This is a genomic window from Collinsella sp. AK_207A (assembly GCF_902501965.1).
Taxonomy (GTDB): Bacteria; Actinomycetota; Coriobacteriia; order Coriobacteriales; family Coriobacteriaceae; genus Collinsella.
In genome coordinates, this window is sequence record NZ_CABWID010000018.1 from 57,672 (window position 1) to 114,238 (window position 56,567).

Below are 56,567 nucleotides of genomic sequence, written 5' to 3' on the forward strand. Positions count from 1 at the left end.
ACGGGCCCCGCTACAGCATCTCGATCTTGCGGCCCTTCACCGTGAGTCCGAGATTGCCCGCGAGCAGGTCGTCAAGCAGCGTGCCCACGAGCTCGAAGCGCCAGCCGTCGCGCAGCGGACTCTTCTCCGGATGCTCGATGTAGCCCGCCAGGTCCTCCCGCGTGGCGATGATGCTCGTCGCCACGCCGCTGCGCTCGCTCACCAGGCGAATGAGCGCGTACATGAGGTCGACGATGCTTTCGAGCTCGGCGTCCATGGCCTTGCGCCCACGCTCCAGGTTGGGCAGGTTCTCCGCCGGGCACCGGGCACCGTTCGCCGCCGCGGCGAGCACAGCCTGCACGTCCCGGTCGGAAAGCTCCTCGGTGCCGCGCACGCGCCGGAGCTCCGGCGCCGTGCGAGGCGGCCGCTTGGCGAGCGCCACGAGTACCTCGTCCGACATGATCCAGCGGCGCGGGATATCGTGCGCCATGGCACGGCGCTCGCGCCACGCCGCGAGCTCGCGCGCAACGCCCTGCTGCCGCCGCGTCAGGCCGCTCACCCGTTTGACCTTGCGGTACGCGGAGCGTGGGTCGAGCACGTAATGCTCGAGCTTGGTGAGCGGGCGCGTCTCGTCCATCACCCAGGAGGCACGGCCCGTCTCGGCAAGGCGCTCGGAGATGACGTCGAACACGCGGATGAGGTAGCGCACGTCGTCAACCGCGTAGTCTATCTGCTCGGGCGTGAGGGGACGGGCGCTCCAATCGGTGAGCGACTCGCTCTTGGGGAGTGTCACGCCGCAGAACGCGTGCACGAGCGCGTTATAGGAGCTCTGCTGCCGCTCACCCAGAAACGCGGCCGCCACCTGGGTGTCGAAGATGGGCGCGGGCAGCGTGCCCAGCACGTGGTAGAGCACCTCCATATCCTGTGAGCAGGCATGGAAGACCTTGATGACCTCCTCATCGGCCATGAGCCTGGCAAGCGGCTCCAAGTCCTCGATGGTCAGGGGGTCGATCACCACGCACTCGTCCGGTGTGGCGACCTGCACCAGGCAGAGCTTGGCATGGTAGGTCCGCTCGCGCAGGAACTCCGTGTCAACGGCAACGGCATCGAAGGAGCGGGCCCGTTCGCAGAAGGCCGCCAACTCGTCAGATGTGGAGATGTACATGTCTCTCCCGTATTATTCACTCACCCATGCGGGGGCGGGTAGGATTACGATCGTTCCTACTATAACCGCCCAGGCACAGAACGGAGGCCACGCCCATGCGCTGCCTCATCATCCACAACCCCGCTTCCGGTCCGCGCTCGGACGAGATCTTCGCCTTTGCCCACGCGCTCTCGCGGGCGGACGACGAGGTCGTCTTCCGCTTCATCGGCGACGGTATGGAGCCCGAGGACGCCACACGCGACGCGCGAAGCTTCGACCGCGTGGTCGCTTCCGGCGGCGATGGCAGCGTCTCGAGCATCCTCTACCAGCTGCGCGACACCGGCGTGCCCGTGCTCGTGTTCCCCTCGGGCACCTCCAACCTGTTCTTCAACAACATCGGCAACGCCCCGGAACCGGCCGCGCTCGCCCAAGCCTGCCGCGCAGGCAAGACCGCCCAGGTGGATATGGGCGAGCTCTCGTGGAAGGACGAGAACGGCGAGGAACGACGCCATGGATTCATCATCATCGCCGGCACGGGCTTCGATGCCGAGATCATGCAGAAGGCCGAGGCCAGCCACGGCGACATGGGCGAGATCGCCTACTTCCTCTCCGCCCTCTCCACGCCCTCCCCGCAGGTGGCGCACTTCACCATCGAGCACGACGGCCAGGTGGACGAACTGGACGGCATCGGCTGCATGGCGGGCAACACCGCCGTGATCCAGAACGAGATCAACCTCTTCCCCAACTGCCGTATGGACGACGGCCTCATCGACATCGCCGTGATCGAGCCGGCGAAGCTGGTCGAGCTGCTCCCCACCGTGATCGCCGGCATGCTAGACCCCGCCGGCAAGGGCCTAGGTCGCCCGCAGTTCAAGCTCTTCCAGGCACGCGAGGCACGCGTGACGGTCACACCCTCGCTCGGTATGGAGTTCGACGGCGAGGTCATTCCCGGCAAGCCCACCGAGTTCTCGGCGCGAGCCCTGCCCAAATGCCTGAACCTGATCATCGACCGGTTCTCCTCGCTGGCCTAGACTGACCTGACGGCCGGACGGCCCCGCGTACCCTGCGTTCAGTCCTCGCGAGACTGGAAAACGGCTTCGCCGTTTTCGCAGTTCGCTGCGGAGTGTCGCTTCGGGTACGCGGGGCCGTCCGGCCTTTGTTGCCCTGCTTGTGCGAAGCGCGATCGGCGCGGTGCTCCTAAAAAAGAAATAACTAGGTTGCAGCTCGTCGGTGACGGCGCGGAGCCGGCTGCGGGTCGCCCGTTCCCGCGGCTTCTCCGGGAAGTCTTCCAGTCTCGCGAGGACCAGCGCACCCGCCCCCGGCGGCCGTGGCAACCCGTGGGCGGCTCTCAACTAGAACGCGATGCCCAGGGCGATGAGGCCCACGGCAATGACGAGGGCGGTCACGTCCATGGGAGCCATGGGGTAGCGCTTGTAGCTGCTAGCGCGCGTGCGGAGGTAGAAGCCACGCTGCTCGGCGGCGAGGGCCGTGGCGTCGGCCTTGCCCACCGAGCTCACGAGCAGCGGAATGCAGAGCGGCAGCATGAGCGTGAGCTTGCGGAAGGGGTTCTTGGTGTCGTACTCCACGCCGCGGGCGGTCTGAGCCTCCATGATGGCGTTCATCTCCTGGCCGAAGATGGGCACGAAGCGGAGCGCCGTGGTGAAGGTGAACGCGTACTTGTAGGGCACGTGCAGCTTCTCAACGCAGGCGTTCGCGAGGTCATTCAGCTTGGTCACGGTCAGCATGAGGATGAGCGGCAGCGCCACGCCGAGGAGTCGCAGACATGCCTTGGAGCCCGTGACCGCGCCGTCCGTCGTCATCCAGAACACCAGAGGCGCGCCCGTGCGCATGAAGGCCGTCTGGAGCAGGAACATCACCACCGCGAGCGGCACCAGCAGCTTGAGCAGGGAGGCCAGACGGTTGAAGACCCCGGCGTAGACGCCGAGGACGAGCGTGAGGGCGAGCAGCCCCAGCAGCATGGGGTAGGTGTCCGCCGTGAAGGTGGCGATGATGATGCCGGCCGCGAGGCCGAGCTTGGCGACGGGGTTCATGCGATGCAGCACTGTGGTGCCAGGCACGTAGTCGATGACGTTGATCATCGGGCGACCATCTCCTCCACAACCGAAACCACGTCGTCCACCTCGGAGAGGCCCGCGAACGCCGGCGAGATGGTGCGCGCCAGGCGCTCGGAGAGCTCCGTCACCTGCGGCGGGGCGATGCTCGCCTCGCGCATGAGGTCGCCCTCGCCAAAGACCTGGCGCGTGGGGCCGCGGCCGAGGATGCGCCCCTGGGCCATGACCACCAGGCGCTCGGCGAAGTCCGAGACCACCTCCATATCGTGGCAGACCATGATGACGGCGCTGCCGCGCTCGGCCATCTCGGAAACGGTTTCCATGACGGTCATGCACTCGCGGTAATCCAGGCCGCTCGTAGGCTCGTCCAACACGATGACCTCTGGCTCCATGACGACCACGCTCGCAAGGGCGATCTTTTGCCGCTGCCCGCGCGAGAGCGAGAACGGGGCCTCCTCCGCCGGCAGGCCGAAGCGCTCGATCACGCGCTGCGCGCGCTCGCGGGCCTCCTCCTGCGGCGTACCGGTGAGCACCAGGCCGAAGGCGACCTCATCGAGCACCGTCTCGCGGCAGATCTGGCGGTCGGGATTCTGAAAGAGCGTCGACAGGTGGGCGGCGATGCGGCTCACCGGCGCCTCGCGCGTGTCCAGGCCGGCCACGGTGACCACGCCCGAACTGGGCTTGAGCAGGCCGTTCAGCAGTTTGGTGAGGGTGGTCTTGCCCGCACCGTTCTGCCCCACCACGCCCACGAGCTCGCCGGGATAGACGGCAAGCTCGAGATTCTGCACGGAAGCCCCGCCGCCGGGATAGGAGAAGCACACGTCCTCGAAGGACACCGCGGGCTTGGCACCCTCGGCCTTGGGCCGGGGCGCGGGTGCATGCGGGGACGACGCGGGCAAGGCCGCTTCGGAGACGACCGCCGCCTTCGCCGAGCCCGCCGCCGCGGTCTCGCGGCCACCCAGCGCGCGGGCGATGAGCTGCTCCGCCTCGGACACGTTCAAGCACGGGCTCCCCGCCGGCACGACCCCGTCCGCTACCAGACGGTTGTAGATGCGCGTCACGCGCGGGCTGTCGCACCCGATGCGACGCAGTTCCTCACCGTGCGCGAAGACCTCGTGCGGAGCGCCGGAAAAGACGATCTTGCCGGCGTCCATCACCATCACGCGGTCGCAGTACTCCGAGAGCATCGCGACCTTCTGCTCCATCACCACCACGGTGACACCGCGTTCGCGGTTGATGCGCCGCAGCGTGTCGTACACGAGCTGCGTGGCGGCGGGGTCGAGGGCGGCCGTGGGCTCATCCAGCACGAGCACGCGCGGGCCCATGGCGAGGATCGCCGCGATGGCGACCTTCTGCTTCTGCCCACCCGAGAGCGTGGCGATCTCGCGATGGCGCAGGTCGGCGATGCCGACGGTCTCGAGCGTCTGCACGAGGCGCTGCTCGATCTGGTCGTGCGGCACGCCGAAGTTCTCCATACCGAAGAGCATCTCGTCCTCCACCACGGAGGCGACCATCTGCGCGTCGATGTCCTGCAGCACGCTTCCCACCACCGAGGAGATGTCGGTCAGCGTGGCCTCGCAGGTATCGAGCCCCTGCACGTACGTGACACCGTAGAGCTGGCCGTGGAAGTGGTGCGGAATCGCCCCGGACAGCACGGCCGCCAACGTGGAGCGCCCCGAGCCCGCGGGGCCGATCACGCCCACGAACTCGCCTTCCCGGACGGAAAGCGACACGTGGTCGAGCGCGACCTGCGAGCTCGCGCCGTAGCTGAACGAGACGTCCTTCATCTCGATGATAGGAGCCATGCGGCCTTCCCCTTCATGCGTTGACGAAAACGGGCCGCCAAGGTGACGGCCCGTCAATACTACCGCAACCGGCGCAAATGCAACCTCCTCGGTACGGCGAACTCGCGGCTCGCCCGAGCGTTCGAAGATGCTACTCGACCTTCAACGCCTTCTTGATGGGGATGTAGAGCGCGGCCACGAGCACGGCGTTGAAGACGGCCGTGGCAAAGATGACGGGGAGCATGGCGGCAGGCAGCACGGCGACCATCTCGGCGGAGAAGCCAAAGAGCGCGAGCTTGATGACCATGAAGATCACGCCGGAGAGCACCGTGGTCACGAACGTGCCCACCGCGGGGATGGCAGCCTTGGCGCCGGACTTCACGCCAGCGCTGACGATAGCGGCCATGACCATGGCGGCGACGCCCTCGGCGGCAAAGTCAACGAACGGCGAGGTGGTGGTGATCTGAATCACCGCAGCGGAGATGAGGCCGATGATCAGGGCCTGGAAGATGTTGGGACGCACGACCAGGATGGTCAGGCAGAAGGCGGAGATGATGAACTCTGGGCTGATGGCGCCGCCGGTAGCGCCGGAGATGACCTTGCCCACGGTGAAGTCCAGGATGAAGCCGGCGGCGAGGAGCACGGCGAGGAGCACGAGGGCCTTGATATCCAGCTTGCCGTGATCGACGGACTCGACGGTGCGGGGCTGGGCGGTGGTGGTCTGAGACATGGCAGTTTCCTTTCGAACGTGACTATCCTGGAATGGCGTTTGATGATTGCTGGAGACGGACGAAGGCGCGCGATGCGATTTCGCTCGGTCGTCTTCGCGGGGGACGGCATAAGAAAAGGCCCCCGGTCAGACCGGAGGCCTTGGCAGCTGCTACGAGGCAGGAGCGAGGAGACTCACCGTCGACCGAACGAGTTCACATCGCGCCACCACCAGTTGTTGAGCATGGTGTTCTGCATGGTGGTGACTCCTTTCGGTGAGTTGGCTCTTTTGCTTAGCCCGGCACTATAGCACAGTGGAGTGCTCGCGCAAGCGCCTGTTTCCAATCGGTTACGCGCCCGCTCGGGAGGGGCGGCCCGGCAACGCCCCGGCGCCTTCCGCAGCGAGCTGAGAAAGCGTCGAAGCCGAGCCCAGGAACGGGCGGCGGCCCGATTGCTTGCCTCAACCCTCGGCGAACGAACCCGTTTTAGCCCGTTCCCGCGGCTCGGCGCAGACGTTTTCCAGCTTCGCGAGGACGCGTCGGGGCGTTGCCGGGCCGTCCCTCCCGAGCGGGCGCGCAGCTCATCTCCTCTAGAAGATGCTGGACAGGTCTCCCCTGTTCAGGGCCTCGTCGAAGATATGCTTGAACACCGCGCTACCGTGGAGGCCATCGTGCTCGAACTCGTTGGTCACCCAGGCATGGCTGGCGCCCACGCGCGAGAGCGTATCTAGCTGCAGGCCGGAATCAACGTAGAGGTCGTCGAAGTAAACGGCGGCCTGGAGCGGCACCTCGTTGGCGGCAAGCGCTTGAGGGTCGTAGATGCAATCGAACTCCACGTCCTCCATCAGCAGGTCCATGGCCGGGGCGAAGGGCGCGAGCAGCGGGTCCTCGGCAAACATCCAGGGGAACATCGCCTCGCCCGTGAACAGGAGCGGGCGCGCCGCGGGCTGGAACTCGGAACGGCTCCCATACTCGCGCGCGGCGGCCCAGCAGATGGGCTCCGCCAGCTCGCCGTCGGCGTAGATGAATTCCTGGAGGGTCCAGTAAAGCGGATTCGCCGCCGTGGAGGTGCGGTCAAGCGCGGCGGCGAGGAACGCGTCGGTGACGGTGAGGCTCGCGGGGTCCGCGCCCGCGACAATCGACCCGTCGCCTTCCTCGAAGGCGGTGTCCAAGATGTTGTGCATGCGCTCGAAGCTGGGCTTCATGCCAAAGTCGGAGCCCATGAGCTGCAGGCGGCGCACCGTCATGGGAGCGCCGTCCGCGAGCCGCACGTCGCCTTTCGCCAAGCGGTCGGCCAGGGCGGACACACGGGCCTCGTCCTCCGGATAGCGCTCGTAGAACTGGGCGGTCTTTCTCGCCATGCGCGGGAACGTGTGGGCGTAGACCTCCCTCGCGCTCGCGGGCACGTGGGGAATACCGCCGCAGGTGAAGCTCGCGGAGACGCCCTCGGGATAGAACGAGAGGTAGGTCAGGGTGAGGAAGCCGCCGTAGCTCTGGCCGAGGGTGGTCCAGGGACGGCCATCGAACTCCGTCAGGCGCAGGTACTCGAAGTCGCGCACGATCGAGCGGGCGAGGAAGCGCTTGAGGTAGTCCGCCTGGGCGCGGGCACCGGGCACGCGCTCCGTCATATGCCGTGAGACGCGGGCGCTCCGGCCCGTGCCGCGCTGATCCGGAAGCACCACGCGGAAGCGCTTCACGGCCTCCGCCACCCAGCCGTCGGATGCGGGCGAGGTCAGGCGCGGGCCCTGCCCGCCGGGGCCTCCCTGCAGAAACACCAGGAGCGGCAGGTCGCGATGCGCGTTCTCGGGCGCGCAGACCGTGCGGTAGAAGAGCCGGATGGTCTCGGGCGTACCGGCGATCGGCGCGCGGCGGGTTGCCTCGGGGCCTGCGGACCGGGCGTTCCGGTCGGCCGCGAGCCGGGCGGGTTCCAACCCGCGCCAATCGAGCGGAACGTCGATCGCATGGTCCTCCACATAGAGGCCGGGCAGGTAATAGGAAGCGAGCTTGGTCATGGAATCCTCCGAGCGTCGATGATCAGACCAGTATAGCCCGCAACCCGCGTCGCTCGCCGGCACGCCCGTATCGAGACACGGCGGCGGGGGCATACTGTGGTCGCCCATAGCCTATCGGGCGGCCGGCGCCGCTCGCGAAGGGAGTGTTCCATGGACATCAAAAAAGTCGTGGTCGCCGGCGGCGGCGTGCTGGGAAGCCAGATCGCATTCCAGACCGCCTACTCGGGGTACGACGTGACCATCTGGCTCCGGAGCGAAGGCTCCATCGGACGCTGCCGGCCCAAACTCGACCGCCTGCGCGACACGTACCTGGCAACGCTCGACGCCATGGCGGCGAACCCCGCGGCTCCCGGCGCCTACGCATACGGCCTCATGCCCCGCGAGGACGCGACGCCCGAGACCTGCGAGGCCGCGAAGGAAAGGGTCAAGGCCGCATACAAGGGCATCAAGCTCGTACTGGACTACGAGGAAGCCTTCCGCGACGCCGACCTCGTCATCGAGTCCATCGCCGAGAACCCGCAGGAAAAGATCGCCTTCTACACCGAGATCGCCAAGCACCTGCCGGCGCATGCCATCGTGTGCACCAACTCGTCCACCATGCTGCCGAGCACCTTTGCCGCGTACACAGGATGCCCCGAGCGCTACCTGGCGCTCCACTTCGCCAACTCCATCTGGAAGAACCCGCTCGCCGAGGTCATGCCGCACGCCGGCACCGACACGGCGAACCTCGCCGAGGTCATGAAGTTCGCCGCGAGCATTCGCATGATTCCCGTCAAGGTGCTGAAGGAGCAGCCGGGCTACCTGCTGAACTCCATGCTGGTGCCGTTCCTCATCTCCGCGGAGAGTCTGCTCGCCGGCGGCATCGGCGATGTCGCCGACATCGACATGGCCTGGAAGCTGGGCACGGGCGCCCCGCTCGGCCCGTTCCAGATCCTGGATATCGTGGGGCTCACCACGGCCTACAACATCACCGCCATGGCGGCGGCGAAGGACCCCGAGAACAAGGCCATCGCCGCGTCCGCCACGATGCTCAAGGCCAAGGTGGATGCCGGGGAGACCGGCGTCAACGCAGGCAAAGGCTTCTACGAGTACCCGGCGAAGTAAGCGCCAGGAACACGAGGCGATTTTCTTTGAGCGAGGCCGTTCACCCAGCGTGAACGGCCTCGTTTGCGTCAGGCGAAGACGATCAGGTTGTCGCGATGGATGGCGGGGCGGTCGGCGAGCTCGGAGAGCAGCCGGTTGCTCGCGATCTCGTCCTGTCGGCGACCCGCCGCAAGACGCAACACGTCGGCGTCCGCCTCGGCGATGCCGCGGGCGATGGTGAGACCGGTGGCATCCTTCACGTCGAGCACGTCGCCGGCATGAAAATCCCCTTCCACGGCGCGCACGCCCACCGGCAGCAAAGAGGAGCCCCGGCGCGTGAGGGCGGTTGCCGCGCCGCCGTCCACCGTCAGGCTGCCGTGCGCGGTATCGCCGAGCGCGATCCAGAGCTTGCGGGGTGCGATCTCCTGGCACTGCGCCGGCGGCTGAAAGCGCGTGCCCACGGCCTCGCCCGCTGCCAAGCGCACGAGCGGGCGCTCCTCGGCGCCCGAGCAGATGGCGGAGGGAATGCCCGCCGTCATGAGGATGCGCGCGCTCCGCACCTTGGTGATCATGCCGCCCGTACCCACCGAGGTACTGGAATCCCCGGCGCCCGCGATGATGCGCGCGTCGATCTTCTCAACGCGCGGGATGAGCGTGGCCGCGGAGTCGATCGAGGGGTTCGCCGTGTAGAGGCCGTCGATATCGGAGAGGATCACGCAGAGGTCGGCCGAGACCAGGCAGCTCACGAGCGCTGCGAGCGTGTCGTTGTCGCCAAACTTGATCTCCTCGACCGTGACGGTGTCGTTCTCGTTCACCACGGGCGTCACGCCGAGGCCGACCAGGCGCGTGAGCGTGTCACGCGCGTGCAGGTAGGACTGGCGGCGCGCCGTGTCCTGGCGCGTGAGCAGCACGAGCGAGGTCAGAATGCCCCGCGCGGCAAAGGCCTCGTCGTAGGCGCGGGCAAAGGAGAGCTGCCCCACCGAGGCGGCCGCCTGCACCGTGGGCATGTCGGCGGGCCGCTTGGGACCCAGCCCCAGCATGCGCAGGCCGCATGCGATGGCGCCCGAGCTCACCACCACGAGCCGCCAGCCGGCGGCGGCGAGCTCCTCGGCCTGGGCGGCGAGCGCCGAGAGGAAGGCCTCGTCGGGCGTGCCGTCCGCGCGCACGAGCGTGGACGAGCCGATCTTCACGACCATGGTCTTGTACGAGCGAGATGACATGAACGCTCCCCGGCTAGCAGGCGGAAGTGGGCTCCCGCCGTGGAACTGATCCGATGCGCGCAGGCGGACGCGGGCCCCTTTGCAGGACGCTCGCAACCGCCCGTGCCCCTACAGCTTGGTGGTCTTCCAGGGCAGGGCGCCGGGCGTCGCTGCCAGGCGCTCGCGCACGAGCTCGTCGCGCACGCGGGCAAGGCCCTGCTCCATGCCCACCACGTAGGTCTGCGGGTACAGGAAGCGCTTGTAGGCAGGGTCGAGCGCCTCGAGGGCGCGGTCGCAGCGCTCACGCGCCGTCTGCAGGCCCTCCCGCGGAGCGACGGCACGGCCATCGCGCACTACCGGCTCCAGCAGCTCGCGGAAATCAAGGTGCGAGACGTCCGTCACCAGAGCCGCGTCGTTCACCGCCACGAGCGTGTTGCCGCGCTCGGCGCCCTCGCCTGCCAGATAGACCTCGTCGTAGATCATGTCGCACACGGGAGACCCCGCGACATCCATATAGCGGCGCACGCGCTGCACGCCCGGGATCGTGCGCTTGTAGGGCTGCTCGGAGAGCTTGACCACGGGTGTCCACGCGGCGTCGCCCGCGGCGCGGCGGGCGGCCATCTTGTAGACCCCGCCCAATGCCGGCTGGTCGTAGCACGTGGCGAGCTTGGTGCCCACGCCAAAGCTGTCGATGGGCGCGTCTTGGTCGAGGAGCGACTGCACGGTGTACTCGTCCAGGTCGTTGGAGACCGAGATCTTCACATAGTCCAGGCCCTCGGCGTCAAAGCGCCCGCGCACGTAGGTGGAGAGCTTGGCAAGGTCGCCGGAATCGATCCTGATCGCGGAGAGGCGCTCGCCGGCCGCCTCCATCTCCTTGGCGACGGTGATGGCGTTCTCGCAACCCTCGCGCACGTCGTAGGTGTCGATGAGCAGCGTGCAGTTCTTGGGGCTGCTGCGCGCGAAGGCGCGGAAGGCTTCGAGCTCGGAATCGAAGCTCATGACCCAGCTGTGCGCGTGCGTGCCGAAGACCGGGATGCCGTACTTGCGGCCCGCGAGCACGTTGGAGGTGCTGGCGCAGCCCGCCACGTAGCTCGCGCGCGCCACGGCCATGCCGCCGTCCGGCCCCTGGGCGCGACGCAGGCCGAACTCCGCCACGGGGCGACCCTTCGCCGCCTGCACCACGCGGGCAGTCTTCGTGGCCACGAGCGTCTGGAAGCCCACCGTGTTGAGCAGGGCGGTCTCGAGCAGCTGGCACTCGAGCGCCGGTCCCGTCACGCGCACCATGGGCTCGCGCGGAAACGCCAGCTCGCCCTCGGGGATGGCGTCGATATCCACGTGCATGCGGAAGCTGCGCAGATAATCCAGGAAGCCCGGCTTGAAGAGGGCGCCGCCCGCCGGAGCCTGAAGCGAGGCCAGGTACGCCACGTCCTCCTCCGTGAAGCGCATGTTCTCCACCAGGTCCGGAAGGTCGGCCGTGCCGCACATGACGGCGAACGCGCTGCCGAAGGGGTGGTCGCGGTAGAACGCGGTGAAGGAGGCCTGCTCGTCGAGCTTGCCGCTCTCCCACAGCCCCTGGGCCATAGTGAGCTCGTAGAGATCGGTGAGCAGGGCGACGTCGGTAGGCTTGGTGGGGTCGGTGAGAGCCATGGTTTTCCCTTCCCGGTTGCTGGGGAACGGCGGTGGGGCCACGCGGGCCGCGCTGCGCGCCGCGGAATGAGCGCCTTAGTGCGTGGCGATGTAGACGCCCATCGCGATGACGGCGATGACGGCGATGACGATGATGAGGATCTGCGCGGGAGGCATGCCAGCATCCGGGTCGTCCGGATCGGCGCCGGCGCCCACCATCTTCTGGCCGAAGGTGAGGTGCTCGGGATCCACGACGGCCTTCTGCTCCGGCGCGGCGGCGGCCTTCGCGGGCGCGTGGGGCACCGGCGCCGCAGCCTCCGCCGCGCGCTGGGCCACAGCGCGCTCGGCCAGGATCTTGGCGTCCTCGCGCTCCTGCTCGGCGCGCAGGCGCTCGAGCTCCTCTCGCTCGGCGCGGGCGCGCGCCTCGTCCTCGCGACGCGCCTTCTCCGCGCGCAGGGCCTCGAGTTCCTCGCGCTCGTCGTCGGTCAGCGGTGCGGCTTCGTTCTCGGCCATCGTGAGCATCCGTTCTCTTGCCGGCGGCGGAGGTCCCCGCGCGCCGCGGTACATCGGGCAGCAGTATACCCCTCGCTCAGCGTATCGAAGGGACCCCGCGGCGCCCCCTTCAAATGTGGACGTGCTATGCCGTATGGCCAACGCCCCGAATTCTCACGCCATACCCCTTCGCGAGCTTCATACTAAAGCCGTATGTTAACTTTAGTTAACTACTTAGATTTGGCCGCAGGCCGCGCAACGAAAGGAGTCCCATGTCCCAGGACACCATGCAGCTCGTCATCGTTCGCCATGGCGAGAGCGAGTGGAACAAGCTCAACCTCTTCACTGGCTGGACGGATGTAGACCTTACCGAGACCGGTCGCGCCGAGGCTGCCGCGGGCGGCAAGGCGCTCGCCGACGAGGGCTTCGACTTCGACGTCTGCTACACGAGCCAGCTCAAGCGCGCCATCCACACGCTGAATATCATCCTGGACCAGCTGGACCGCAACTGGCTGCCCGTGCACAAGAGCTGGAAGCTGAACGAGCGCCACTACGGTGCGCTTCAGGGGCTCAACAAGGCTGATGCCGCCGCCGAGCACGGCGACGAGCAGGTGCTCATCTGGCGCCGCAGCTTTGACGTGCAGCCGCCGGCGCTCAAGCCCGGCGACGAGCGCGACCCGCACGTGCAGGAGATGTACCGCGAGATTCCCGCCGACGAGCTCCCCTACACCGAGTGCCTGAAGGACTGCATCGCCCGCGCCTGGCCGTACTTCGAGGAGAACATCCTGCCCGACATGAAGGCCGGCAAGCGCGTGCTCATCGCCGCCCACGGCAACTCGCTGCGCTCGCTTGTGATGAAGTTTGAGAAGATGACGCCGGAGCAGATCCTGAAGGTCAACATCCCCACGGGCGTGCCCCTGGTGTACACCTTCGATAAGGATATGAACGTGCTGGAGAAGCGCTACATCGGCGACCCGGAGACCATCGCCGCCAAGATCGACGCCGTGGCCAACCAGGGCAAGGCCAAGAAGTAGCAAATCTGCTCGCACCACCCGGTTCGGTGCCCCGGGCATCAAGGACGCCGCACGATCGAGGGCCCATCCGCGCTTTTCGCGGGCGGGCCCTCAGCTGTGCGGTGCTTTGCTCAGCGGATCAGCTCCCAGGCCTCCTTACCCAGCACGGAGGCAATGCGATCGAGCATGCAGAGCCGGGGGTTCGCCCGGTTCGATTCGATGAGGTCGAGGGTGGGCCGGCTGATGCCGAATCGCCGGCTGGCTTCTGAACGTCCCACGTGGTTGACCGCCCGATAATGGCGTACCGCCTGGCCCAGGCGGTTGCGGGCGGGCGGCGGGCACATCTACCGGATCAGCTCCCACGGCTCCATGCCGAGTGACCGGGCGATGTAGACGAGATAATCGAGCGTAATATTCGACCTACCGCTTTCCATGGCATCTAAAAAGGGGCGGCTGACGATTGCATAATTGCAGAACTCGGCTTTCGTCATGCAATGCTGCAAGCGCCAACGATGCACGTTGCGCCCCAACCGCGCCGCCGAAGTCGCCGGTCGCATGCTCCCCCTATAATCTCCAGCACCCATGCTATGCAGTGTAGAACTCACTCCGCGGAATTTGTAATCCCCGGATTACAGGCCAGCTAAAACGAGGGGCGCCCGACCGGCTGTTGGTCGGGCGCCCCCGTTCGTTTCGTTGGCGACGGTAGCGAGTTACCTGCTGGACCGATCCATCAGCTCGCCGACGTTCATGGCGCGCATGGCGTTCAGGATGGCGATCACGGCCACGCCCACATCGCCGAAGACAGCAAGCCACATGTTCGCGATGCCCAGAGCTGCAAGCACCAGAATCAGCAGCTTCACGCCCAGCGCGAAGATGATGTTCTGCCACACGATGCGCATGGTCTTGCGCGCCACGTGCATGGCGCGGGCAATGTTCGACGGCTTGTCGTCCATGAGCACGATATCGGCCGCCTCGATGGCCGCGTCCGAACCCATGGCGCCCATGGCGATACCCACGTCGGCACGGGTGAGCACGGGGGCATCGTTGATGCCGTCGCCCACGAAGGCCAGCTTGCCGTGCTCGGGCTCTTCCTTGAGCAAGCGCTCAACCTGCTCCACCTTGTCGGCCGGAAGCAGCTGCGCGTGCACCTCCGTCACGCCGAGTTCGGCTGCCACGGCGTCCGCGACCTCCTTGCGGTCGCCCGTGAGCATGACCGTCTTCTTTACGCCGGCGTCGTGCAAGGCGCGGATGGCCTCGGCGGCATCGTCCTTCACCACGTCCGCGATGACGATATGTCCCACGTACCGGTCATCGATCGCCACGTGCAGGATGGTGCCCGTGAGCTCGCAGTTGTGGAACTCCTCGTGGTGGGCGCGCATGAGCTTGTCGTTGCCCACGAGCACCACGTGCTCGTCCACCTTGGCGGAGACGCCGTGGCCGCTCTCTTCCTTGACCTCCGCCAAGCGCGTCTCGTCGATCTTGCCGGTGTAGGCGGCCTTCACGGACAGCGCGATGGGGTGGTCGGAGTATGCCTCGGCGTGGGCCGCAAAGCTCAGCACGTAATCCGGGTCGAAGCCCTCCTCGGGATGGATCGCCACCACGTTGAAGGTGCCATTCGTGAGCGTGCCCGTCTTGTCGAAGACCACGGTGTCCACGCTCGCGAGCGCCTCGAGGTAGTTGGACCCCTTCACCAGAATGCCCAGCTTGGAGGCACCGCCGATACCACCGAAGAACGAGAGCGGAACGGAGATCACGAGCGCGCAGGGGCAAGAGACGACCAGGAAGGTCAGGCCGCGGAGAATCCAATCGCTCCAGGCGCCCAGCCCCACGAGCGACGGGAGCACCGCGAGGGCCAGGGCCGCGTAGCACACGGCGGGCGTGTACACGCGGGCGAAGCGCGTGATGAAGTTCTCGGTCCGGGCCTTCTTCTCCGAGGCGTTCTCCACGAGCTCCAGAATGCGGCTGACGGTGGACTCGCCGAAGGGCTTGGTGGTCTTTACGCGCAGCAGACCCGTCATGTTGATGCAGCCGGAGATGATCTGGCTGCCCGCCTCCACGTGGCGCGGCACGGACTCGCCGGTGAGCGCCGCCGTATCCAGCTGGCTCTCGCCTTCGGTCACCACGCCGTCGATGGGCACGCGCTCGCCCGGCTTGACCACGATGATGTCGCCCACGGAGACCTCGTCGGGATCCACCTGCACGAGCTCGCCGTCTGCGCCCTCGATGTTAGCGTAATCCGGCGCGATGTCCATCATGGCCGTGATGGACTTCCGGCTCTTGCCCACGGCGTAGGCCTGGAAGATCTCGCCTACCTGGTAGAAAAGCATCACCGCAGCGCCCTCGGCCATATGCGGGTCCGTGTCCGGAAAGAAAACCATGCCGAACGCGCCGATGGTGGCAACGCACATGAGGAAGTTTTCGTCGAACACCTTGCCGTGGCGGATGTTGTTGACGGCCTTCAGCAGCACGTCGTGCCCGGCAACCCACCAGGGCGCCAGGTAAAGCACGAACTCAACGTAGAGCGACATCCCGCCAAAGAGCGAGTCGAACACGCCCAGTTCATCCAGCAGCATCACCACAAAGAAGATACCGAGCGCCACGCCCACACGCTTGACCTTATGATCCAACGACTCCTTCTTCTTGCGCTTCTTCTTTTTCTTCTTAGGATCAGAAACGGCACCAGTCATAACAACCCCCTCTTGAAGCTTTTTCTTTCCCCCCGCAGGACGATGCCGAGCGCGCCGCCCGCCGCCCGAATGGCAAGGCGGACACCCGCACCCGCAGCGACACTCCGCAGCGAACTGCGCAAGCGGCAAAGCCGTTTGCCAGTCTCGCGAGGACTGAGCGCAGGGTGCGGGTGCCCGCCGGACAGATCAGAGCACCTAGCGGATGATCTCGCAATCGGGCTCGGCGTCGGCCGTGTAGGCCACCACGCGATCGAGCACGTCGTCGAACTCGGCGTCGTCGGCCTCGAGCGTGAGCTTCTGGGTCATGAAGTTCACAGACACGGACTTCACACCCTCCAGCTCGGAGAGCGCGTCCTGCAGCTCGCGGGCGCAGTTGACGCAATCGATCTCATCCAGCTTGAACGACTTCTTCATGATGGGTTCCTTTCCCTTGAGGCCGCATCGCGACCGCTGATAAACAAGAACGGGCACCGAGCGCGCCCGGCGAAGCAAGCTTTGCCGGTCACTCGCAGATATGGCTCATGCCCTGGTTGAGCATGGTGTACACGTGATCATCGGCCAGTGAGTAGAGGATGCTCCGGCCATCGCGCCGAAACTTCACCAGATGCGCCTGCTTGAGTGTGCGGAGCTGGTGCGAGACGGCGCTCTGGGAAGATCCCGTGGCCTCAGCGATATCGCCCACCGCCATCTCGTCGGCCATGAGCGCGTAGAGGATCTTGATGCGCGTGGTGTCTGAGAAGACCCGGAACAAATCGGCCAGATCGTAGAGCAGCTCCTCGTCGGGCATGTTCTCATCCGCGCATACGCAAGCACCATCGCAATCGGCACCGTCGGTGCAGGGGCCACCCTCGCGCGTCTCGTCTTCCATCGGCCAATCTCCTCTCATATGAACATGCATTCATACTTCAAGGGTTATTGTATGACCGTCTGTTCATATGTCAATGTGTTTTTTAAAAAGGGCGGTGACGCGACATTGCCGCATCACCGCCCCAGCGCACCTTAGCAATAGAGCTACAGCAGCTCCCCCACCTTGGCCTTGAGCTTCTGGAAACTGTCCTCGGAAAGGCAGTGCTCCATATGGCAGCCCTCTTCCGCAGCGGTCTCCGGATCAACGCCGGCGGAGATGAGCAGGTCGCGGAAGAACACATGGCGCTCGAGCACTTCCTCGGCTTGGTGCAAGCCCTTCTCGGTCAGACGCACGTCGCGCTTGACGACCTCCACGTAGCCGCGGTCCTCCAGCATGGACATGGCCTTGGAGACGCTGGCCTTGGTGACACCCAGATGCTGGGCGATGTCGACGGAGCGCACCGCCCCGTGCTCCTGCTGAAGCATCAGAATGGCCTCGATGTAGTCCTCGCCGGATTCGTGCAGTGGCATGGAGATACCCTCATTCGCGTAGACGAATGCCCGCCCGCGACGGGACGGACCCTTTTGTTAGCTATGTCTACTTTACCGAAAACGGGAACGCTGGCAAGCGTAAGTTAGGTACGGCTAATCATCGACGGCATGGCTCGCAATGAGCGCACGCACGCCGTCGAGCACGTCCTGCAGCCGCTGGGCACGGTGCCCGAGCACCTTCACCAGGCAGTCGCCCGTGGCAAGGCGCGTGATACCACCCGCCAGGGCGTCGTCCGCTGCGGCATCCGTCCGCACGCCGGCGCGCTCGCCAATGGCGCCCGTCTGCTCGAGCAGGTACGCGCGGACGCCCGCGAACAGCTCATCATCGATGCCCAGATTCATGAGCACGAGATTTGCCAGATGCGAGAACCCCTCGTAGAAGCCCACGCCCTCCATGTCCATCGCGCCTCCGGTGAAGACGGGTTCGTAGATGGTGTTGTCGAGGAAGACGGGCAGGCCGCTCACGCGCACCTCCACGCGGTTGGCGTAGCGCCGATACCCGAAGCGCTCGCCGCGCGCCGCGCGACCACAGGAGAGGATCTCACCGTACACCAGGCGCGACGTGGCATCGGCAAGCTCCACCACGGTATCGCTCGAGAACGCGGAGCCGGCAAAGGGAACCTGCGGCAGGGGCTTGTAGTCCAGGTACGCGCCCGCCTCGACCGCAAGACGCGTTTGCCGGGACGCCGAGGCACCGTCGTCCATGCGGTGAATCTTCTCGAAGGCCTGCGTGGTCATCTGAAGCGCGGCGCCGGCTCCCACGCGCACGTCGATGCGCTGGTGGTCGCCTGCCATGATGCCGGCGGAAACGGACATGACCATCACTTGCGTGAGCGTAGCGGAAACGGCGGACGGCGCGCCAGCGGATCCGCCGTGAACGGCGCACACCAGGCCCGGCAACTCGTGCGCGGGCACAGGAAGCGGGTGCATCACCTTGAACGGCATGGTGGCGTAGAGCTCCGGCACGGCGGTGCGCCCGCCGCGCGCCTCGGCACGTACGCGCAGCTCGGACAGCTTGCCAAAGCGATTGTCGGCTACAGGAACCTCCTCAAACGAGTTCGTGGCCGTCGCCTGCGTGGCTGTCGTCCGGGCGCCCATCCCCTACCCCTCCAGGTCCTCGAGGAGCACGGCGCGGCGGATCCAGTCGATGACCTCGTCCACGCCCTCGTCCTTGAGAATGTTAGTGAAGAGGAACGGCCGCTCGCCGCGCATGCGGCGGGAGTCGCGCTCCATGACCTCGAGCGAGGCGCCCACATACGGGGCAAGGTCCGTCTTGTTGATCACGAGCAGGTCGCTCTTCATAATGCCCGGACCTCCCTTGCGCGGGATCTTGTCGCCCTCGGCCACGTCGATGACGAAGATCGTGGCGTCGGCGAGCTCGGGCGAAAACGTGGCGGAGAGGTTGTCGCCGCCGGACTCGACGAAGACGATCTGGATGTCGGGATGCGCCTCGACCATGGCCTCGACGGCCTCGAGGTTCATGCTCGCGTCCTCGCGAATTGCCGTGTGCGGGCAGCCGCCCGTCTCCACGCCGGTGATGCGGTCGCGCGGCAGCACGGAGTTTTTGACGAGGAACTCCTCGTCTTCGTGCGTGTAGATGTCGTTGGTCACCACGCCGAGCGAGTAGGTCCCCGACATCTTGCGGGTGAGCGCCTCGATAAGCGCCGTCTTACCGGAGCCGACGGGGCCCGCGACGCCGATGCGAACGTGTTCCATGGCGGTCCCTCCCTCTCGGTCGCGTCTTGTGGAGCAGATTGTCCCAGACGGATGTTTCCAACGCGTTAGGGGGTTGTCGGCGAGCGCGTGTTCCGGGCGGTGAGCAGGTGCCCCTGAACGAGCGCGCGGGACGACGGGGTCAGCTCATGTAGAGACGCGAGTACAGGCTCTCGTGCTCGATGCAGCGCACGTCGAAGCCCGGCATGGAGAGGCCGAGCAGCTCCTCCCCGGCCGTAAGCGCGTGCTCGACCGCCGCTACCTGCAGGGGAACGGAGCGGATGATGAGCTCCTGACCGGCGGTCTGGGAGAGCGGCACGGACTTCACGCAGGTAACGACCAGCGCGGATACCTGTGCGTAGAGGTAGCGGTGCAGCAGGTGCTCAAGGTCCATGCCGGCAAGCGCCCCGAAGACGCCGTAGGCCGCGTTGACGGCGTGGGACGGACGAGCGGCGGCGTACGCGCGATAGGCGGCGGCTTCGCGTTCGCCCAGAACACCCAGGCCCTCCGTGGTGCGGATGAACCGCGCGGCGAGCTTCTCGGATGCCGTACGGGTCTCAGCGGGCACCTTGAGCGCGGAGAGGTGGGCCTCCAGCTCCGCGAGCTCGGCGACGGCGCCCTGGGAGAGCCCATCTTCGCCCAGGCCGGCGGCCGCATGCTCGTACGAGAGGCGCATACCCAAAAGCTCGGTGTAAGTCAACGGATAGCGGAGCGTAGAAGCCAGGTACTCCCAGGCGGTCCCGACATCGCGCACGCGGTCGAGCTGGATGTAGGTCTCGAGCCCGTAGGAGTGCGAGTAGGCACCGATGGGAAAGACGGAGTCGCAGATCTGCTGTAGAAGCAGCTCGGTTTCGGGAGCCATGACGAAGGGCGCGGTGGCGATGCTCATCGGACGTCACCTGCCTGGGAGTCGCCGGCATCGGTAGCGGTCTTCTGCGAGCGCTTGCGAACCACGATCTTGATGTCGTTTGCCAGACGGACCACGGCGGAGATGCCGTTACCCGAGAGCCGGCGGGCCGGATCGAGTCGCAGCTGCGCATCGTGGAGCGTTACCGCCGGCACGCGCGAGAGCATGCGCACGAGCGGATCGCTGTAGGGCGCCACGAGCTGCTGTTCGCCCTCGCCGCGGAAGAGCGGCACGTGCATGTTGCCGACCTCCCATGCCGTGCGGGCGAGCGAAAGGGGTGCCGCCGGGTCCACGTCGATCACCAGACAGCGCGCCGAGAGCAGGCGCACGGCCACCACCACGGGGCGCGCGGCCGGGGCCGGCGCGGACTCGGCGCCCAGCACGTCGCCGTCGGCAAGGCCGCGCTCGAGCACCCAGTCGCCCAGACGAACGCCCACGTCACGGCCGGCGACGCTCCGCTTGCGATGGATGCGACCCCGTACCTCGTCCCACTCGAAGTCGACGAAGTCAACGTCGAACTCGCCGCCCAGACGCCGCTGCAGCGCGATGACCACGGACGGATCGTTGATGTTGCCCTGGACTTCGGTGCACAGCATGGACTCCCCTTTCAGATTCGGAGTTACGAGCATACCGCACCGGCGGGAGCGCGGGCCACTCCCCCGCTCGCCGAGCGTACCCATCAGGCCCAAATATCCGCCCTGAAACGGGTCTTTTTGGGCCTCCTGGGTACGCTCGATGGATCCGGTCTCGATGGATCCGAAGGAGACAGTCGTTGCGGAGCGCTCGGCAAGGGGCTTAGAACAGGTTGTACAGCTGCGTGAGCGGCAGCTTCTTCGCCGGCTCGCACGTCGCCAGCTCGCCGTCGACCATCACCTTGTAGGTCTCGGGATCGACCTCGATCTTCGGCATCGCGTCGTTCAGCTTGAGGTCGGCCTTGCCCACGGTGCGGCAGCCGTGCACGGCGGCCACGCGCTTCTTCAGGCCCAGTGCTTTAGGCACCTCGAGGTTGAGCGCCGCCTGCGACACGAAGGTGAGGCAGCTGGCAGCGCGCGCCAGGCCGTCAGCCGCGAACATGTGGCGGTAGGTGACCGGCTCGCAGGTGGGAATGGACGCGTTGGCATCGCCCATCTTGCTCGCGATGATCATGCCGCCCTTCACTATGATGTCCGGACGGCTGCCGAAGAACGCCGGGTTCCACAGCACCAGGTCGGCGAACTTGCCCACCTCCACGCTGCCCACGTAGTCGGCGATGCCGTGCGTGAGGGCCGGGTTGATGGTGTACTTGGCCACGTAGCGGCGGGCGCGGAAGTTGTCATTGCCGTGTCCCTCGTCCTCGGGAAGCGGGCCGCGCTGGGCGCGCATCTTGGAGGCCGCCTGCCAGGTGCGGGTGATGACCTCGCCCACGCGGCCCATGGCCTGCGAGTCGGAGCTCATCATCGAGAACACGCCCATGTCCTGCAGGACGTCCTCGGCCGCGATCGTCTCGGGGCGAATGCGGGAGTCGGCAAAGGCCACGTCCTCGGGGATGCGCTTGTCCAGGTGATGGCAGACCATCAGCATGTCCATGTGCTCGTCCAGCGTGTTCACCGTGAACGGCATGGTGGGGTTGGTGGAGCTGGGGAGCACATTCGGCTCGCTCGCGATGCGGATGATGTCGGGCGCGTGTCCGCCGCCGGCGCCCTCGGTGTGGTAGGTGTGGATGGCGCGCCCGCTGATGGCCGCGATGGTGTCCTCCACGCAGCCGGCCTCGTTCAGGGTGTCGGTGTGCAGCGAGATCTGCACGTCGTACTTGTCGGCCACGTTCAAGGCATGGTTGATGGCCGCGGGCGTGGCGCCCCAGTCTTCGTGGACCTTGAGGCCGATGGCGCCGGCCTCCACCTGCTCGGCGAGTGGGGCCTCGGAGGAGCAGTTGCCCTTGCCGGTGAAGCCGAGATTCATCGGGTAGTCCTCAGCCGCCTTGAGCATCATGGCGATGTTCCATGGGCCGGGCGTGGAGGTGACGGCGTTCGTACCATCGGCCGGGCCGGTGCCGCCGCCGATCATCGTGGTCACGCCGGAATAGAGCGCGCAGTCGATCTGCTGCGGGCAGATGAAGTGGATATGTGTGTCGATGCCGCCGGCGGTGACGATGAGTCCCTCGCCCGCAAGCGCCTCGGTGCCCGCGCCCACGGTCATGCCCGGGGTGACGTTCTCCATGGTGTCGGGGTTGCCGGCGTGGCCGATGCCCACGATGTAGCCGCCCTTGATGCCGATGTCGGCCTTGTAGATGCCGGTGTAGTCGAGGATCAGCGCGTTGGTGATCACGAGGTCGAGGACGCCGTCCGCGGAGGTGCCCTTAACGTTCTGGCCCATGCCGTCGCGAAGCGTCTTGCCGCCGCCGAACTTGGCCTCGTCGCCGTAGGTGGTGAGGTCGCGCTCCACCTCAATCACGAGGTCGGTGTCCGCGAGACGGACCTTGTCGCCCGTGGTGGGGCCGTACATCGCCGCGTACTTCTCGCGGGAGATCTCAAAAGCCATGGGTTAGTCCTCCTTGCTCTCGCAGCAGCAGCACGGGCGGGCCGGGGCGGTCGCGTCCGCGGCGCCCTCCTCCAGGTCCGCGCCGTCCACGTCCACGCCCAGGTCCCAGCCGGCGGCGAAGCCCGTAGCCGGGCCCTCGACGTACGCGTCGAACCCGCGGCGCGTTGCCTTGGAGAGCGCGGCGTCCAGGTTGCGCCCGACGGTCTTGCCGCGCGTGAGGTCGTTCAGGCCATAGACGGTCTTGGAGCCGCCCATCTCTACAAGCTGGACCTCCTTGGTCTCACCCGGCTCGAAGCGCACCGAATTGCCGCTCGGCACATCGAGGCGGTACCCGAAGGCCTCGGCGCGGTCGAACTCGAGACAACGGTTGACCTCGAAGAAATGGAAATGGCTGCCCACCTGCACGGGGCGGTCACCCTTGTTGGTGACGGACAGCTTCTTGGTCGGCCGCCCCTCGTTCAGCACGATGGGAGCGTCCGCGCAGATGACTTCACCTGGCTTCATGGGTCCTCCTATTGGATCGGGTCGTGCACGGTCACGAGTTTGGTGCCGTCGGGGAAGGTGGCCTCCACCTGAACCTCGCCGACCATCTCGGCCACGCCGTCCATGACGTCGTCGCGCGTGAGGATCTGACGGCCCAGGCTCATGAGCTCGGCCACGTCGTGCCCGTCGCGGGCGAGTTCGAGCAGCTCGGAGCTAATGAGCGCCACGGACTCCGGGTAGTTGAGCTTGAGGCCGCGGGCCCGACGCTCCTTTGCCAGGTTGCCTGCCAGGTGGAGCAGCAGCTTCTCCTGGTCCTTATCGTTCAAGCGCATGGAGATTCCTTTCTGTTACCGCGGGCGTACCCGCACGGTTCCGATCCTCTGTAAAACGTTTAGAAAAACGGCAGGGCCGCCAAGGCAATGTAGACAAAGCTCGTGGTAGCGGCCATGGAGGCCACGTTCGCCACCGTGGGGTGCACGTCCTCGGGAAGCAGGCTCGCGAAGAACTCGGCGAGCGGCCCGCCCAAGATGCCGCTGAGCACGCCCGCCGCCACGGCCACGGGCACGGTCGCGCCCAGGGCGAGCACGCAGGCAGGGCCGGCGCTCACCACGGGAACGTAGGTGGCGTACCAGCCGCCGTCCTCGAACTTGCCGGCGTAGAGAAAGACGCCCACCGCCGCGGAGACGTACTGCGAGAGCACGATGGCAGGTAGGACGTCGCCCGCTCCGTTGACGTTCATGGACGGGTTCAGCACGGTGCCCAGGATGAGGCCGGCGAACATGACGAGCGAGGCGATCTCGCTCCCGTAGAAGGGGGCCTCGGAGAACTCGGCGAGCACGCGGCGCACGGCCCAGGCTGGGGCGTGCACGTCCTCCACCGGGCTGAGGGTCGGGCGCATGTCCGGGACCTCGACCTTCTTCACCCAGGGCAGGACCTTCAACACCATGAAGACGGTAAGGCCCGTGAGCACCATCGCCGTGACGTTCGCCACCACGCCGGGGAGCCCGAGCGGGGTGAACACGTGCGCGGAGAGCCAGGTGGCCGTGGGTGAGCAGATGAGGGAAGCCAGGACGCTCGAGGTCAGCAGAGCCGGCACGCTCGGACCGTAGAGGAGCATTGTCGCGGGAGGGGCCCCGACGATGGGGATGAACGTGGCCACGAAGGTAACGTCCGGCGCGGCGGAGAAGCCGTCGATGAAGCGCCAGACGAAGATCGTGAGACCGAGCGAGAGCACCTGCGAGGCCAACACCCACGGGAACATCTCGTGCTCGCCGTAACAGACGGAGAAACCGGCGAGCTTGGAGCGCCGGCGAGCGAGCTGCCACGCGATGGCGCCGCCGATGATGGTGCCCGCACCTGCGAAGATGCTCGCGTAGAACTCGGGCTCGGTGAAGTCCATGAGGAACCAGGCAAGCTGCTTTGGCACCGAGGCCGTGATACCGGCGATGAGCTGGTCGTATGCGAGAGAAGGAACGAGTCCGGGCAGGCTCACGAGCACGGAAAGCAGGCCGTAGGCCGCGAACCCGATGGCAAGGTTGATGACGAGGCCCACGGGCGAGCCGCTCAGGCTGCGCGCGCGGGAGGCGGATTGCTCGGTTGGCGTGGCGGCGGGTGCCGCCGATATGGTCGTGGTCGTCATAGGGGCTCCCCATCGGCCGGAATGCGAACAGATGATGGGAAGCATTCTAGGAAGGGGCATCGGATGTCGGGCGCGGGGTGTTCAATCGTTTACCCACGGGCTGCAAAGCTGTAACGAAGGGGAAACGGACGCGGAGCGGCGGAGCCGTAGGCAGGAGCCGCGCCGCTGCGAGCGCCCGAAACCCGCCTATGCCTCCTGTGACAAGCAGGTATCGATCAGATCTGCCAGCACGTCGCCGAGTTCGTGGCCGGCAGCGCGCATCATGGCCGGGAAGCGCGAGTAGTAGGTCATGCCCGGCGTGGAGTTGACCTCGTTGAAGACGACCTCGCCCTCCTCGGTCACGAACAGGTCAACGCGCGCGAAGCCCTCGCAGCCGAGCGCCTCGTAGACGGCGTAGCCGGTCTCGCGCACGCGGGCCATGACATCCTCGGGCAGGTCGGCCGGGCAGCGCAGCTCGGTGTTGGCACCGGGGTCCTTCTCCAGATGGATGCGGAAGAACCCGCCGCCGGAGATGACGATCTCGTCCACCTCGCCCATCTGCATGCCACGCACGGGATCGCCCGTGATGGCGCAGCCAACCTCGATACCGACGATGGCCTCCTCTACGGCGACCTTCTCGTCCAGCTCGAACGCAGCGGCAAGGGCCTCGGCATAGGCGGCAGCATCCTCGGCCTTGGCGACGCCGATCGAGCTTCCGCCGCGCGCGGGCTTGACGAACACAGGGAAGCCGCCGCACGCCTCCACGGCTGCGGCGCACACAACCTCGCTCGCGCCGCGGTGCAGCACGGCGCACATCGGCGAGCGCACGCCCGCCGCCGCGGCCAGGCGATGCGCGGCGTCCTTGTCCATGCACACGGCCGACGACATCACGCCGCAGCCCACGTAGGGAACGCCGCAGCTCTCGAGCGCACCCTGGACCGTACCGTCCTCGCCGCCCTGACCGTGGAGCACCGGGAGCGCCACGTCCACCGCGAGCTCGCGGAACTCCGTGCCGTCCACCAGCTCGAGCAGGCCGCCGCGGCCCTCGCCCGTGCGGCCGGGCACGAGCACCACCGGGTTGACGTCGTGCTCCTCCCAGGCGCCGCTCACCACGTCTGCCACGTCGCCGGTGTAATGGAACCAGGCGCCCGTGCGGTCGATGCCGATGAGGACCGGGGTAAAGCGGTCCGCCGGCAACTGGGCGATGACGTTGTCCGCGGACTTGAGGGAGATATCGTGCTCGGTGGAGATGCCGCCGAAGATGATGGCTACATTCAGCATGGATGTCCTTTCGCCGCATTCGCTGAAGGCTGTAAGGCACCTAGTATAAGTGAGTCATATGGAGACAGGCGACACGGCGAATACCGTCGCGTCTACCCAAGCCGCGAACCACGGGCTCGAAGACGCCAGGTGCCGGATTCGCATTACACACACTATCACTTCATGTGATTGGGCCAACCGGTCACCGCGAGCCGACGAGAGGCGCGGCAACATCTGAACGGGCGTAGAGCACACGGGCAACCGTAACCGTCCGCTCCCGCTCATCCACCCAGTAGAACGCGAGGTAGTTCTCAATGCGAAGCGACCGGAACTCATGGTCGAGGGGCCTGAGCGGAATGTAGACGGGCCTGCGATACGGCATGACGGAAAGACTGCCAATCCCCTCGATCAGCGCATTTGAAAGCCTTTCCGCAACCTCGGGGTTCTTGAGCTCGCCCGCAACATAGTGCACGATGTCTATGAGGTCTCGCCGCGCCGCGGGCAGATAGGCAACGGCGTAGTCGCCCTCGGGGCTCACGTCGCCTCCCGCGCCGCGGCGATGGCCGCGCGCATGTCGACGAGTACCTCGTCCGCTTGGAACCGCTCGTCCGTCAGGGCCGCCTCGCGCTCTGCCGCGGCGAGCTTCTCGTAGACCTCGCTGTCGAACTCAAGCGACATGTAGGCCTCCATGCTCATGACGACCATGTCGCCGGTCCCGTTCTTGGTCAGGAACACGGGCTTGCCAGTCTCGTGCACATCGCGGGAGATCTCCGCGAACTTGTTGCGCAAATCAGACACGGGGCGAATAGGGACCATGGAGCCTCCTCCCTACGCGAGCTATCATGATTATGATAGCTTATCCTAGGTTGGACTCCGCCCCAAATGAACGCAAGTTACCTAGCCGTTGTGTGCCAACAGGTTGTTTACGTCGGAGTAGTGACAAATGGGAAGGGTCCCGCGAAGCTGTGGATTGACGAGGCCCGCAGCGAAGGGGGCTCTCCCATGAACCAGCATCCTAACGCAAGGCTCGCGCCCAGGGGGCGGGAGGGCCTGGTGAAGCGCGTCCGGTCGGGCGAGGCGGTTTCCGAGGTCGCCCGCCAGATGCGCGCGAGCCGCCAGACCGCGAGCAAGTGGCTCGCGAGGGCGAGGGCCGGCGAGCCCGTGTCGGACAGGACCAGCCGGCCGCGCCGCCTCGCCCGCCTCACCCCGCGCGAGGTCGAGGACCGCGTGGCCGGGAGGGCCGAGGCCCTCCCGGCCTTCATCGACCGCTGCAATTGGGACCGCCCGCGCAGCGCGTGCGGGGGCCTCCCGCCCATGCCGCGCATCGCCGGCGTCAACAACCTATTGGCACACAACAGCTAGACGCATGACGGAAAGCGCCGCCTTCCATAAGGAAGGCGGCGCTATGACATCGGGCGACGTGCGCCGTATATGCAACATACCTGCGAGAGGGGGTTAGTCTATCTGAGGACCCCCCCCCGACGGGTTAGACCTCGTCGGAGTCAATGCAACCCCCTCGTGCGCCGCGGCGGGCACACGTGTTCACAAGAATCGTTAAACGATAGCCTAACCCAGCTTTCCCTTGGTTCATTGCACAACAGGTCACGAGCCGCTAAATGGCAAACCCGGCGCCATACCCCTTCGCTCGCTACGACAACTTGACCTAACGTCAGCGCACCGGCGCGGGACCGCATACCTTACCGTAGCAGCCGCGGGATGCGGCAGGAGATTCTGGCCTACTTTCTTGATGATCTTGTCATATTGGATCCTCAACGACCCATCGAGCCCGCAAACACCCCACTTGGCAAGCAGCCAACTTATGCACGCGCTTTTCGACGTCCCAGGGCCTCATATATGGGCTGAAACGTCGAAAAGCCCTCGCAAGCACGTCGGCAGCGCTTTTGATGTCGAAATCGGCGCGAAAAAAGGCGCAGCGCCTAACCGGGGTCGCCGCGCCTTGCATCACGCGTTCGGAATTGCGGAAAAGTCAACCGCCAGCCGCGCGCATCAGCCGCCGAGGTACGCCTTGCGCACGTCGTCGTTGTGCAGCAGCTCCTGGCCGGTGCCCGTCATGGTGATCTTGCCGGTCTCCATCACGTAGCCGCGCGTGGCGATCGACAGCGCCATCTGCGCGTTCTGCTCCACCAGCAGCACGGTCGTGCCAGCACGGTGCAGCTCCTCGATGATCGAGAAGATCTGCTCGATGAGGATCGGCGCCAGTCCCATGGAGGGCTCATCGAGCATGAGCAGCTTCGGGCGACTCATAAGCGCGCGGCCCATGGCGAGCATCTGCTGCTCGCCGCCGGAAAGCGTGCCGGCCACCTGGCGGCGGCGCTCCTTCAGGCGTGGGAAGCGCTCGTAGACGTCCTCGAGGCCCGGAGCGATGCTGCTCTTGGGCTGCGTGTAGGCACCCATCTCGAGGTTCTCCTCAACGGACATCTCGAGGAACACGCGACGCCCCTCGGGAACCTGTGCCAGGCCCTCTCCCACCAGCTTGTCGGCGGGCGTGTGCATGATGTCCTTGCCCCGGAACTTGATCGAGCCGGTCTTGGAGCGCAGCAGACCCGAGATGGTCTTTAGCGTGGTGGACTTGCCCGCGCCGTTCGCGCCGATCAGGGCCACGATCTCGCCCTCGTTCACCTCGAAGGAGATGTTCTTGATGGCGTGGATCGCGCCGTACCACACGTTGATGTTGTAAACGGAAAGCATCGGCTCCGCACCGGTGTTCTTGCTCGCCATCCTACGCCTCAGCCCCCTTCTCAGCGTTCTGCTTACCCAGATAGGCCTCGATAACGGCCTCGTTGGACTGGATCTCCTCGGCCGTGCCCTTGGCGATGACCTTGCCGAAGTTCAGCACGCAGATGCCCTCGCAGATGCTCATGACCAGGCTCATATCGTGCTCGATGAGCAGCACGGCGATCTGGAACTCGTCGCGGATCTTGACGATGTTCTCCATGAGCTCGGCGGTCTCGGAGGGATTCATGCCGGCCGCGGGCTCGTCGAGCAACAGCAGCTTGGGATTGGTGCCAAGCGCGCGCAGGATCTCCAAGCGACGCTGCGCACCGTAGGGCAACGAACCGGCGGGCTCGTTGGCGAGCTTCTCCATGTCGAAGATGGAGAGCAGCTCGTGGGCGCGCTCGTCGAACTCGCGCTCGCGCTTCCAGTAGCTCGGCAGGCGCAGCACGCCCTCGAGCGTGGAGTAGCGCTCCTGGTTGTGGAGGCCCACCTTGACGTTGTCGATGACCGACATGGTGTCGAACAGGCGGATATTCTGGAAGGTACGCGCCACGCCCATGCGGTTGACCTGGGAGACGCTCTTGCCACTCGTGTCCTGGCCATGCACCAGGATGGTGCCGTGCGTGGGCTGGTACACCTTGGTCAGCAGGTTGAAGACCGTGGTCTTGCCGGCGCCGTTGGGGCCGATGAGACCGGCGATCTCGGTGCCGCCGATGGTGAGGTTGAAGTCGTCCACGGCCTTCAGGCCGCCGAACTCGATACCCAGGTGGATGCACTCGAGCGCCGGGGTATGGTCCACATCGCGCTCGGGCACGATGGCACGGCTGGGAACCGGCACCATCTTGGCCTTCTTGAAGTCGAACTTATTCGCCATCAGCCGCCGCCTCCTTCCTAAAGCGCGGATTCAGCCGCTGGATCAGAGCCTTCAGCTGCGGGTTGTTGGTGAAGAGCATCACCAGGATCAGCACGATGGCGTACACGAGCATGCGGTAGTCCGAGAACTGGCGCAGCGCCTCGGGCAGGATGGTCAGCAGCGCCGCGGCGATGATGGAGCCGCGCATGTTGCCGAGGCCGCCGAGCACCACGAACACCAGCACGAGGATCGAGGTGTTGAAGTCGAACTGCGAGGCGGACATCTGCGAGAAGTTGTTGCCGTAGAGGGCACCGGCGGCGCCGGCGATGGCCGCGGAGACCACGAAGGCGATCATGCGGTACTTGGTGGTGGAAAGCCCCACGCTCTCGGCGGCGATCTTGTTGTCGCGCACGGCCATGATGGCGCGACCCGTACGGCTGCGCACCAGGTTGAGCACGATGACGAGCGCGATCATGATGAGGACGAAGCCCGCGGCGAAGGTGGAGATGGTCGTGGTGCCAGAGGCGCCCTGTGCGCCCTTGATGATCGCCACGCCGCCCTCGGCCAGGTTCAGGTCGTTGATGGTCTTGGTGCCGGCCATGTCGAAGATGACGTGCAGGCCGTGCGAGTCGGCGCCCACGATCAGGCAGTTCACCAGATCCTTGATGATCTCGCCAAAGGCGAGGGAAACGATGGCGAGGTAGTCGCCGCGCAGGCGGAGCACCGGCAGACCGATGAGGAAGCCGGCGAGCGCCGCGAAGACGGCGCCCACGATCATAGCGAGTACCAGGCGCACCACCGGACTGGGGATCGCGGAGGCCAGGCTCATGGCCGTAACGATGCCCGTAAAGGAGCCCACGCTCATGAAGCCGGCATGGCCGAGCGACAGGTCGCCGGCAACGCCCACCACGAGGTTCAGCGAGATCGCCATCACGATGTAGCAGGTGACGGGCACGAGCTGGCCGCGCAGCGAATACGGGATGACGTGCGTGTTCACGAGCAGCTGCACGATAACGAAGGCAACGATAACGCCGGCGTACGTGATGAAGTCGCGACGCGTCACCTTATCTTTGAGAAAACCCATGATCGACACCTACACCTTCTCCGGCACGTACTTGCCCAAGAGGCCGGCGGGCTTGATGAGGAGCACGACGATGAGCACGGCGAACACGATGGAGTTCGCGAGGTTGCTGGAAATGTACGCCTTGGCCATCGCCTCGATGATGCCCAGCAGAATGCCGCCCACGAAGGCGCCCGGGATGGAGCCGATGCCGCCGAAGACGGCCGCGGTGAACGCCTTGATGCCGGGCATGGCGCCCGTGGTGGGCTTCAGCACCGGTGAGTAGGAGCAGAGCAGCACGCCGGCGATGGCGGCGAGCCCGGAACCGATGGCGAAGGTCATGGAGATCGTCTTGTTGACGTTCACGCCCATGAGCTGCGCCGCGGCCTTGTCCTCGGAGCAGGCGCGCATGGCCTTGCCCATCTTGGTGTTCGCCGTGAACCACATGAGGCCGACCATGATGATGAGGCACGCGATGACCGTCACGATGGAGACGGCCGAGACCTTGTACTGCGCCAAGAAGCCGGGCACCGGGAAGGTCACGAGCGACGTGAAGTTCTTGGGTGTGGCTCCCCAGATGAGCTGGGCGGCGTTCTGCAGGAAGTACGAGACGCCGATGGCCGTGATGAGAACGGCGAGCGGGCCGGCATCGCGGAGCGGGCGGTACGCGAGCCCCTCGATCACCACGCCGAGCACCGTGCAGACGATCACCGAGAGCACGACGGACGCCCAGCCGGGCATACCGAGGTAGGACGTGGCGCAGAACGAGATGTACGCGCCCACCATGATGACGTCGCCGTGGGCGAAGTTCAGCATCTTGGCGATGCCGTACACCATGGTGTAGCCAAGCGCGATGATGGCGTACACGCTTCCCAGGCTGATACCGTTGAACAGGAACTGGATGAAGGCGTTCATGCAGTGCACCTCACTTTCTTCTCTTGGATTGACATTTCCCTACGTAATCTAGCCAATGGAGTCGCGGTTGCCGCCTGTGCGCGAAGACGATTCACGAAGATGAAACGTCGCACCCCCGGAACCGCGCACGGCCCAAACAGCAAGCAGGGACGAAGCGCGAAGCCCCGTCCCTGGATGTTGCGAACCCTTACGAAAACTCGATCACCTTAGACGGCAACGTACTTGCCACCCTGGATCTCGAAGACCTTGGCCTCCTTGGAAACCTCGCCATCGGAGGTCCAGGTCAGGCTACCGGTCAGGCCATCGACCGTGATCTCGGTGAAGGCCTTGACGAGCTGGTCGCAGGCATCCTCGGCAGCGGTGTCGAGCGAGAGACCGGCCTTCTTGCAGGCCTCGGCAACGGCGTGCACGCAGTCGTAGGCTGTGGCGGCGAACTGGTCCGGCGTGTCACCGTACTTGTCCTTGTAAGCCTTAACGAACTCGGCGTTGGCCGGATCGTCAGCGGAGAAGGCGGTGGTCATGAGCACGCCCTCGGCGAGCGAGGTGTCGAAGCCCTTGATGGAGAGCAGGCCGTCCATGCCGTCGCAGCCCATCATGGTGAACTTGTAGCCCATGTCGCTGGCCTGCTTCAGAATGACGGAAGCCGGAGTGTAGTAGAGCGGGCAGAAGACGAGGTCGGCGCCGGCGTCCTGCGCCTGGCCGAGCTGCACCTTGAAGTCGGTCGCGGTATCGGTCTTGAAGGCAAGATCCGGCTTGACGAGGTTCAGCTTGTCGGCCTTGGCCTCCTCGGTAAAGGCCGTGCAGATGCCCTGGGAGTAGGCGTCATCGGACTGGTAGATGATGGCGATCTTCGCGTCGGGCTTGTTCTTGGCGAGCCACTTGGCGGCGTTCTTGCCCTGGTTCGGGTCGGTGAAGCAGCCACGGAAGACGCAGTCCTTGTCGGCGGTGACGTCGGCGGCGGTTGCCACGGGGGCGATCATGAAGACGCGGTCGCTCTGGCACTTCTCGGCCACGGACACGGAGGTACCGGTCAGCGTCGGACCGACGAGGGCCTGCATGCCCCAGTCGCGCAGGGTGCCGTAGGCGTTCACCGCGGTCTCGGGCTTGCCCTGGGAGTCCTCCTTCTTCACCGTGAGCGGGAAGTCCTTGGTGGAGAAGTCCTCGGCGCCCATCTCGACGCCGTTGGTGACGGACACACCGTAGGTCGCGGTATCACCGGTCAGCGGGCCGATGGTGCCCAGCTTGAACGCAGCGCCGTCGGAAGAAGCGGCGGAACCGCCATCGGAAGACCCCCCGTTGGAGCAACCGGCTAGAATACCAGCAGCCCCCAGCCCAGCTACGCCCGCGATGAGGCTCCTGCGATTCATGGCAGGGTTCATGTTGATAGACATGCGGCTCTCCTTTCGAGTACGCACCAGGCCTCCTTGCGCCCGGCTTGAATACGGCGCATCCGAAGTGCGGGGCAGCGTGCGCGAACATGCTGTTTCATGCGTTGAGCTGCATCCCCCGACGCGATTCGAATGTTGGCAAAAGGGTACTCGCATTCCCTACAAAATGCGAGGGTTTTTCGGCCAATTGGCACCATTTTCCATGCAAACGCTTTGCCTTGGCAAAGCGCTACGCTTGTTCTCGCAGTTAGATGCCTATAACAAAAGAGCTCTCGGAGCGCATTTCGTGTTGCGAAATTGTTACGTCGGGCAGGCACGCTTCGATATGGCTCCGGTACAATGAGTCGACCATATACACGCATGCTCTCGCCCATGGCGCCATGGGCGTCGGCGCAGGGAAAGGTTGGCCCTATGCAAGCGGCGAAGCGTTCGATCGGCATCGGCATCATCGGCCTCGGCACGGTAGGTGGCGGCGTGGCCCAGCTCCTCCTCACCCACCGCGCAGACTATGTATCCGCCTACGGCATCGATATCGACGTCCGTCGCGGCTGCGCGCTCGATATCGGGATGGCGCGGGCCGCAGGGCTGCCCGACGACCGCTTCACCCCCGACTGGCACGACGTAGTGACCGACCCCACGGTGGACATCGTGGTCGAGCTCATCGGCGGCGAGCATCCCGCCACTGAGATCTACGAGGCCGCCTTCGCCGCCGGCAAGCACGTGGTCACCGCCAACAAGGCGCTGCTCGGGCGCCATGTGGAACGCCTGGCCAAGCTGGCCCACGATGCCGGCGTGCAGATCAAGTGCGAGGCCGCGGCCGCCGGCGGCATCCCCGTGGTGAACGCGCTCGAGCACACGCTCGTGGGCAACAAGATCCTCACCATCGCCGGCATCTTGAACGGCACCACCAACTACATCCTCAGCCGCATGGCCTCTGAGGGCGCCGACTACGCCGACGTGCTCGCCGATGCCCAGCGCTTGGGCTACGCCGAGGCCGACCCCTCGGCCGACGTGGACGGCTTCGACGCTGCCAGCAAGACGGCCATCATGGCGAGCATCGGCTTCCATACGCGCGTCACCACCGACGAGGTGTACCAGCAGGGCATCCGCCAGGTCTCGGCCGAGGACATCGCCGTGGCCGCCGACATGGGCTACACCATCAAGCTGCTCGGCATCGCCCGCATGACCGCCGCCGGCGTTGAGGCGCGCGTGCACCCCACCATGATCCCCAACGGCCACCAGCTCGCCGCCGTCTCCGGCGCCATGAACGCCGTGTACGTGGTGGGCGACGCCGTGGGCGAGACCATGTTCTACGGCGCGGGAGCCGGCCGCTTCCCCACCGCCTCCGCCGTGGTGGGAGACATCTTCTCGCTGGCTGAGCCCATGTCCCGCGGCGAGGACCCGCTGCCCGAGATCGAACCCTTCGGCGCCGTGGTGCCCGTGCTGCCCATCGAGGAGCTTTCCAACCGCTTCTACGTGCGTCTGCGCATCCTCGACCGCGTGGGGGCGCTCGCGCCCGTGGTGGACGCCTTTGCCCAGGCCGGCATCTCCATCTCGCAGATCAACCAGCTCGAGGTGGGCGAGGACGGCGCCTGCTCCGTGGTGTTCATCACCCACGAGGCGCGCGAGGCCGACATGACCGCCGCCTGCCAGGAGCTCGAGAAGCTCGACGCGGTGCGTTCCGTGGCAAACGTGATCCGCATCGAGGACACCTCCAAGTGGCTCGAGGGGGCCATGGAGAACTAGCGGACCGGCAGGGCCGCTCGGGGTGCCACACCGTGACGGCGTGGCACCCCTCCACTCATATGCGTGCCGTTCGGGCACCCGCCGGTCGCTGCTAGACCTGCGGGTGCCCGTTCTTGAAGAAGGTGTAGAGGGCCCGGCTGTAGCGTGCGGCCCCCTCCGCAGAGGGGTGCGAGTAGTCGAAGAAGAACGTGGGGTCGTACTCGCGGCCGGAGAAATCGGCCACCTCGACCCCGTGCTCGGCGCAGGTGCTCCTGATGAGCTCGTAGTAGGAGCTCCGCACCTCGCGCGTGTAGATGGTCTGGTCGTAGGCGATCCCCTTCGCCGGCTGGAGCACCACCAACGGGTCCACGCCCGCCTCTTGGCACACCTGGAGCGCCATTTTGAACTCCTCGAGCTCCCGCTTGCTAAAGTACGCCCCGCTCGCGGGAACGCTCCACTGCTCCTGCGCGCCTTGAATCCAGCGCGCGTACTTGGCGCGGTACCATGCATCGTCGTACCCGTCCGCGTTTCCCGCGGAACGCTCGGCGGCAAGCTTGTTCGCCCTCGCGAGGATGGCGTCCCAATCGGGCGACCCGTCGGCAAGGAGCGGATGGTCCGCATCCCCGCGCACGAGCTCGGGGGGCTGCTCGTCGGCGAGCTTCGCCTTGCCGATGAGCTTCAGGTCCACCCGCAGGCCATCGGTGTAGGCCTTGGCCGCATCGTCCACGTTCGAGACGAGCGCGCCCAAGGGCGAGCCGCCGCCCCGGCAATCAACACCGTATACCGCCATGCGCTTGGTGACGCGGCGCTTGAGCTCGTCCGAGAACTCATGGCTATCGGAGAAGGCCCGGTAGGCCCCCTCCGAGAAGAGGGCGGGAAGGCTCTTCCGCGGGTCGCGGTAGCACATAAACCACTGCATGCTCACGAAGAACGCGATGCGGCGAACGCCCAGCGTGGTGGCGAGCGCGCCCATCTCCACCGCATGCCAGATGGAGGTGGCGCCCGCCCGGCCGACCATCATGGTATCCACGTCATACGCGCCACCCGAGAGCAGGCGCGCCGGATGCGGCCACCCGCCATGGCGGGGATTCAGCTCGGACGAGCCGAACACCAGATAGGGATGCTCACCTTTCGCCTTGCGCGCAGAGAAGGCGTCGCGCATGAAGGCGAAGTTCGAGAGCTGGCCGGCCGAAGGGTAGGCAACCGAGGCCGAGACGCCGGAGGCCACCTCCTGCCGCAGATGCCACGAGCCGAGCGAGCCCGCGGCGACCGTTCCCGCCAGCGCCGCGCACACGGAGATGAACCGCCGGCGCGAAAGCGGCTCCCCCGTATTCTCCTGACGCTCCATGCGCCCCTCCCTCCCCATCTTCGAACGCGTTCGACCGCTGCATGGCCCAGCCCGATGCCGGCCGCGCGTGAGACCTGCCCCGCCCGGGCTAGAACTCGGCGTAAAGCGGTGCCGCCGGTGCCCCGTAGGGAGACCAGGCGAAGAACCACACCAACACGCCCGCCAGCGCGATCACGACAACCGCCCAGGCAAGGGCAGCCGAGCGGCTATCCCCAAAGAACCAGGCGCGGAGAGCCTCGCGCCATCCCGCGCGCTTGCTCACAGCCGCTTGCCGATCTGCTCGATGATCTTGTTGACGGTGTTCATTTCCTCGCGCTTCACCGCGGTGGGCGCGATCTCCACGCCAAAACGGTCCTCGATGGCAACGAGCAGCTCGATGGCCGCCATGCTGTCGAGCAGGCCCGCGTCGAAGAGGTCAACGTCGCGTTCCTCGCGCACCGCGTCGTCGTCGCAGATATCCGCGAGCAAGTCGAGTACGCTCGCTTCGAGCTCCTGCTTATCCATAGATCATTCTCCTTACCGCTTCGCCAGCCTGCCCGGAGAACAGGCTGAAGCCGATTATGACCAGATTCATCGTGACGAACCACGAGAGAACCTTGTACCAGCGCTTTCCCTTGTTTCGCTTGTAGAAGGGGCAGCGCTTCTGATACGCCTCGGTAGCCGCAAGCAGCACGCCGTGGTACAGGCCGTAGAGCAGGTAGTCCGGCGTGAGGCCGTGCCACATGCCCATGAGAAACATGTTGACCACGTAGCCGCAGCACGCCGTGGTCAGGCGCTTCTTGAACACGTGGCGCCGCGTGAGACCGCGCACGAAGCGCATGAACACGAAGTCGCGCAGCCACGTGGAGAGCGTGATGTGCCAGCGGTTCCAGAAGTCCTTGAGGTCCAGGGCGCGCCAAGGTGCGTTAAAGTTCGTCGGGCACTGGATGCCAAAGAGGTAGCACGCACCGGCCGCCATGAGCGAGTAGCCCGCAAAGTCCAGGTAGAGGTAGACGGCGTATCCGTACGCGCGAACCAGGGAGCCCACGCCCCAGGGAAGGCCGAGGGCCAGGATGTTGGGCATGGCGAGGGCGCCGTTCACCGCCCAGGGATCGGTGAACCCATGCACCATGGTGGCGAGCGCGAGCTGCATCACGGCACCGGCAAGCAGCATGAGCACGCCACGCGTCGCCAGGTCCCGATACGCAGCGGGCGCGAGGGCCGTGTTCGCATCTTCCAGAAAGCGCCGCGACCGATCGATCGGGCCCGAGGTGATCGTAGCGAAGAAGGTCAGGAAGTAGAGGTAGTCCGCGAGCGGCAGGTCCTCGATCAGGCCGTCGCGAATCTCCACGACCACCTGGACCGCTCGGAAGGTGAGATAGCTGATGCCGATGAACCCCAGAAAACCGGGGGCATCCACGGCGGCGCTCACCTTGTACACCACGAGCGGAACCAGCGTGGCAGCAAGCGAGATGCGGTACACCGCCATGCTCCGGCGTCCGCTCTTCCAGCTGGAAAGCATGGCGTACGCGCTCGCCGTCGCCAAGGCCACAAAGAGCAGGAACGCCACGAGCGCGCGGCGGGAATCGGCGAACAGGAAGGCGAGCATGGCAACGGATGCCACCATGCCCCACGGCTTGATGCGCCGTCCGGACGCGCCGAGCGCCACAGCGGGGACCGCGACGATGGCGAGCGCGATGAAAAACGATGCGGACGTGTAGAAACCCATACGACTACCAGCTCAGATACGCTAGAGCGCCTTCAGCGCGCGACGGTCAACCTTGCCGTTGCCGGTGCGCGGCAGGGCATTCAGAAAGGCGATCTTCTTGGGCACCATGTAGTGCGGGAGCACGGGTTTCAGCTGCTCCTTCAGGGCGAGGCCGAGCCGGAAGTCCGACTCCCCCTCCGCGCGCGGGCCGCTATACACCACATGCGCCACCAGATGGCTCACCTTGCCGTCGCGCTCGCGCGTGGTCACCGCGGCGGCGTCCACGCCGGGCAGGCGGCGGAGCTGCTCCTCGATCTCGCCCAGCTCGATGCGGAAGCCGTTGAGCTTGACTTGCAGATCGAGCCGGCCGTGGTAGTGGAGCGTGCCGGACTCGTCGAGCCAGCCCTCGTCCCCCGTGCGATAGGAGCGCGCCGGCGAGACGGCACCGGGCACGGCGGAAGACGCGGTGCCGAACGCCGCCCGGGTCAGGTCGTCGCGCCCGTAGTAGCCGTGCGCCACCGTATCGCCCTCGATCACGACCTCACCGGGACGGCCGGCCTCCGCGTCGCTCCCTGCGGCGTCCACGATGCGCAGACGCGTGCCGGGGCGAGGAGACCCCACCGGCAGCGGTTCCGGCGCGGCGGCGAGCTGCGGGGTGATCTCCACGGCGGTCACGGCCACGGTGGACTCCGTGGGACCGTAGGTATTCAGCACGCGGGCGCGCGGGAAGCGCTCGAGCAGGTGTGCCGCCGTGCTGTTGGCGAGCGTCTCGCCGCAGAAGAGGAAGAGCCTGAGATTCGGCATCATCTCCTGCGAGAACCCCGCGTTCACCAGGCAGAGGTCGGCGAAGGAGGGCGTGGAGACCCACACCGCGGCGCCACTTTCCGCAAGGGAGGCGAGCAGCGCCTCCATGTCCTGCTGGGTGTCGTGCTCCAGGCTGAACAGGGTGCCGCTCGTGGCGAGCGCGCCCGCCAGCTCGAAAACGGAGAGGTCGAAGGAGAACGGCGCCTGGTCGATCCAGACCGCGCCAAGGGTCGCCACGGGGCCCGCGAGCTCAACGTCCCAGCCGCAGAAGTTATCGAAGCAGTTCGCGGTGACCTCCACGCCCTTGGGGGCACCCGTGGAGCCGGAGGTGAAGAGGATGTAGCAGAGGTCCTCGCCCGCGATCTGCCAGGCAGGATTCGGGGCGTCCGCCGGGCGCTCCGCAACCGCACGGATATCGGCGGCGGAGAGCACACCTTCCGGGCTCACCGCCACGGCGGCGGGCAGTGACTCGGCGGCGAGGACGATCGGCTCGCCCAGCTGCCGTGCAATGGAGGCAGCGCGCTCATCGGGCACCGAATGGGCGTCGACGGGCACATATGGATGGCCGGACCGCATGCAGGCAAGCATCCCCACCAGCATGAGCGGGGACTTGTGGCCGTAAACCAGCACGGGAGCGTGACCCCCGTCCGTGCGGGACGCGTTGCGGCGGACGAGCTCCTGCGCCAGCGCACCGCTCGCGTGCCAGAGCTCGCCGTAGGTGAGTTGCGACCCCGTGGACGTCCGCTGCGCCACCGCTTCCGGGAACTCGCACGCCCGGCGCTCGATCATCTCCAAGAACCGCATGGCCCCTCCCGCCTCTCGTTGAAAAACAACTGCGGCATTCTAGCATTCTACGCACTGGAGCGGTACTGGGGATGAACGCGCAATGAACCCAGAATCTCATTACGCGCGCTTGACCTTTGCGCCGATTTCGAGAAGTGCGTTTAACGGTACGCACTCCCCGAAATCAGATTTCTACAGGTGAAAACGTTATCGGCAGTATCACAGAACGTACGAGACCACCTGAGGCTCGCCATCCTCGGCCCCCGGCATCTCCACGCGCACGAACTGGAGCTCGATCCTGCTCACGCCGGCCTTGTGGAGCACGTCGGCGTACACCTGCGCCTGCAGCAGATGCTTGGCCTGCAGCGCATCCGGCGTCTCCGCTGCGTTCCCGCCCGTCTTGTAGTCGATGACGAGCGCGCGGGTCGCATCCGCGGAATCCGTGCAGAGCAGGTCGATAGCGCCCTCCGCGTACGAGCCGAAGCGCGCGAGGCCATCGGAGGCCAGCGTGTAGAACGGTACCTCCGCGCGCACGAGCGGCCAGGCAAGCGCCTGGGCCCGCACAGCGGAACGCTCCCAGCGGTCGAGCGCCGCGTCGAGACGGGCGCGCTGCACCTCGCTGAGATGCCAGGCTCGCGCGAGCGCTTCGCGGCGCTCATGTGGAACGGTCTCCGCCCCCATCTCCACCAGCCATTGCGCCGCCGCATGGAACGCCGAACCGAGTGCCGTGGGATCGTCGCCGGCATCTCTTGCGAGGGCATCCGGGCCCGCGCTCCCGCTCGGCGCCGCTGCGGATGGCAATGCCACCTCGTCCACAGCGGCATCGTCGGCGGCGTCGGCATCCCCCGGGGCTGCAGGCGCGGGGGCGCGGTCCTCCTCCGTGGCCGAGAGCGACCGCGCCACGGAGGAGTAGCTATACGAGGCGCGGGGGCGCGGGGGCGCCGGCACCACGTGCCAATCCGGTGCCTCGGGATAGACGAGCGTGAAGCTATCGGGCTCGGAGGCGTCTGGTTCTGACGCCTCCGTATCGTCGTCTTCCGGCGCATAGGACCGGTAGCCCTCGTTCTGTTCGTAGGAATCCCCGTGGTACGAGAAATCCTCCACAGCAATGAGCTCGAAGTCCCCCGGCTGCGCGTTCTCGAACACCAAGCGGTCCACATCCAGGCGCTGGCCATCGGCCGGTAGGATGCGATTGAGCACCGCGCCCGTCAGGTCGCGCTCGGGATCGAGCTTGAGCTCGGGCACCTTGCCGCTGGAGACCTTGGCGTCCAGGGCGAGGATGCACACCTCGCGGGCGCGCGTCATCGCCACGTAGAGCAGGCGCGCACGTTCCTCGAGGTCGTGCCGCTCCTCCTCATCGCGTATGGAGAGCCAGGCCTCCGCCACGGAACCCGTGGCGCACACGTCGTCCACCAGGTCCGCTGTGAGCCACGGAGCGGAACCGGCGTAGAGGCGGGAGAAACGCTTCTCCACCTCGGATGCGGGAATCCAGCTCCCGTCCGAAAGCCGGGCGCCGGACAGGCGAGCGGGCAGGGCGGCGATGCGCACCGCGCCGTCGTCGCCACGGTGGGTTTGCACGCGGTCCGAGGAGGCGCGGGCGGCAAAGCAGTCCGCCACCGCCACCACGGGGAACTCCAAGCCCTTGCTGGCATGGACGGTCATGATGCGGACGGCGTCGCCCGCTTCCTCGTTGAGGGCACCCGGCGCCTCCTTGCCGGCCAGGAAGCGGTCGTACGCGGCGACGATGGCCCGCGGGGCACGCCCCACCTGCGCCTCCGCCTCCGCGAGGGCATCCAGCGCCTTCAGGACGTTCGCGGCAGCGGCCTTGCCCTCGGCGCCGCGCGCGACGAGCCGCACGAGCCAGCCGGACTGGGACACCACGTCGCGCGCGATAGCGGAGAGCGGGTCGCGACCCACGCGGGCAAGCGCCGGACGCAGTACCGCGCGGGCGCGCGCCACGAGTGGCAGGCCGTCGAGCCCCGGGGCGTCGTCATCCGAGGCGATGCCGGCGTCGACGTTCCGACGGCGCGTCTCCCCCGTCTCCGCGTCCATCGCCGTGCAGAGCGCCAGGAACTCCTGCGCCCCCAGCGCGAAGAGCGGCGATTGCAGGAGCGGGACCATGCCGCCCTCGGCGTCCTGCGGGTTCGCGAGCGTGGCCGCGAGTGCCCGGACGCTTTGCGCCTCCACGGTTCCGGCAAAGACCGTGCCACCCGAGATGATGCAAGCGAGCCCCTCGGCGCGGATGGCGTCGGCGTACACGCTCGCGCTCGTCATGCCGCCGAGCAGCAGCACCATGCCGCCCGCGGGCTGACCGGCATCGGCGAGGGCGCGGAAGCGCCGGGCGATGGCGGCGGCCTTGAGGGCCGTGCGCTCCTCGCGCGATCCCCCGGCCACGAGCACGGCCTGCCGGCGCGACGCGTTCGGGGCAATCAGCCCGTCGCGCCTCCCCTCGTGCGGCTGCAGGTCGAGAAAGCCGCTCATGAGGCCACCTTGACCGCCGTCGAACACGCGGGCCACAAACTCCAGGATCTCCGCATGGCTGCGGAAGTTCTTAACCAGCTGCACCAGCTCGCCCTGAACCGCGGCCTCGCACGCCGCCGGCTGGCCGAAGCCGCTCTCCGTTTTCTTGGCAGCGCCCGCCATCGAGCGCTCCTGGCGCCGAAACACCTCGACCTCCGCGCCGCGGAAACGGTAGATGGATTGCTGGGCATCGCCCACGGTGCAGAGCGCGCGGCCGCCCTCGCCGGTGAGGTAGCTCACCAGATCGACCTGCTGCTGGTCGGTGTCCTGGAACTCGTCGATCATCACCAGCTTGAAGCGCCCCTCGTAGGCACGGCGAATGGAGGCGTGGTCGCGGAAGGCTCGGAAGGTCAGGCGAAGCAGGTCGTTGTTGTCGAGCACCGAGCGCTCGGCCTTGAGCTCGTTGAAGCGGTCGAAGACGGCCCGCGCCAGCTGGAGCAGCTGCTCCATGGCACGACTTCCCAGCCCGGCGTATGCGTTGATGAAGGCGTCCGCCACCTCGGCCTTGAGCCAGGCGACACTCTCCTTGGGAAATCCCTTGCTCGCACGCGGCGCGTCGCATGCCATGAGGCAGCCCAACAGGTCGGCGCGGGTGCGCGACCCCGATTCGAACCGATCAATGGCCGCGAGCGCGCGCTCGGCGAGCTCAACCCCCTTGCTGCCGCCGTTCTCGGCAAGCTCCTGGTAGGCATCGCGCAGACCCGAAAGGTCCGTTCGGCCCGCCAGCGGGCGCAAGTCGTCGAACCCGTTGCGACTCGCGCTCGCAAGCTCGGCTAGCCGGCGCACCAGGTCGCGCACGTTGGTCGTGCGCGCAAAGCCGCCCTCGCTCGCGAGCGGATACCAGTCCAGCAGCGCGTCCATGCCCAGAGGGGGCGAGGATGCGCCCTCGGTCACCGAGGTCACCGAGCAACCCGCCAGCACCTCGTCCACGGCCCGGTCGAGCAGCGGCGCCGTGTCGGTGAGCACGCTGAATTCCGGATCGATGCCCAACTCCAGCGCGTGTGCCCGCAAGATGCGCGAGCACATGCCGTGGATGGTCGAGATCCAGGCGTCATCCACGGCCAGCGCCTCGCGCGCCATGCCCTCGGCGATCAGCGCCGCGCGCACGCGCTCGCGGATCTCGGCTGCGGCGTCGGTGGTGAAGGTGATGGCGAGCACCTGGTCGAGCCCCGTGAGGAACGGGCCGGACTCGGGTGAGAGCGCCCACAGGATGCGCCGCGTGAGCGTGAAGGTCTTACCCGATCCGGCTCCCGCCGAGACGAACAGCGGGCGGTCCAGCGTGGTGACGATCTGCCGCTGCTGCGGCATCAAGGTGGAAAGGTCCATGGGCTACGCGTCCCTCCTCTCGAATCCAAGGCCATGGCTCCGGCCGCAAAACATCTGCTCGCTCTCGCTGGCGCGAACATCCCCCGCGGCGAGCGCGGCGAGGCGCCGGGTGACGACGCCCTCCACCCGATCAAGCAGCTCATCGAGGCGCATGGTCCCGCCATGGTCCTCGTCGGGGAAGCCGCGCAGCAGTCCCGGCGTACGGCCGTCCCCCGGCTCCTCCTGAGCGAGCTCCGCCGAGACGGCTCCCCGTATCCCCGGCTTGCCTCCCTTGGTGGTGAGGTAGACCGCGCCACGTGGATCCAGACCCAGCGAAGAGCGCCTGAGCGCTTGGGCGTAGATGATCGACTGGGTGTGCCGGGGCAGCCAGTCGGGATCATCCGCCGGCACCGCGCCCGCACGGTTGGTCACGGTGGGGTCTTGCAACCTGAACTGGTCGGGGTTCGACCGGTGCTTATAGTCGATCACCACGGCGTGCCCCTCGGCGTCCACGTCAACGCGGTCGATGCGCCCGCCGAGCGGGAAGCCGGCATAGGTGGCGCCCAGGTCGTTGAAGCTATACTCCAGGTAGGCAGGATGGAACGCCTCGAGTGCTCCGGCCTCGTAGCGCAGCACAGCCTCCATCTCGGGCAGGATCCGATCGAGTTGAAGGCGCTCGCTCGCCGTGAGGGGCACCAGTGGCGCCGAGCTCGACGTCTTGCCCCGCGCATGCTCGGCGCGGACTTCCTCGAAAACCTCGTGGAGACGACGGAGGCTCGCATCCAGGTTGCCCGGCGTCACGCGCGGCACGCCCTCGTCTATCAGCGTTTGATGAAAACGGTAGAGCACGTCGTGGACGAAGTTGCCCTTTTCCATGTTGCCAAAGCCCGCATCTAGGCGCGCCGGCCGCACCCGGTTCGAGACGAACCAGCAGAGCGGGCAGGTGAGGTAGCTCTCGATCTGGGAGGCGGAGAACTGGCGCGGCACCAGCGGGGCGGACGCGCCCTCAGGCGCGCTCGGATCCCGGTGGCGCAGCACCAGATACGGCACGGCGTCGGGTGAGAGCTCCTGCGGCGAGAGACAGGTCACGCGCTCCTCCCGCGGCGCGCGGGGCACGGGCTCAAAGTCGGCGACGACATCGCCCTCGCCCCGCACGCGCGGCGCGGTGCCTGCCGCCGTGAGCAGCTCCGTCCAGATGGCAGCGGGATAGCGGTCCGCCGCCTGCCGATCGTGCGCCACGCGTGCAAGCACCGCACCGGAACGGGAGGCAGCGACCGCGCGGGGAAACACGCAGCGCTGCCACGCGATCGGCTCCACCTCGAACGGCCGGTACCCCAAGCGCTCGCCCAGCTCGGCGACGACGCCCTCCTCATGGGCCAGGGGATAGCTCTCGATATCGACATCCGCCAACAGCTCGGCATCCGCGGACGACGCGGGCAGCGCGGCCGCATCGTCCACGGTCATGAAGCGGGCCACCGCGCGCGGGTCGCCGGAAGACGGGTCGGGAGCGCCCTCCTCGGCACGCTCTGCCTCCGCATCAGCCGCCGCGGGAACGGACCACGCCGTCCTCACCTCCAGCGCGGGCAGCACCTGAAGCGCGGCGCGCTGGGACACACCCAGGTCGTGCGCCATGGTCGACACGGCCTCCAGCACGCCGCGCAGCAGGGCGATCTCGACCTGCTGGCGCGCCCTGCCGTCGTGCGTGCCGAAGGACGAGGACGGCTGGGTCTCGGCAACGCTCAGCATGAGCTTGAGCGCGGTAACGGGTCTGCCCTGGCAGAGCGCCTGAAACACATCGGCGCACACAACCGGAACCTTGGAGAGAGGATGCGTGGAGGATAGCTTTCCCCGCGCCGCGGTCACGCGCCCCTGGCAGCTCTGGAGCAGGCGCTGAACCCCCTCGGGCGCGAGCGCGCGCGTGCCGCGCACCCGCTTGTCGAGCTGACGGGCCTCGTGGACGCTCGCCCCCGAGAGCGGCGAGGCGAGCCAGTCCGCGAGCTCGGGTGCGGGCCACCACGTCCCCGCATCCGCGCGCCCCGCCTCGGCCTCCCCCATGCGCTGAGCCAGGTCCAGGAGCGCGACGAGCTGCTGACCGGAGAGCGTCTGCCCAAACCGGACACGCCCTCTCCCCTCGGCGGCGATGCCGCGGGCCGCAAGGGCAGGCGCGAGCTCGAACAGCAGCTCGAGCGGGCGCGCCGTGGCGACAACCAGCTCGCCCGCCCCCTCGCCCGCCATGCGGGAAAGCTCTTCCGCGTAGGCACGCGTCTTGGCGTGCGGCCCGGCCACCTCGAGAAAGTCCGGGGCTTCGGACATCTCCGTGCCGACGGAAACGGCGGGCTGATCGGTGGTGCCGCGGTCCGGCGCGTCCTCAGCCCCGAACGCGCGCGCCACCTCAGGTGCAAAGGCAGCCTGGTCCGCGCCGAGCAGCCAGCGCACCTCGCCCGCGTCGGCAATCACCCGCAGCAGATGAACCGTATGGGCCGGGAGCGTCCGCACGTCCGCCAGCGTCACCTCATGCGCGCACGCCGGCAGCGGGCCTTTTTCCAACAGGGTGCAGAGTGCCTCCGCCGCTTGGGAGGCCTCAACCAGACCGTTCGCCTCGAGCGCATCCGCATAGGCGTCGAGCAGCGAGAACACCGCCCGTTCGGCCTCGCTCGCCGGTACCGCGGCCCCGCCCGACGCGACGGGCAGCAAGCGCTCGGCCAGCCGGCAGAGCAGGCGCGTGGTGCCGACGTTTGCCGCGAGCGGCGCTAGGTCGGCCGGGGCGATGCCGTCGAGAACCCCCGCCATCAGCAGTTGACGCTCCACGGGCCCCACCAAGCGCCGGCCGTCGCCCAGAAGCCCCCAGAGCTCCTGCAGCCACGCGCTCGAAACGGTGACGTCCACACCCAGGCCCACACCGGCATCGGCGAGACGCGAGCGCCAGGCATCGCGCGCGGCCGGGGTGCCCACGAGCAGCGTGACCCGACCGTACTCAGCTACGCCCCGGGCGATGACCGCCACCGAATCCTGATCCTTGCACACGCGAAGCGCCACGCGCCCTCCTTTGCGACGTTCTTTCTCGCACTATCCTACACGCCCGCGCGGACACGGCTTTGGGCGAGTTATTTCAGCATCCAGCGCGCGCCGCAATCGCGGCACATGAGCTCGCGACGGCGCCTGGAGAGGAGCGCGGAACGCTCCGGCCGGACGTACCCTGGTGAAAGACCGCCCGACGGCATGAGGCTGATAGCCGATGAGGAAACCGGGCAGGCGGAGCTCTTGGGCGGCGGGGTGCCGAAATGGACGAGCAGGGCGCTGCGATCTTGCCATCGGTTTTCCCGTGTTGTGAACGCCCAGGTGTCGGCATTCGGGGAGTTGTGAACGCTGCATGCACAACTCGGTTTTCGATATGCGGATTGACCTGCGGATCCTCCGCCGCGCTTCCCCGTGGGAGACGGACGGCGTTCACAACTCGGAATATCCGATGGGGAACCCGCGCAGAGAGACGCCTCCGGCATCCCCCGAGGAGCACTGAGGAACGTTGCTAAGCAAACCTGCCACCAAGTCCCCGTCCCGCGACGGTTGCTAAGCAAACCTGCCACGAGGCACCACGCCCCCAGCAGTTGCTAAGCAAACCTGCCACCAGCCGGCGGTTGCTAAGCAGATATGCCTCCAAGACCTCTTTTTCAGGCCCTTGGTGGCAGATCTGCTTAGCAACTCCCTCCTGATGGTCCATCTGCTTAGCAAACCTCCCTCAGGTGGCAACTTTGCTTAGCAACGCCCCCCCTCAGGCGGCACGTCTGCTTAGCAACGCCCCAACGCCATCTACCTACGCCCCAGCGCAACTAGAACGTCACGTTGCCGAACTCCGAGAGCTTGAGGTTCGGGTTGTGCTCGATCGCCCAGTCCACGTTCCACGGACGCGTGAAGAGCAGCAGCTTGCCGCCGCGCATGTCCTCCACGGGCTTGGTGTCGCGCGTGAGATCGAGGCGTGCCAGGTCGATCTCGCCGGGCGCGTTGGCGATCCAGCGGATGTCGGAGTACGCGAGGTCCTGTCGGCGCACCTCCACGTGGTACTCGCTACGCAGGCGCTGCTCGAGCACCTCGAACTGCAGGACGCCCACCGCACCCGCGATGACGCTCTCCATACCGCCGCCCACCTCGCGGAAGATCTGGATGGCACCCTCCTGGGCGAGCTCCTCCATGCCCTTCACGAACTGCTTGCGGCGCAGCGTGTCCACCTGGGTGATGCGGGCGAAATGCTCCGGCGCAAAGGTGGGGATGCCCGCGTAGCGCACCTTGGGAGCGCCCATGGACACGAGCGTGTCGCCGATGGCGAAGAGGCCGGGATCGAAGAGGCCCACGATGTCGCCGGCAACCGCGGTGTCCACCGTGGAGCGGTCATCCGCCATCATGGACGTGCCGCTCGCGAGCTTGACCTTGCGCCCGCCCTGCACGTGCCAGGCATCCATGCCGCGTTCGAACTTGCCGGAGCAGATGCGCAGGAACGCGATGCGGTCGCGATGGTTCTTGTCCATGTTGGCCTGGATCTTGAACACGAAGCCCGAGAAAGACGAGGTCGCAGGGTCCACGAGCTCACCCGTCTCCGCATCCTCGTGCGGCGTGGGCGCAGGCGCGAGCTCGAGGAAGCTCTCCAGGAAAGGCTCGACGCCGAAGTTGGTGAGCGCGGAGCCGAAGAACACCGGCGAGAGCTGGCCCGCACGCACGGCATCCAGGTCGAACACGCTGTCAGCGCCGTCCAGCAGCTCAATGTCGTCCATGAGGGTGTGGTGGTTCTCCTCGCCGATCAGCTCGTCCAGCTCGGGCGCGCCCAGCTCGGCCTGGATCTCGCCCACCTTCTTGGCGGCGTTGGCGCGGCCGTCGCCGTCGAACGCGATGACGCGACGGGCGCGGCGGTCGAACACGCCGCGGAAGTTGCGACCGGACCCGATGGGCCAGTTCATGGGATAGGTGCGGATTCCCAGCACGGACTCGATCTCGTCCATGAGGTCGAAGGGGTCGCGGGTGTCGTGGTCGAGCTTGTTCACGAAGGTGAAGATGGGGATGTGGCGCAGCGTGCATACGCGGAAGAGCTTGATGGTCTGCGCCTCCACGCCCTTGGCACCGTCGATCACCATGACCGCGGCGTCCGCCGCCATGAGCGTGCGGTAGGTATCCTCGGAGAAGTCCTGGTGGCCGGGGGTATCCAGAATATTCACGCAGCAACCCTGGTACTCGAACTGCAGCACCGAGGAGGTGACGGAGATGCCGCGCTGCTTCTCGATGTCCATCCAGTCCGAGACCGCGTGGCGCGCGCTCGACTTACCCTTGACGGAACCGGCCGTCTGCACGGCCCCTCCGTAGAGCAGAAGCTTCTCGGTGAGCGTGGTCTTGCCGGCGTCCGGGTGCGAGATGATGGCGAACGTGCGGCGGCGGCGAATTTCCTCGGGCAGGGGCAGCATGGGCGGCCTTTCTTGATTGCGTGCGGGCTGAACCGCGTGCGATGCGTCAAACTCTTAGATGATACTGATGTGGGACGGCGGAAGCGGCCGCGAACAGGAGGGACCATGAACATCCAGATCTTCGGCACCAAGAAGAGCTTCGATACCAAGAAGGCGCAGCGCTACTTTAAGGAGCGGCGCATCAAGTTCCAATTCGTGGACCTGCGCGAGAAGGGCCTCTCCAAAGGTGAGCTGCAGTCCGTGGCGAACGCGGTGGGCGGCCTCGACCGCCTGCTCGACCCCAAGGCCAAGGACGAGGACACCCTGGCCCTCATCCAGCACCTGGTGCCGGCGCAGCGCTTTGAGAAACTGCTCGAGAACCAACAGGTGCTGGCGGAGCCCATCGTGCGAAACGGCCACCAGGCCACCATCGGCTACCAGCCCGACGTCTGGAAGAGCTGGGAGTAACGGCACGGACACGGGGCAGCCGCGGGTGCAGGATAACGGCGCAGACGCAGGGTCGCCGCGCCGACGCGCCCGGGGCAGTGCCACGCGTCCAGCCGCTCGACACCGGCGCACCCACCCGGCACCACGCCTAGACGAACTCGATCGTCCCGCGCTCAGCGTCCATGCCGGCCACGCGGGCGAGGCTCTCCACGCGGTACCCCCCCCGCTCGCGCAGACGGCCGCCACCGCCCTGGAACGCCTTCTCCACCGCGATGCCGATACCGGCCACGTTCGCCCCGGCAAAAGCACAGAGGCGAATCAGCCCCTCGAGCGCGCAGCCATTGGCCAGAAAGTCATCGATGATGAGCACGTTCTCGCCCGCGGAGAGAAAGCGCCGTCCCACGATCACGGGGTACTCGCGCTGCTTGGTGAACGAATAGATGGTGGTGGCGTACTGGTCGTCGTCGAGGTTGATGGACCGGGCCTTCTTGGCAAAGATCACCGGCAGGTCCGGACTCAGCGCTAGCCGCGCACGCCGCGGCCCAGGCGCTCGGCCACGCGCTCCACGGCGTCGTCGCCGAACGCGCCGCAGCCACCCGTGCCGCAACTGTCACCCTCATGGTGCGGGCGGAACTTCTGGTCCACCATGTCCTGCGCGAGCGGGCGCACCGGCTCCATCTTGAAGCCCTTGCCCGCGCGCAGGTTCTCCTTCGCCACCGAGATCATCAGCTTGATGCGGTTCAGCTGATTCACCTCTGAGGCGCCCGGGTCGTAGTCCACGGCCACGATGTTGCTCTCGGGGTGCTGGCGGCGCAGCTCCTTGATCACGGCCTTGCCCACCACGTGGTTCGGCAGGCACGCGAACGGCTGCGTGCAGATGATGTTCGGCGCGCCGTGGTCGATGAGGTCGAGCATCTCGGCCGTGAGCAGCCAGCCCTCGCCCATGTTGTTGCAGAGCGAGAGCACGCTCGTGGCCTTCTTGGCCATCTCGGAGATGGGCTCGGGCCGCTCGAAGCGCGTGGACTGCTCGAGCAGCTCGTCCACCGGCTTGCGCATCCAGTCGACGAGCCCCACCACGGCGTCCATGGCGCCGCGCGTGGTGGCCTTGCTGCCCAGCTCGTCCTTCTGCAGCTTGGCGTTGCTCATGGAGTAGAGGAAGAAGTCGAGCAGGCCCGGCACCACGGCCTCGCAGCCCTCGTGCTCGATGACGTCCACCACGTGGTTGTTGGCCGTGGGATGGAACTTCACGAGGATCTCGCCCACCACGCCCACACGCGGCTTGGTGCCCTCGCCCACAAGCGGCATGGTGTCGAACGCGTGGATAGCCTCGCGCGAGAGCTTGGTGAAGCTCCGGCGCGTAAAGCTCGGCGCCTCCTTGCGGGCGCGGGCCATGAACTCCTCAAAGAGCGCATTGGCAGCACCCGGCTCCGCCTCGTAGGGACGGCAGCGGTAGAGCATCTGCATCATCACGTCGCCGAAGAGCACGCTGTACACGGCGGCCTTGAGCATGGGAACCGTGAGCTTCCAGCCGGGGTTCTGCTCGTCGAGCTTCACCGCGGAAAGCGAGATGACGGGGATCTCGGGATGGCCGCTCTCGCGCAGCGCCTTGCGGATGAGCGCTATGTAGTTGGTGGCGCGGCAGCCACCACCCGTCTGGCTGATCACCACGGCGGTCTTGCTGAGGTCGTAGCGGCCGGACTCGATGGCCTCCATGATCTGGCCCGTCACCAGAATGGACGGATAGCAGATGTCGTTGTTCACGTAGCGCAGGCCTGCCTCAACGGCCCCGCGGTCGGTGGAGGGCAGGAGCTCCAGGTTGTAGCCCGCGGCCTTGAAGACCTCCTTGATAAGGTCGAAGTGGATGGGCGCCATCTGCGGGCACAGGATGGTGTAACCCTCCTTCTTCATCTCCTCGGTGAAGGGAACCTTCTCCCACGCCGTGCTCTGCGCGCGGCGCTGCGCCTCGAGCGCATACTTGTGCGTGGCGAAAACCGGCGCATCCTGGCTCGGGGCCACGGGCGACCCGTCTCCCGGCTGGTAGCGCTCCCCTGCCGCCGCGGCCTCGGCAGCGCGCTCGGCCTCCTTGTCCTTGAGCGCCGCCATGAGCGAGCGGATGCGGATGCGCGCGGCACCCAGGTTGGAGACCTCGTCGATCTTCAGCACCGTGTAGATCTTGCCGGAAGCTTCCAGGATCTCCTGCACCTGGTCTGTGGTGAGCGCGTCCAGGCCGCAGCCAAAGCTGTTCAGCTGGATGAGATCGAGGTCGTTCCGCATGGTGACGAGCTTGGCCGCGCGGTAGAGGCGGCTGTGGTACATCCACTGGTCGACCACGCGGATGGGACGATCGGGCCGCACCAGGTGCGCCACGGAGTCCTCGGTGAGCACCGCGAAGCCGAACGAGCTGATGAGCTCCGGCAGGGCGTGGTTGATCTCGGGGTCGTTGTGGTAGGGACGCCCGGCCAGCACGATGCCGTGCCCGCCATGGTCCTCGACCCACTTCATGGTCTCCTCGCCCAGCTCCTGGATGCGCTCGTGGAAGGCGGCGTCCTCCTCGTACGCGGCGTTCACGGCGGCGTTGATCTCGGAACGGGTGATGCGCGGACCCTCAACGCGGCCGCGGCCGGCCTCGGCGTCGGCTACGCGCTCCTGCGCGATGAGCTCGAAGAGGCGGCGCTTGAGCTCCACGCGGTCGTGGTAGGGCACGAAGGGATCCATGAACTCCACGTGCTTCTGGGCGATCTCGTCGATGTTCAACTTGAGCGCCTGCGGGTAGCTCATGACGATCGGGCAGTTGTAGGAGTTGCCCGCCTGCGGGTCCTCCTTGCGCTCCCAGCGGATGCAGGGCATCCAGATGAAGTCCACGTCCTTATCGATGAGGTTCATGATGTGGCCGTGGGAGAGCTTGGCCGGGTAGCACACGGACTCCGACGGCATGGACTCGATGCCCGCCTCGTAGACTTTCTTGCTGGACTGGTCCGAGAGCACCACGCGGAATCCCAGGTGCGTGAAGAACGTGTGCCAGAAGGGGTAGTCCTCGTACATGTTGAGCGCGCGCGGGATGCCCACCGTGCCGCGGATGGCCTCGTCCTCGGTCAGCGTGGGACGGTCGAAGAGCAGGCGGTTCTTCTCGGCAAAGAGGTTCGGGGCCTCGGTCTTCTTCTTGTGGGTGCCGGCACCCTTCTCGCAGCGGTTGCCGGTGATGAAGCGCCGACCGCCGCCAAAGTCGTTGATGGTGAGCTGGCAGTTGTTGGAGCAGCGGCCGCAGCGCGCATGGCGCTGCTTCACCGTGAGGTGCGCAATCTCGTCGGCCGAGAGGATGCCGGAAACGCCGTCCGCACCCGCGCGGTCGCGCGCGAGGAGCGCCGCGCCATAGGCGCCCATGCAGCCGGCGATGTCCGGGCGCACGGCGTTGACACCCGTGAGCTGCTCGAACGCACGCAGCGTGGCATCGGACATGAAGGTGCCGCCCTGGACGATCACCTGGGTGCCGATCTCTTTGGGGTCGCGCAGCTTGATGACCTTGAAGAGCGCGTTCTTGATGACGGAGTACGAGAGGCCGGCCGCGATGTCGCCCACCGTGGCCCCCTCCTTCTGCGCCTGCTTCACACGGGAGTTCATGAAGACGGTGCAGCGGGAGCCCAGGTCAACCGGTGCCTTGGCCTCCATGGCGGCCTTGGCGAAGCTCCGCACGTCCATATTCATGGACACGGCGAAGCTCTCGATGAAGCTGCCGCAGCCCGAGGAGCAGGCCTCGTTCAGCATGATGTGCTCGATCACGCCGTCGCGCACGCGCAGGCACTTCATGTCCTGGCCGCCGATGTCGAGGATGAACTGCACGCCCGGCAGGAAGGCCTTGGCGCCGCGAAGGTGCGCCACGGTCTCGATCTCGCCGGAATCCGCCTTCAAGGCCTCGATGAGCAGCGCCTCGCCGTAGCCGGTGGTGGTCACGTGGCCGATCGTGGCGTCCGCGGGGATGTGCGCGTAGAAGTCGGCCATGATGGTCTTGGCCGTGCCCAGGATGTCGCCGTTGTTGTTGCCGTACCAGGTGTGCAGGAGCTGGCCGTCCTCGCCCACCATCGCGGCCTTCATGGTGGTGGAGCCGGCGTCCAGGCCGATGAACACGCGCTTGCCGTGGTAGGCAGCGAGGTCCTCGCGCGGCACGACCTCCTTATCGTGGCGCGCATGGAACTCGGCGAGCGCGGCGTCATCGGCAAAGAGCGGGTCCAGACGGGCCACCTCGGAGCCCTGCGTGTCGCCGAGCGAATCGATGGCAGTGATAAGCTGGGAGAACGTAGACAGCTTCTCGGACTCGTGCGCCATGGCCGCACCGCTCGCCACGAACAGGTGCGCGTTGGCGGGCACGATGCGGTGCTCCTCATCGAGCTCGAGCGTGAGGTAGAACCGGTGACGCAGCTCGGAGAGGTACTGGAGCGGGCCGCCCAGGAAGGCAACGTAGCCGCGGATGGGGCGGCCGCACGCCAGACCCGAGATGGTCTGCGTGACCACGGCCTGGAAGATGCTCGCGGCCACGTCCTCGGGGCGCGCGCCCTCGTTCAAGAGCGGCTGCACGTCCGTCTTGGCGAAGACGCCGCAGCGCGAGGCGATCGGGTAGATGGTGGTGGCGTTCTTGGCGAGCTCGTTCAGGCCGCTCGCGTCCGTGTGGAGCAGCGTGGCCATCTGGTCGATGAACGCGCCGGTGCCGCCCGCGCACGTACCGTTCATGCGCTGCTCGATGCCCTGGTCGAAGTAGATGATCTTGGCGTCCTCGCCGCCGAGCTCGATGGCCACGTCGGTCTGGGGGATAAGCGTCTCCACGGCGCGCTTGCTGGCGATGACCTCCTGCACGAACTCCAGGCCCAGCCACTGCGAGAGCAGAAGGCCGCCCGAGCCGGTGATGGCGCAGGTCATGGGCGTGTCGGGCAGCACCATATCGGCGCCGGCAAAGAGGTCGCGGGCGCAAGCGCGCACGTCGGTGTGGTGGCGCTGGTACTTGGCGTAGACGATTCTGTTCTCATCGTTCAGCACGGCGAGCTTCACCGTGGTGGAGCCCACGTCGATGCCCAGATGGAGCTGGCCGTGGACGTTCTCGGGATTCCAGATAGCCCCCTCAGGGGCCTCGATCTTCTTCTCTTCAGACATCTAGTTCTCCTCTTCAGCGGGCGTGGCGAACGCCTCGGGGTCGAATTGCAGGTTCATGAGCTTCATACCGTACTCGGGCACGTTGATATCAATGGGCATGCCATAGAGATCGCCCGGACGGGCGAAGGCGATGACGGTCATCACGCGAGCCATGGTGGCGGGTGATTCCACGAGTCCGCGCTCGAACCAGCGCTGGATCACGCCCGTCTCCGCAGCGACCACATAGGTAAGGTAGTAATCGAAGAAGGCGCCGAGCGCCAGCGGGAAGATGCCCGAGCGCATACGGCCCGAGATCTCCTCCTTCGCCATGTCCATGAGCTTCTTGATGAAGGCCGGGTCGCCGCCGGGGCCGAGCAGCGCGCCCACGAGCTCGCGGTTGACCGCAAGGTACTCGAGGAGCTCCGTGGCGCCGGGCGCCGGGCTCAGGTTCTCGATGCCTCGGTAGACCTCCGGCAGCGTGGTCGCCGAGATGGCGCGGACGCGCGCGCGAATCTCATCGAGCAGGCCGGCTTCGACCTGTTCGACAAAATCCGGGATGTCCTTGTAGTGGCTGTAGAAGGTGCGGCGCGTGAGGCCGGCGCGATCCGTGAGCGCCGCCACGGTCACGCGGCTCAGGTCATCGCCGGCATTGAGCTGCTCGGCGAGCGCCGTGCGCAGGGCAAGCTGCGAGCGCAGGCTGCGGCGGTCGCATTTCAGTTCTGCCTGGGGCATGTGCCTCCCTCTGTGCTATTACACGTCCCGCGTAGTATTGCACAGAGTGTGAACGATTATGCGACCTCCACGGGTTCCGTACAGTCCGCTTACGGCCCCGAGACGATACGGCGGGAGCGCCGGCGAGCAAGCCGCAGGCTAGCCCATGACCTCCGCCAGGCGCGGGTACACCTCGTCCAGCGTGTCGAACATGCGGCCCATGGCGGCGATGCCGAAGAGGCCGGCCACCTCGGGTACCAGGAACACATCGCTCGCGCAGGTGAGCACATCGTCCTCGTCCATGCTGAACTTCACCCAGCGGTACGTGCCGTTCAGGTCGTTCAACAGCTCGAGCGCCTGGAGGCGTTTATCTGGGGCGGCCTCGCCCAGGCGCTCCACCTCCAGGTGCGCACCGCGATCGTTCACGCGGAAGAGGATGGTGGTGGCGGGCAGATGGTGCCCTGCCCAGCCAACGCGGATGGTATCGATCATGTTGTCGTCCTCGAGCGGCGTATCGCTGCGATGCTCGATGCCGGCGGCGGACATCTCGCGCATGAGCTCGACGGAATTGGGATACATGGGAGTCCTTTCAACGACGCTCACCGCATTATCGCACGGACGCTTTCACGTTGACGGAATGAACGGGATGAGGCCGCGGACGCCTTCTCGAACTGGCCAGGCGTCTAGGCCGAGCCTCGACGGCGATCGCCCGATGCCAAGGCGCCCTCACGCGCCACGAGCTTCCTCGTTCGGAACGATGCCGTCGCCAATGAAGCCGGGAATTAATGCCGGCCCTCGTTCATAGCCATGCCTCGTAATCTCGCGCGCCATGAAAGAAGCCGTGCACCACGATATGACGCTCTGCGTCATAGACCTTGTAGAAGATAAGGTAGTCGCCGACCACGAGCATACGGTAGCCCCGCCGTGCGAGCGACCGGCGTCTGGGAACGAGACCCAGGCGAGGGAATCGGCCAAGGCTGCCGCACGCCTCTTCCAGACGATCCAACAGGTTGAATGCGGAGCGCTTCCCTGCAACCTCGGCCACGTAGGACACGATGTCCGCAAGCTGAGCGTCGGCGGTATCGGTTCGGAGAACTATGTAGCCGGCGTCGTCACACATCAGACTGCAGCCTCTTCACGTGCCGCGAGCTGCTTGCGCAGCTTATCGAACGACGTTGACAGGGAGGAGACGCGACCCTCCGCAACGTCACGCTCAGAGTCCGCGAGCGCGCTCAGCAACTCGAGCTCGGACTGCATTCGGCTGTACTCTTCATAGCCCAGAAGCACCGTGTCGCCGCGCCCGTTCACGGTGATCACGGTCGGCCGGCGGGCCTCGCGGCACTCGCGCGAGACCTCAGCGTAATGATTGCGCAAGTCGGACGACGGACGGATGTTGGGTGCCATGACAACCCCCTTGGAATGACTTACTTTGTCAAATTATAGCATGATATGACTATCTTCATCAATCCGGCTCAAGTTCTGTTATTCGCTACCCCCTACCAGCTGGAACGCAATCCCCGACAATCCGCTACACTCTCATACGTCCATTCGCTCGGCACATCACGAATCCGGGGGTTCCGCGCATGATCAAGCTCTTCGCCACCGACTTGGACGGTACGCTGCTCAACGCGTTTCACAAGGTGGACCGCACCATCCACCGCGCGGTGCGCACGGCGACGGATGCCGGTGCGCACGTGGTGGTGGCGACGGGCCGCACCTTTCGCCGCACGAGCGACTTCGGCTTTGCGGGCACCGGCATCGACGCCGCGGGCTGCAACGGCTCGCTCATCTTGAACCGCGAAGGCGAGGTCATCTACCACGGCGTGATCGACCCCGCCTTTCTCGAGACCATGATCCGCGCGTTCCCGCAGATCTGCTTTGAGTGCGTGGGCGTGCGCAACACCTACGCGACCGGCTCGTTCGAGGAGCGCCAGGCGGGCTTTAGGACCGACCGTCCCCTCCAGCGCATCGCCATGGTGGGCATGCGCCGGCGCCGCAAGCTCATGAGCACGGACACCCTGTTCTCGCAGCCGCTCTCCACCATCCTCGG

Annotated in this window: 50 protein-coding genes and 1 pseudogene (1 of these 51 only partly in view); 7 read left to right on the forward strand and 44 right to left on the reverse strand. The window is 66.6% G+C overall.

Translation table 11 applies throughout. The annotated features are described in order from the left end of the window. Window positions 1-10 precede the first annotated feature (10 nt). Window positions 11-1,144: a ribonuclease D gene (gene rnd / locus GDJ97_RS06660; protein ID WP_152070519.1), complete on the reverse strand. Its 1,134-nt coding sequence runs from the start codon at window positions 1,142-1,144 to the stop codon at window positions 11-13. Between the two features lie 95 nt (window positions 1,145-1,239). Here rnd and GDJ97_RS06665 point away from each other — a divergent pair, with 95 nt between their 5' ends. Further along, window positions 1,240-2,154 carry a diacylglycerol kinase family protein gene (locus GDJ97_RS06665; protein ID WP_152070520.1) on the forward strand — a complete coding sequence of 305 codons (915 nt, stop codon included), beginning with the start codon at window positions 1,240-1,242 and terminating at the stop codon, window positions 2,152-2,154. Between the two features lie 321 nt (window positions 2,155-2,475). On the opposite strand, the gene GDJ97_RS06670 is transcribed toward GDJ97_RS06665, so the two are convergent. From GDJ97_RS06670 to GDJ97_RS06685, 4 genes are all read right to left on the reverse strand, one after another. Next, the gene (locus GDJ97_RS06670; protein ID WP_152070521.1) at window positions 2,476-3,222 is read right to left on the reverse strand and encodes an energy-coupling factor transporter transmembrane protein EcfT; all 747 of its coding nucleotides are present in this window, start codon (window positions 3,220-3,222) and stop codon (window positions 2,476-2,478) included. Continuing rightward, window positions 3,219-5,000 carry an ABC transporter ATP-binding protein gene (locus GDJ97_RS06675; RefSeq protein WP_152070522.1) on the reverse strand — a complete coding sequence of 594 codons (1,782 nt, stop codon included), beginning with the start codon at window positions 4,998-5,000 and terminating at the stop codon, window positions 3,219-3,221. Before GDJ97_RS06675 ends, GDJ97_RS06670 begins: the two co-directional genes overlap by 4 nt. Window positions 5,001-5,130: 130 nt before the next feature. Next, window positions 5,131-5,709, reverse strand: a complete 579-nt coding sequence (locus GDJ97_RS06680; RefSeq protein ID WP_152070523.1) for a hypothetical protein — start codon at window positions 5,707-5,709, stop codon at window positions 5,131-5,133. A 567-nt stretch (window positions 5,710-6,276) separates the two neighbouring features. Next, window positions 6,277-7,698, reverse strand: a complete 1,422-nt coding sequence (locus tag GDJ97_RS06685; protein ID WP_152070524.1) for an alpha/beta fold hydrolase — start codon at window positions 7,696-7,698, stop codon at window positions 6,277-6,279. A gap of 150 nt (window positions 7,699-7,848) precedes the next feature. On the opposite strand from GDJ97_RS06685, the gene GDJ97_RS06690 reads away from it, so the two are divergent. Next, on the forward strand, window positions 7,849-8,802 hold the full coding sequence (locus GDJ97_RS06690) for a 3-hydroxyacyl-CoA dehydrogenase (protein WP_152070525.1): 954 nt from the start codon (window positions 7,849-7,851) through the stop codon (window positions 8,800-8,802). Window positions 8,803-8,870: 68 nt separating this feature from the next. Here the strand turns inward: GDJ97_RS06690 and proB are convergent, their stop codons facing one another. The 3 genes from proB to GDJ97_RS06705 form a co-directional block, all read right to left on the reverse strand. Continuing rightward, entirely contained in the window at window positions 8,871-10,001 is a 1,131-nt protein-coding gene (gene proB, locus GDJ97_RS06695) for a glutamate 5-kinase (RefSeq protein WP_152070526.1), read from the reverse strand. 108 nt (window positions 10,002-10,109) lie between these two features. Beyond that, window positions 10,110-11,627, reverse strand: a complete 1,518-nt coding sequence (locus tag GDJ97_RS06700) for a nicotinate phosphoribosyltransferase (protein ID WP_152070527.1) — start codon at window positions 11,625-11,627, stop codon at window positions 10,110-10,112. A gap of 75 nt (window positions 11,628-11,702) precedes the next feature. After that, complete coding sequence (locus tag GDJ97_RS06705) at window positions 11,703-12,119, reverse strand: hypothetical protein (RefSeq protein ID WP_152070528.1); 417 nt, start codon at window positions 12,117-12,119, stop codon at window positions 11,703-11,705. 251 nt (window positions 12,120-12,370) lie between these two features. Between GDJ97_RS06705 and gpmA the strand changes: the two genes are divergently transcribed. Continuing rightward, entirely contained in the window at window positions 12,371-13,132 is a 762-nt protein-coding gene (gene gpmA / locus GDJ97_RS06710; RefSeq protein ID WP_152070529.1) for a 2,3-diphosphoglycerate-dependent phosphoglycerate mutase, read from the forward strand. A 110-nt stretch (window positions 13,133-13,242) separates the two neighbouring features. On the opposite strand, the gene GDJ97_RS06715 is transcribed toward gpmA, so the two are convergent. From GDJ97_RS06715 to GDJ97_RS06795, 17 genes and pseudogenes are all read right to left on the reverse strand, one after another. Beyond that, window positions 13,243-13,389, reverse strand: a complete 147-nt coding sequence (locus tag GDJ97_RS06715; RefSeq protein WP_373422669.1) for a helix-turn-helix domain-containing protein — start codon at window positions 13,387-13,389, stop codon at window positions 13,243-13,245. Between the two features lie 66 nt (window positions 13,390-13,455). Further along, complete coding sequence (locus GDJ97_RS09395; RefSeq protein ID WP_193221343.1) at window positions 13,456-13,602, reverse strand: helix-turn-helix transcriptional regulator; 147 nt, start codon at window positions 13,600-13,602, stop codon at window positions 13,456-13,458. A 219-nt stretch (window positions 13,603-13,821) separates the two neighbouring features. Then, on the reverse strand, window positions 13,822-15,798 hold the full coding sequence (locus GDJ97_RS06720; RefSeq protein WP_152070531.1) for a heavy metal translocating P-type ATPase: 1,977 nt from the start codon (window positions 15,796-15,798) through the stop codon (window positions 13,822-13,824). 195 nt (window positions 15,799-15,993) lie between these two features. Beyond that, the gene (locus tag GDJ97_RS06725; RefSeq protein WP_152070532.1) at window positions 15,994-16,212 is read right to left on the reverse strand and encodes a cation transporter; all 219 of its coding nucleotides are present in this window, start codon (window positions 16,210-16,212) and stop codon (window positions 15,994-15,996) included. 88 nt (window positions 16,213-16,300) lie between these two features. Further along, complete coding sequence (locus tag GDJ97_RS06730) at window positions 16,301-16,585, reverse strand: helix-turn-helix transcriptional regulator (protein WP_226808902.1); 285 nt, start codon at window positions 16,583-16,585, stop codon at window positions 16,301-16,303. 224 nt (window positions 16,586-16,809) lie between these two features. Beyond that, window positions 16,810-17,175, reverse strand: coding sequence for a metal-dependent transcriptional regulator (locus GDJ97_RS06735; protein ID WP_193221344.1), 366 nt, complete (start codon window positions 17,173-17,175; stop codon window positions 16,810-16,812). A gap of 114 nt (window positions 17,176-17,289) precedes the next feature. After that, window positions 17,290-18,294, reverse strand: coding sequence for an urease accessory protein UreD (locus tag GDJ97_RS06740; RefSeq protein ID WP_152070535.1), 1,005 nt, complete (start codon window positions 18,292-18,294; stop codon window positions 17,290-17,292). Between the two features lie 3 nt (window positions 18,295-18,297). Next, window positions 18,298-18,912: an urease accessory protein UreG gene (gene ureG, locus GDJ97_RS06745; RefSeq protein ID WP_152070536.1), complete on the reverse strand. Its 615-nt coding sequence runs from the start codon at window positions 18,910-18,912 to the stop codon at window positions 18,298-18,300. 139 nt (window positions 18,913-19,051) lie between these two features. Continuing rightward, a complete protein-coding gene (locus GDJ97_RS06750) occupies window positions 19,052-19,798 on the reverse strand; it encodes an urease accessory protein UreF (RefSeq protein ID WP_152070537.1) in 747 nt (248 codons plus the stop codon). After that, window positions 19,795-20,412 carry a hypothetical protein gene (locus GDJ97_RS06755; protein WP_193221345.1) on the reverse strand — a complete coding sequence of 206 codons (618 nt, stop codon included), beginning with the start codon at window positions 20,410-20,412 and terminating at the stop codon, window positions 19,795-19,797. The genes GDJ97_RS06750 and GDJ97_RS06755 overlap by 4 nt, the downstream gene beginning before the upstream one ends. A gap of 199 nt (window positions 20,413-20,611) precedes the next feature. Continuing rightward, window positions 20,612-22,333 (reverse strand): urease subunit alpha, encoded by a 1,722-nt coding sequence (gene ureC / locus GDJ97_RS06760; protein ID WP_152070539.1) that lies wholly within the window; start codon window positions 22,331-22,333, stop codon window positions 20,612-20,614. A 207-nt stretch (window positions 22,334-22,540) separates the two neighbouring features. Beyond that, window positions 22,541-22,837: pseudogene (gene ureB, locus GDJ97_RS09855) on the reverse strand (urease subunit beta); the annotation flags it as partial. Window positions 22,838-22,845: 8 nt separating this feature from the next. Next, on the reverse strand, window positions 22,846-23,148 hold the full coding sequence (gene ureA, locus GDJ97_RS06775; RefSeq protein WP_152070540.1) for an urease subunit gamma: 303 nt from the start codon (window positions 23,146-23,148) through the stop codon (window positions 22,846-22,848). A 59-nt stretch (window positions 23,149-23,207) separates the two neighbouring features. After that, window positions 23,208-24,455, reverse strand: coding sequence for a hypothetical protein (locus GDJ97_RS06780; RefSeq protein WP_152070541.1), 1,248 nt, complete (start codon window positions 24,453-24,455; stop codon window positions 23,208-23,210). A gap of 186 nt (window positions 24,456-24,641) precedes the next feature. Continuing rightward, window positions 24,642-25,715, reverse strand: a complete 1,074-nt coding sequence (locus tag GDJ97_RS06785) for a D-alanine--D-alanine ligase (protein WP_226808888.1) — start codon at window positions 25,713-25,715, stop codon at window positions 24,642-24,644. Between the two features lie 181 nt (window positions 25,716-25,896). Further along, the gene (locus GDJ97_RS06790; RefSeq protein WP_152070542.1) at window positions 25,897-26,232 is read right to left on the reverse strand and encodes a type II toxin-antitoxin system RelE/ParE family toxin; all 336 of its coding nucleotides are present in this window, start codon (window positions 26,230-26,232) and stop codon (window positions 25,897-25,899) included. After that, window positions 26,229-26,510 (reverse strand): type II toxin-antitoxin system Phd/YefM family antitoxin, encoded by a 282-nt coding sequence (locus tag GDJ97_RS06795; protein WP_152070543.1) that lies wholly within the window; start codon window positions 26,508-26,510, stop codon window positions 26,229-26,231. The genes GDJ97_RS06790 and GDJ97_RS06795 overlap by 4 nt, the downstream gene beginning before the upstream one ends. A gap of 186 nt (window positions 26,511-26,696) precedes the next feature. Between GDJ97_RS06795 and GDJ97_RS06800 the strand changes: the two genes are divergently transcribed. Then, the gene (locus GDJ97_RS06800) at window positions 26,697-27,056 is read left to right on the forward strand and encodes a leucine zipper domain-containing protein (protein WP_193221347.1); all 360 of its coding nucleotides are present in this window, start codon (window positions 26,697-26,699) and stop codon (window positions 27,054-27,056) included. A gap of 645 nt (window positions 27,057-27,701) precedes the next feature. Here the strand turns inward: GDJ97_RS06800 and GDJ97_RS06805 are convergent. The 5 genes from GDJ97_RS06805 to GDJ97_RS06825 form a co-directional block, all read right to left on the reverse strand. Further along, window positions 27,702-28,403 carry an ABC transporter ATP-binding protein gene (locus GDJ97_RS06805; RefSeq protein ID WP_152070585.1) on the reverse strand — a complete coding sequence of 234 codons (702 nt, stop codon included), beginning with the start codon at window positions 28,401-28,403 and terminating at the stop codon, window positions 27,702-27,704. A gap of 31 nt (window positions 28,404-28,434) precedes the next feature. After that, window positions 28,435-29,304 carry an ABC transporter ATP-binding protein gene (locus tag GDJ97_RS06810; protein WP_152070545.1) on the reverse strand — a complete coding sequence of 290 codons (870 nt, stop codon included), beginning with the start codon at window positions 29,302-29,304 and terminating at the stop codon, window positions 28,435-28,437. Then, window positions 29,294-30,367 (reverse strand): branched-chain amino acid ABC transporter permease, encoded by a 1,074-nt coding sequence (locus GDJ97_RS06815; RefSeq protein WP_152070546.1) that lies wholly within the window; start codon window positions 30,365-30,367, stop codon window positions 29,294-29,296. Before GDJ97_RS06815 ends, GDJ97_RS06810 begins: the two co-directional genes overlap by 11 nt. Window positions 30,368-30,376: 9 nt before the next feature. Then, the gene (locus GDJ97_RS06820) at window positions 30,377-31,258 is read right to left on the reverse strand and encodes a branched-chain amino acid ABC transporter permease (RefSeq protein WP_152070547.1); all 882 of its coding nucleotides are present in this window, start codon (window positions 31,256-31,258) and stop codon (window positions 30,377-30,379) included. Between the two features lie 206 nt (window positions 31,259-31,464). After that, window positions 31,465-32,649 (reverse strand): ABC transporter substrate-binding protein, encoded by a 1,185-nt coding sequence (locus GDJ97_RS06825; protein WP_226808892.1) that lies wholly within the window; start codon window positions 32,647-32,649, stop codon window positions 31,465-31,467. A gap of 408 nt (window positions 32,650-33,057) precedes the next feature. Between GDJ97_RS06825 and GDJ97_RS06830 the strand changes: the two genes are divergently transcribed. Beyond that, entirely contained in the window at window positions 33,058-34,392 is a 1,335-nt protein-coding gene (locus GDJ97_RS06830) for a homoserine dehydrogenase (RefSeq protein WP_152070548.1), read from the forward strand. A 91-nt stretch (window positions 34,393-34,483) separates the two neighbouring features. Here GDJ97_RS06830 and GDJ97_RS06835 read toward each other — a convergent pair whose 3' ends face one another. The 8 genes from GDJ97_RS06835 to GDJ97_RS06865 all read right to left on the reverse strand — a co-directional run bounded on the left by GDJ97_RS06835 (window position 34,484) and on the right by GDJ97_RS06865 (window position 48,262). Next, entirely contained in the window at window positions 34,484-35,719 is a 1,236-nt protein-coding gene (locus GDJ97_RS06835; RefSeq protein ID WP_193221348.1) for a D-alanyl-lipoteichoic acid biosynthesis protein DltD, read from the reverse strand. Between the two features lie 88 nt (window positions 35,720-35,807). After that, the gene (locus GDJ97_RS09405; protein WP_193221349.1) at window positions 35,808-35,981 is read right to left on the reverse strand and encodes a hypothetical protein; all 174 of its coding nucleotides are present in this window, start codon (window positions 35,979-35,981) and stop codon (window positions 35,808-35,810) included. Beyond that, window positions 35,978-36,223 carry a D-alanine--poly(phosphoribitol) ligase subunit DltC gene (gene dltC, locus GDJ97_RS06840; protein ID WP_152070550.1) on the reverse strand — a complete coding sequence of 82 codons (246 nt, stop codon included), beginning with the start codon at window positions 36,221-36,223 and terminating at the stop codon, window positions 35,978-35,980. Before dltC ends, GDJ97_RS09405 begins: the two co-directional genes overlap by 4 nt. Next, window positions 36,216-37,427, reverse strand: coding sequence for a D-alanyl-lipoteichoic acid biosynthesis protein DltB (gene dltB / locus GDJ97_RS06845; protein WP_152070551.1), 1,212 nt, complete (start codon window positions 37,425-37,427; stop codon window positions 36,216-36,218). Before dltB ends, dltC begins: the two co-directional genes overlap by 8 nt. A 21-nt stretch (window positions 37,428-37,448) precedes the next feature. Then, entirely contained in the window at window positions 37,449-39,014 is a 1,566-nt protein-coding gene (gene dltA / locus GDJ97_RS06850) for a D-alanine--poly(phosphoribitol) ligase subunit DltA (RefSeq protein WP_152070552.1), read from the reverse strand. Between the two features lie 198 nt (window positions 39,015-39,212). Next, window positions 39,213-42,839 (reverse strand): exodeoxyribonuclease V subunit beta, encoded by a 3,627-nt coding sequence (locus tag GDJ97_RS06855; protein ID WP_152070553.1) that lies wholly within the window; start codon window positions 42,837-42,839, stop codon window positions 39,213-39,215. Between the two features lie 3 nt (window positions 42,840-42,842). Beyond that, a complete protein-coding gene (locus GDJ97_RS06860) occupies window positions 42,843-45,854 on the reverse strand; it encodes a PD-(D/E)XK nuclease family protein (protein ID WP_152070554.1) in 3,012 nt (1,003 codons plus the stop codon). Between the two features lie 791 nt (window positions 45,855-46,645). Continuing rightward, window positions 46,646-48,262 carry a peptide chain release factor 3 gene (locus GDJ97_RS06865; protein ID WP_152070555.1) on the reverse strand — a complete coding sequence of 539 codons (1,617 nt, stop codon included), beginning with the start codon at window positions 48,260-48,262 and terminating at the stop codon, window positions 46,646-46,648. Window positions 48,263-48,367: 105 nt separating this feature from the next. Here GDJ97_RS06865 and GDJ97_RS06870 point away from each other — a divergent pair, with 105 nt between their 5' ends. Then, window positions 48,368-48,709 (forward strand): arsenate reductase family protein, encoded by a 342-nt coding sequence (locus tag GDJ97_RS06870; RefSeq protein WP_152070556.1) that lies wholly within the window; start codon window positions 48,368-48,370, stop codon window positions 48,707-48,709. 127 nt (window positions 48,710-48,836) lie between these two features. On the opposite strand, the gene GDJ97_RS06875 is transcribed toward GDJ97_RS06870, so the two are convergent. The 6 genes from GDJ97_RS06875 to GDJ97_RS06900 all read right to left on the reverse strand — a co-directional run bounded on the left by GDJ97_RS06875 (window position 48,837) and on the right by GDJ97_RS06900 (window position 55,921). Then, window positions 48,837-49,190, reverse strand: a complete 354-nt coding sequence (locus GDJ97_RS06875) for a hypothetical protein (RefSeq protein ID WP_226808894.1) — start codon at window positions 49,188-49,190, stop codon at window positions 48,837-48,839. 20 nt (window positions 49,191-49,210) lie between these two features. Next, a complete protein-coding gene (locus tag GDJ97_RS06880; RefSeq protein WP_152070557.1) occupies window positions 49,211-53,827 on the reverse strand; it encodes a 2-hydroxyacyl-CoA dehydratase in 4,617 nt (1,538 codons plus the stop codon). Then, the gene (locus tag GDJ97_RS06885) at window positions 53,828-54,538 is read right to left on the reverse strand and encodes a TetR/AcrR family transcriptional regulator (RefSeq protein ID WP_152070558.1); all 711 of its coding nucleotides are present in this window, start codon (window positions 54,536-54,538) and stop codon (window positions 53,828-53,830) included. It abuts the gene before it with no gap. Between the two features lie 138 nt (window positions 54,539-54,676). Next, entirely contained in the window at window positions 54,677-55,096 is a 420-nt protein-coding gene (locus GDJ97_RS06890) for a YbjN domain-containing protein (protein WP_152070559.1), read from the reverse strand. A 220-nt stretch (window positions 55,097-55,316) separates the two neighbouring features. Beyond that, on the reverse strand, window positions 55,317-55,637 hold the full coding sequence (locus tag GDJ97_RS06895; protein WP_152070560.1) for a type II toxin-antitoxin system RelE/ParE family toxin: 321 nt from the start codon (window positions 55,635-55,637) through the stop codon (window positions 55,317-55,319). Next, window positions 55,637-55,921 (reverse strand): type II toxin-antitoxin system Phd/YefM family antitoxin, encoded by a 285-nt coding sequence (locus tag GDJ97_RS06900; protein WP_152070561.1) that lies wholly within the window; start codon window positions 55,919-55,921, stop codon window positions 55,637-55,639. The genes GDJ97_RS06895 and GDJ97_RS06900 overlap by 1 nt, the downstream gene beginning before the upstream one ends. A gap of 179 nt (window positions 55,922-56,100) precedes the next feature. Between GDJ97_RS06900 and GDJ97_RS06905 the strand changes: the two genes are divergently transcribed. Further along, on the forward strand, window positions 56,101-56,567 hold the 5' portion of the coding sequence (locus GDJ97_RS06905; RefSeq protein WP_152070562.1) for an HAD hydrolase family protein. It continues 400 nt past the right edge of the window; 467 of the gene's 867 nt are visible here — the first part of the coding sequence; its start codon is at window positions 56,101-56,103; its stop codon lies off the right edge, out of view.

Bases quoted from the DNA above. Each gene is read 5' to 3' on its own strand.
- GDJ97_RS06675 (WP_152070522.1), bottom strand. From the start codon at position 5,000: ATGGCTCCTATCATCGAGATGAAGGACGTCTCGTTCAGCTACGGCGCG.
- GDJ97_RS06835 (WP_193221348.1), bottom strand. From the start codon at position 35,719: ATGGAGCGTCAGGAGAATACGGGGGAGCCGCTTTCGCGCCGGCGGTTC.
- GDJ97_RS06815 (WP_152070546.1), bottom strand. From the start codon at position 30,367: ATGGGTTTTCTCAAAGATAAGGTGACGCGTCGCGACTTCATCACGTAC.
- GDJ97_RS06880 (WP_152070557.1), bottom strand. From the start codon at position 53,827: ATGTCTGAAGAGAAGAAGATCGAGGCCCCTGAGGGGGCTATCTGGAAT.
- GDJ97_RS06830 (WP_152070548.1), top strand. From the start codon at position 33,058: ATGCAAGCGGCGAAGCGTTCGATCGGCATCGGCATCATCGGCCTCGGC.
- GDJ97_RS06730 (WP_226808902.1), bottom strand. From the start codon at position 16,585: ATGCCCGACGAGGAGCTGCTCTACGATCTGGCCGATTTGTTCCGGGTC.
- GDJ97_RS06750 (WP_152070537.1), bottom strand. From the start codon at position 19,798: ATGAGCATCGCCACCGCGCCCTTCGTCATGGCTCCCGAAACCGAGCTG.
- GDJ97_RS06800 (WP_193221347.1), top strand. From the start codon at position 26,697: ATGAACCAGCATCCTAACGCAAGGCTCGCGCCCAGGGGGCGGGAGGGC.
- GDJ97_RS06720 (WP_152070531.1), bottom strand. From the start codon at position 15,798: ATGACTGGTGCCGTTTCTGATCCTAAGAAGAAAAAGAAGAAGCGCAAG.
- GDJ97_RS06725 (WP_152070532.1), bottom strand. From the start codon at position 16,212: ATGAAGAAGTCGTTCAAGCTGGATGAGATCGATTGCGTCAACTGCGCC.
- gpmA (WP_152070529.1), top strand. From the start codon at position 12,371: ATGTCCCAGGACACCATGCAGCTCGTCATCGTTCGCCATGGCGAGAGC.
- GDJ97_RS06755 (WP_193221345.1), bottom strand. From the start codon at position 20,412: ATGCTGTGCACCGAAGTCCAGGGCAACATCAACGATCCGTCCGTGGTC.
- GDJ97_RS06895 (WP_152070560.1), bottom strand. From the start codon at position 55,637: ATGTGTGACGACGCCGGCTACATAGTTCTCCGAACCGATACCGCCGAC.
- dltA (WP_152070552.1), bottom strand. From the start codon at position 39,014: ATGCGGTTCTTGGAGATGATCGAGCGCCGGGCGTGCGAGTTCCCGGAA.
- GDJ97_RS06665 (WP_152070520.1), top strand. From the start codon at position 1,240: ATGCGCTGCCTCATCATCCACAACCCCGCTTCCGGTCCGCGCTCGGAC.
- GDJ97_RS06690 (WP_152070525.1), top strand. From the start codon at position 7,849: ATGGACATCAAAAAAGTCGTGGTCGCCGGCGGCGGCGTGCTGGGAAGC.
- GDJ97_RS06735 (WP_193221344.1), bottom strand. From the start codon at position 17,175: ATGCCACTGCACGAATCCGGCGAGGACTACATCGAGGCCATTCTGATG.
- GDJ97_RS06855 (WP_152070553.1), bottom strand. From the start codon at position 42,839: ATGGACCTTTCCACCTTGATGCCGCAGCAGCGGCAGATCGTCACCACG.
- GDJ97_RS06705 (WP_152070528.1), bottom strand. From the start codon at position 12,119: ATGGCCGAGAACGAAGCCGCACCGCTGACCGACGACGAGCGCGAGGAA.
- ureC (WP_152070539.1), bottom strand. From the start codon at position 22,333: ATGGCTTTTGAGATCTCCCGCGAGAAGTACGCGGCGATGTACGGCCCC.
- GDJ97_RS06780 (WP_152070541.1), bottom strand. From the start codon at position 24,455: ATGACGACCACGACCATATCGGCGGCACCCGCCGCCACGCCAACCGAG.
- GDJ97_RS06740 (WP_152070535.1), bottom strand. From the start codon at position 18,294: ATGGGCGCCCGGACGACAGCCACGCAGGCGACGGCCACGAACTCGTTT.
- GDJ97_RS06810 (WP_152070545.1), bottom strand. From the start codon at position 29,304: ATGGCGAATAAGTTCGACTTCAAGAAGGCCAAGATGGTGCCGGTTCCC.
- rnd (WP_152070519.1), bottom strand. From the start codon at position 1,144: ATGTACATCTCCACATCTGACGAGTTGGCGGCCTTCTGCGAACGGGCC.
- GDJ97_RS06900 (WP_152070561.1), bottom strand. From the start codon at position 55,921: ATGGCACCCAACATCCGTCCGTCGTCCGACTTGCGCAATCATTACGCT.
- GDJ97_RS06870 (WP_152070556.1), top strand. From the start codon at position 48,368: ATGAACATCCAGATCTTCGGCACCAAGAAGAGCTTCGATACCAAGAAG.
- ureG (WP_152070536.1), bottom strand. From the start codon at position 18,912: ATGGAACACGTTCGCATCGGCGTCGCGGGCCCCGTCGGCTCCGGTAAG.
- GDJ97_RS06795 (WP_152070543.1), bottom strand. From the start codon at position 26,510: ATGGTCCCTATTCGCCCCGTGTCTGATTTGCGCAACAAGTTCGCGGAG.
- GDJ97_RS06865 (WP_152070555.1), bottom strand. From the start codon at position 48,262: ATGCTGCCCCTGCCCGAGGAAATTCGCCGCCGCCGCACGTTCGCCATC.
- GDJ97_RS06680 (WP_152070523.1), bottom strand. From the start codon at position 5,709: ATGTCTCAGACCACCACCGCCCAGCCCCGCACCGTCGAGTCCGTCGAT.
- GDJ97_RS06890 (WP_152070559.1), bottom strand. From the start codon at position 55,096: ATGTATCCCAATTCCGTCGAGCTCATGCGCGAGATGTCCGCCGCCGGC.
- GDJ97_RS06785 (WP_226808888.1), bottom strand. From the start codon at position 25,715: ATGCTGAATGTAGCCATCATCTTCGGCGGCATCTCCACCGAGCACGAT.
- GDJ97_RS06885 (WP_152070558.1), bottom strand. From the start codon at position 54,538: ATGCCCCAGGCAGAACTGAAATGCGACCGCCGCAGCCTGCGCTCGCAG.
- GDJ97_RS06700 (WP_152070527.1), bottom strand. From the start codon at position 11,627: ATGGCTCTCACCGACCCCACCAAGCCTACCGACGTCGCCCTGCTCACC.
- proB (WP_152070526.1), bottom strand. From the start codon at position 10,001: ATGTCATCTCGCTCGTACAAGACCATGGTCGTGAAGATCGGCTCGTCC.
- GDJ97_RS06685 (WP_152070524.1), bottom strand. From the start codon at position 7,698: ATGACCAAGCTCGCTTCCTATTACCTGCCCGGCCTCTATGTGGAGGAC.
- dltC (WP_152070550.1), bottom strand. From the start codon at position 36,223: ATGGATAAGCAGGAGCTCGAAGCGAGCGTACTCGACTTGCTCGCGGAT.
- GDJ97_RS09395 (WP_193221343.1), bottom strand. From the start codon at position 13,602: ATGACGAAAGCCGAGTTCTGCAATTATGCAATCGTCAGCCGCCCCTTT.
- GDJ97_RS06820 (WP_152070547.1), bottom strand. From the start codon at position 31,258: ATGAACGCCTTCATCCAGTTCCTGTTCAACGGTATCAGCCTGGGAAGC.
- GDJ97_RS06805 (WP_152070585.1), bottom strand. From the start codon at position 28,403: ATGCTTTCCGTTTACAACATCAACGTGTGGTACGGCGCGATCCACGCC.
- dltB (WP_152070551.1), bottom strand. From the start codon at position 37,427: ATGGGTTTCTACACGTCCGCATCGTTTTTCATCGCGCTCGCCATCGTC.
- GDJ97_RS06670 (WP_152070521.1), bottom strand. From the start codon at position 3,222: ATGATCAACGTCATCGACTACGTGCCTGGCACCACAGTGCTGCATCGC.
- GDJ97_RS06825 (WP_226808892.1), bottom strand. From the start codon at position 32,649: ATGTCTATCAACATGAACCCTGCCATGAATCGCAGGAGCCTCATCGCG.
- ureA (WP_152070540.1), bottom strand. From the start codon at position 23,148: ATGCGCTTGAACGATAAGGACCAGGAGAAGCTGCTGCTCCACCTGGCA.